Source organism: Cupriavidus sp. a3 (assembly GCF_051015765.1).
Taxonomy (GTDB): domain Bacteria; phylum Pseudomonadota; class Gammaproteobacteria; order Burkholderiales; family Burkholderiaceae; genus Cupriavidus; species Cupriavidus oxalaticus_A.
In genome coordinates, this window is sequence record NZ_CP170643.1 from 4,478,483 (window position 1) to 4,533,058 (window position 54,576).

The following is a 54,576-nucleotide window of genomic DNA, read 5'->3' on the forward strand; positions in this document are numbered from 1 at the left end:
TTACATCGTTTCCGCGAACAGCTCGCGGCCGATCAGCATGCGGCGGATCTCAGAGGTGCCGGCGCCGATCTCGTACAGCTTGGCGTCGCGCCACAGGCGCCCGGCCGGGTATTCGTTGATATAGCCGTTGCCGCCCAGGATCTGCACGGTCTCGCCCGCCATCCAGGTGGCCTTCTCGGCCGTGTACAGGATCACCGCGGCGCAGTCCTTGCGCACCTGGCGCACGTGGTCGCTGCCGAGCGCGTCCAGGTTCTTGCCGACCGTGTACAGGTAGCTGCGCGCCGCCTGCAGCGTGGTGTACATGTCGGCCACCTTGCCCTGGATCAGCTGGAATTCGCCGATGCTCTGGCCGAACTGCTTGCGGTCGTGGATGTACGGCGTGACCACGTCCATGCACGCCTGCATGATGCCGACCGGGCCGCCCGACAGCACGGCGCGCTCGTAGTCCAGCCCGCTCATCAGCACCCTGGCGCCGCTGTTCTCGGCGCCGAGGATGTTCTCGGCCGGCACCTCCACGTCCTCGAACACCAGCTCGCCGGTGTGCGAGCCGCGCATGCCCAGCTTGTCCAGCTTCTGCGCCACGGAGAAGCCCTTCATGCCCTTCTCGACGATAAAGGCGGTCATGCCGCGCGCGCCCAGCTCGGGCTCGGTCTTGGCGTAAACCACCAGCACGTCGCAGTCCGGACCGTTGGTGATCCACATCTTGGTGCCGTTGAGCACGTAGCGGTCGCCTTTCAGTTCCGCGCGCAGCTTCATGCTGACCACGTCGGAGCCGGCGTTGGGCTCGCTCATCGCCAGCGCGCCGATCCATTCGCCCGACACCAGCTTGGGCAGGTACTTCGCCTTCTGCGCGGCCGTGCCGTTGCGGCCAGTTCGGCCTGGGCCCAGGTACGCACGGAATCGCGCAGCATCTCGATGTCTTCGCCGAGGTCGAATTTCAGGCCTGGCAGTTCGGTCATGTCGGTCTCCTGTTTGGATTCGCTTTGTATTCGTGCTTCAGACGTGATCCAGGGTCTTGACCACGCACAGCGTCATCAGCATGGTGGCCACCTGCTTGCGGCGGCCCTGCTGCGCCGCCTGTTCGACGTAGACCTCGCCCTGCGCCACGATCAGTGTGCGCCCGGGCTTCAGCACCCGGCCCACCGCGACCAGGCGTTCGCCTTGCGCGGGGGACAGCAGGTTGATCTTGTATTCGGCGGTCAGGCCCGCCTCGCCCTCGCCCACCATCGACAGCGCGGCATAGCCGCAGGCGCTGTCGGCCAGCGCGCCAACTACACCGCCGTGGAAGAAACCGTGCTGCTGGGTCACTCCATCGGACCACGGCATCGCGATCTCGACTTCGCCGCGCTCCACCCGCTGCAGCGTAGCGCCAAAGCTGGTCATCAGCCCCTGGCGCGAGAAACTGGTGGCGATGGCATCGGCGCGTGCGGCGGACAGCGCGTCAGGTTCGGCACTTTCGGCAGCAAGGGCACTGGCGTTGGCAGGCGTCATGGCTGGGTTCCGGTGTGGAGCGTTGGAGTATTCTATTTACGTTTACGTAAACGTCAATCCAAATCGGCACGGAAGCCGTGCCAGGTGATGCATCAGGCCGATCGCTTCCGGGCCGGGGCATCGCCGCCCTCCGTGGCCGCGGGCTTGCCGCCGGTCTGGGCGGCCAGCAAGTCCCGGCAATGGCGCTCGTGCTGGTCGATCTCGGCGAGTTGCGCCTGCAGGTCTTCCATCTGCCGTTCCAGCGCGCCGCGGTGGGCGGCAAGCGCGTGCAGGAAGCGTTCGAGCTGCGGTGCGGTGTCGCGCGGCGACTCGTAGAGATCCAGGATCTCGCGGATCTCGTTGAGAGTGAGCCCTAACCGCTTGCCGCGCAACGTCAGCTTCAGCCGGGTCCGCTCGCGGCTGTTGTAGACCCGCTTGCGGCCGCCCGGGCCTTCGCGCTCCGGCGACAGCAGGCCCTGGTCTTCGTAGAAGCGGATGGCGCGGGGCGTGACATCGAACTCGCGGGCGAGGTCGGTGATGGTGTAGGTTGCGGAGGCTGGAGGTTGCGTGACTGCCATGGGTGCGCCCAGTAAAGTGAACGGTCGTTCGTTGCGAAGTCAAGTTTTCGCTTAAGATGGAGACGAACCGCCAGAGTTGACGTTTACGTTAGCGTCAACCCTGGCGACTGGCAACTGGCGCGAACCGGAACGTTACGCCAGCGCGCCCCGCAACGAGAAAGCCTGCCTGCCCCCGCCCGGCACAAGGCTTCGAACAAGAGACTCCTCATGAACGCACTCGAACACCAGCTCCAATACCCGTTCGGCGACACCATGCCCGATCCCGGCACCAAGCAGGAAGTCGCCCCCGGCGTCTACTGGCTGCGCATGCCGCTGCCGTTCGCGCTCGACCATATCAACCTGTGGCTGCTGCGCGACCGCCTGGACGGGCGCGACGGCTGGACCATCATCGACTGCGGCATTACCAACGACACCATCAAGGCGCATTGGGAAACCATCTTCGCCAACGAGCTGGAAGGGCTGCCGGTGGTGCGCGTGCTGGTGACCCACAGCCACCCCGATCACGTCGGCCTGGCGCACTGGCTGTGCAAGCGCTTCGGCGTGCGGCTGTGGATGAGCCTGGGCGACTACATGAGCGCGCGCGTGATGGGCACCGGCACCGGTGCCGGCTCCAGCGCGGGCGGCGACGCGGCCGCCGCGCACTTCGCGCGGCATGGCCTGACCGATCCCGACAGCCAGGAAAAGCTGCGCGCGCGCAAGACCTACTACCCGTCGCTGGTGCCCGACCTGCCGGCGCAATACCGCCGCCTGATGGAAGGCGACACGGTGCGGATCGGCACTGACGCGGCCACCTCGGGCTGGCGCGTGATCACCGGCTTCGGCCATTCGCCCGAGCACGTGGCGCTGTACAACGAAGCGACCAACGTGCTGGTGTCCGGCGACATGGTGCTGCCGCGCATCTCGACCAACGTCAGCGTGTTCGACATGGAGCCGGAAGGCAATTCGCTGCAGCTCTACCTGGACTCGCTTACCCGCTACGAGCCGCTGCCGCAGGACGTGCTGATCCTGCCGTCGCACGGCCGCCCGTTCCGCAACCTGCATACCCGCATCATGCAGCTGCGCGAGCACCATGCCGACCGCCTCGCCGAAACGCTGGAAGCCTGCCGCGAGAAGCCGTGCTGCGCACACGATATCGTCAGCGTGATCTTCAAGCGCCAGTTCGACATCCACCAGATGACCTTCGCCATGGGCGAATCGCTGGCGCACCTGCATTGCCTGTGGCACCGCGGCGAGCTGGTGCGGCAACTGGATGACGACGGCGTGTACCGCTTCCGCGCCGCCTGATCGCGCAAGTCAGTTGGCGGCCGCCAGGGCCGCCAGGTAGCGCACGCCGTCCACCGCGCGGCTGCCGTACCACGACAGCATCTCGCCGTCGACCAGCAGCACCGGCTTGCCGAGCTGGCGCTCGAGCGCGTCGGCGTGGTCTTCGGCGAAGCGATAGGGTTCGGTCGACAGCAGCACCAGGTCGAGCTCGCGCACCAGCGCATCGCTCCAGCGGAAGGTGGGATAGCGTTCGCCGGGCGCGTTGGGGCGGCTGCAATCGCCGCCCGCGCACGCCTGCACGGCGCCTGCGCCGCCTGGCCAGGTCTGCCAGTTGGCCAGCGCCAGCATGCGGCTGATATAGGTGTCGCGCGACACCGTCATCCAGGGGTCCTGCCAGATCGCGTAGAGCACGCGGCGCGCCGGCCAGGCACGCGCGCGGATGGCATCCAGCTCGGCCTGCAAGGCCGCGCACAGCGATTCGGCCTCGGTATGACGGCCAAAAATGCCGCCCAGCAGCCGGTACAGCGGCAAATTATCTTCCGGCGCGCACGGATGCGTGACGATCACGTTGGGCACGAAGGCGCGGATCTCGTCGACGGTCTCGCGCCGGTTCTCGTCGATATTGACCACCACATGCGTGGGCGCCAGCTCGCGCAGCCGCGCCACCCTGACGTCCTTGGTGCCGCCGACCTTGGGCACCGCGCGCACGGCCGGTTCCGGGTGGATGCAGAAGCCGGTGCGCGCCACCATCTGCGATTCCAGCCCGAGCGCGAACAGCAGTTCTGTCACCGATGGCACCAGCGAGGCAATGCGCACCTCGCCGCTTGCGGCGGCGTGCTGCTCTCCAATGGCATCGGTCCACATCGTCAGGGCTCCTTGCTTTCCCCGCGCCGCGGCTTGCGCGGCGCGCCGGTCGCCACCATGTCGTACAGCCAGCGCGGCATCACGTGCATCAGCCCCGCCACCACGCCCATCTGCCACGGGATCACGCGGAAGCGCCGGCCGGCGGCGATCACGCGCGCGGCCTTGCGCGCGAACACGTCGGCATCGGTCAGGAACGGCATCCGGTACGGGTTCTTCGCGGTCATCGGCGTGCGGATATAGCCCGGCGCGATCGTGACCACGCGGATGCCAAGCGGGCGCTGCTCCAGCCGCAGGCTCTCCAGCAGCTTGATCACAGCCGACTTCGACGCGCTGTATGCACCGGCGCCCGGCAGCCCGCGCACGCCGGCGACGCTGGCGATGCCGACCAGCGTGCCGCGCCGGCCGCCGGGCCCGGGCTCGCGCTGCTGCATCGCGTGCAGGAAAGGCTGGAACGTGGTCAGCACGCCGAACCAGTTGGTGTCCATCACCTGCCGGAAGGCGTCGAGGTCCTCGCGTTCGCTGGCGACGGTGCCGACCGAGACGCCGGCATTGGCGATCACCACGTCGGGGCAGCCGAAATGGCCGAGAAAGTCTTCCGCCGCGCGCGCCATCGCATCGGCATCGCGCACATCGGCGCCGTAGACGCGCACCGCGCCCGGGTTAGGCAGCGTCGCCACGAACTCGCGCAGCGCGTCTTCGCGCCGGGCCACCAGGCCGAGGATGGCGCCCTGCGACGCGTATTCGCGCGCCAGCGCCTGGCCGAGTCCGCTGGAGGCGCCGGTGAGGAAGACTTTGAGGGGACGCATGGATGGAAGAAGGCTGTCCGAAATGAAAAACGGCTGGTACAGGATACCAGCCGTTCGGCAAACCACCGGCCTGTTCAAGGCCGCCAGTCGGATTTACATCTTCTTCGCCTTCACCTGCTCCACCAGGTAATCCATGGCCTGGATCGCGCCCTGCTTGTTGCCGGTGATCGACGGCGAGGTCACGTACTTGCCCTGCACCACCACGGTCGGCACGCCGTCGATCTTGTAGGCGTCGGCGATCTTGTTGGCGCGCTGGGCGTTGGTGGTCACCGTGAACGAGTTATACGCGTCCAGGAAAGCCTTGCGGTCGACGCCGTTCTTGGCCATGAAGTCGGCGATCTCGTTGCTGTCGAGCAGGCGCTTGCGCTCGACGTGGATGGCGTTGAAGACCTTCATGTTCATGGCGTCGAGCTTGCCGATGGCTTCGAGCGCATAGAAGATCTTGGTGTGCGGCAGCAGGTCGTCGCGGAAGGCGACCGGCACGCGCTTGAACACGACATTGCCGCCCTGCTTCTTGACCCAGGCTTCCAGGTCGGGCTCGAAGTCGAAGCAGTGCGGGCAGCCGTACCAGAAGAACTCGGTGACCTCGATCTTGCCCGGCGTGACCGGTTGCGGCGCCTTCAGGACCTGGTATTCCTTGCCCTCGGTGGGCGCAGCCTGGGACGGCGCGGACATCAGCAGGCCGCCCACGGCGGCGAACATGGCGAACAGTGCGGCGAGTTTCTTCATCTTGGTGCGGCCTTGCGGTTGGGTCGATGAGCGTATGACCGCGGCGGCGGCGTCCGGTTCAGCCCGGGCGCCGCCGCCGCAGTGACAAGGATGTTGCGTTGGTTACGGCGTATTTATGACGCTTTCGTGGCCGGGTGTGCCCCGCCCAGGCGCATAACGCCCGAGCCGGGGTTCCCGCTGACCATTACTGCTTGGTGAAGCGGATCACGGACGCCTCGAAGCCCTGCGACTGCAGCCGCTCGCGCGTCTTGTTCATGTCTTCGATGCGATTGTATGGGCCCATGCGCACGCGGTACATCTTTACGCCGTTGACGTCGCGCTCGGTGATGCGGGCCTCGAAGCCCTGCATCGCCAGGTTGGCTTTCTGGCGGTCGGCGTCGTCGGCCGAGCGGAACGCGCCCACCTGCAGCAGGTAGCCGACCTTGTTGGCGTCGGCCTGGGCGATCTCGGCGATCGGGTCGGACACCGGCTTTTCCGCCGGCTTGGTGGCGACAGGCTTGTCGGCGGGTTTTTCGGCCGGCTTCTCGACGGGCTTCTCCGCCGGGCGGGTGACCGCCACCGGCGGCTCGCCGTTCTGGTGACCGTTCTGCTGGCTTGGCTGGCTCGGCTGGGTGCCCGGCCTGGGTTCTGGCTCGGGCGCCTGGCCCACCGGCTTGGCCGGCGTCTTGCTCCACAGCGGCTTGTTCGGGTCGCTCGGCCCCTGGTCGGCGGGCTGCGCCGGCGGCGGCAGCTGGCTGGCGACGTTGCCCGGCTCGCTCGGCCGCGGCGCGCTCTTCTGCTGGAACGGCGTCGGCGACTTGGTGATGTAGAGGGCGACCACCACGGCGATGGCCAGCCCGACGATCAGCCCGAGCACAAGGCCCAGGAACGTCCCGCCGCGCTGCTGGCTGCGGCGGGCCTTGCGCGCATCGCGCTTGCGTTGCTGTTGCATGAAGTCCTCTTAGGTGATGCCGGGATTATAGGGCCACCTCCGGGCAGCCCTGTGGGTCCCACCGGGCGCCCCGCTGGGCGCCCACCGGGCGTCCGGCTGAACGCCCGTCGATTACATGCGGCGCGGCGCCGAGACGCCGATCACCGCCAGGCCGTTGCGCAGCACCTGGCGTGTCGCGGCCAGCAGCGCCAGCCGGGCGCGCTTGACCGCCTCGTCGTCGACCAGCACGCGGTCGGCATTGTAGAAGGCGTGGAAATCGCCGGCCAGGTCGCGCAGGTAGAAGGCAACCGCATGCGGCGCCAGTTCGGAGGCAGCGTCCGACAGCATGTCGGGGAACTCGGCCAGGCGGCGGGCCAGCGCCTGCGCCTGGGCGCCGGCCTCGGGGCCGGTCACGGCCGACAGGTCGGCGCCGGCCAGCTCGGCCAGGCGGCTCTCCCAGTCGGCGCCGCCCCACGACTCGAAGATCGAGCAGATGCGGGCGTGGGCGTACTGCACGTAGTACACCGGGTTCTCGTCGTTCTGCTTGAGCGCCAGGTCGACGTCGAACACGAACTCGGTATCGGCCTTGCGCGACAGCAGGAAGAAGCGCACCGCGTCGCGGCCGCGCGTGAAGTGCGCCGGCCAGTCGGCCACGCCCTGCTCCAGGCAGCCGCGGATGGTCTCGCAGGTGTCATCCTGGCCGTTGGACCATTCGATCAGGTCGCGCACCGTGACGTACGAGCCGGCGCGCTTGGAGATCTTGACCTCCTCGCCGTTCTTCATCACGGTGACCATCTTGTGCAGCACGTAGTCGGGGTAGCCCTTGGGAATCCCCATGTCCAGGCCCTGCAGGCCGGCGCGCACGCGCGCGATGGTGCCGTGGTGGTCGCTGCCCTGCACGTTGATGACCTTGGTGAAGCCGCGCTCCCACTTGGTGGTGTGGTAGGCCACGTCCGGCACGAAGTACGTGTAGGTGCCGTCGGTCTTCTTCATGACGCGGTCCTTGTCGTCGCCGTCGTCGGTGGTGCGCAGCCACAGCGCGCCTTCGCTCTCGTAGGTCTTGCCCTTGGCGACCAGCGACTGCACCGAGGCCTCGACGCGGCCATCGCTGTACAGCGACGACTCCAGGTAGTAGCGGTCGAACTTGACGCCGAAGGCCTGCAGGTCGATGTCCTGCTCGTTGCGCAGGTAGGTCACGGCGAACTTGCGGATCGAATCGATATCCTCGACGTTGCCCGACGCGGTCACCGGCTCGCCGTCGGAGGCGCTGACGGTCTTGCCGGCGAGGAAATCGGCGGCGATGTCGGCGATGTAGTCGCCGTTGTAGGCCGACTCGGGCCAGCTGGCGTCGCCCGGCTTCAGGCCGCGCGCGCGCGCCTGCACCGACAGCGCCAGGGTCTGGATCTGTACGCCGGCATCGTTGTAGTAGAACTCGCGGTGCACATGGAAGCCCTGCCACGACAGCAGGTTGGCGAGCGCGTCGCCCAGCGCCGCCTGGCGCCCGTGGCCCACGTGCAGCGGGCCGGTCGGGTTGGCCGAGACGAACTCGACCAGTACCTGGCCCTGCACGCCGCGCTCGCGCGCTCCGTAGTGGTCGCCCTCGGCCAGCACCGCGCGCAGCACGTCGGCCTTGGCGGCTGCGGTCAGGCGCAGGTTGATGAAGCCGGGACCGGCGATCTCCATGGCCTCGACCAGGCCCTGCGCGCGCGCATCGGCCTGCACTGCGGCGACGATGCGCTGCGCCAGCTCGCGCGGATTGCTCTTGAGCGCGCGCGCCACCTGCATGGCGATGTTGCAGGCAAGGTCGCCATGGGCGGCCGCCTTGGGCCGCTCGAAAGTGACGGCGGGCAGGGTGGCATCGGCCGGGGCGAGCACGCGCACGGCATCGGTGAACGCGGCGGCGAGATTGGAGGTCTGAACAGGCAGCATGGATGTCGGAAGCCCTGTGGGCAAGTATTCAGGCGCCGCGTAAATGCGGCACCAACTGCGGCACCAACGCCCGAAGCGGCATGTGACGGCAAAGGTACGCCGCACCGCTCAACAGGCATTGAAACAGGCATTGGAATCGGGAACGCGGAATTTTATCAGGTGCTATGCTGACATCATGCGCGAAGATGGCCCCGGGCCACAATCCATGCGGCTTCCCGCCCCCGGGAACGCCGTCCCCTGCATGTCCGGAAAAGGAAACCACACCATGCTGATCACCTTCAAATCCCACGCTGCGCAAGACCTGATCATGATGAAGGATCTGGCCATCACGCTGCTGGGCATCATCGGCAAGCATCTCGGGGAACGGGGGGTGATCACCGTCGAAGAACTGCCGCGCGCGATCCAGAAGCTGGAAGCGGCAGTGACCGACGCGCGCCGCGACCATCCCGCCGGCACGGCCGTGGAAGGCAAGTCGGGAGTCGATGAAGACGAGGAAGAGCCGCTGCACCTGGGGCAGCGCGCCTATCCCTTCCTGGACATGCTGCGCGCCTCGCAGCGGGAAGGGACCAACGTCCTGTGGGGGGTGTAGCCCGAAGGCAAGGCAGCCCCGGGCGCGCCGCCGCACGCGCGGCGCGCACAAAAAAAGACGCCCGGCACCGAGTTGGGTTGCCGGGCTTCCGGACGAGGGCGCCGGAAAGGGGGGAATGCTTTTCAGGGGCCCCGCCGCGCGGGGCCCGGTGCCGCCAGTCCTACTCCTCTTCGTGGTGGCGGCCGTTGGCCAGTAGCACACCGAGCAGCGCACCGATGGCAGCGGCAATCGCCACCGCCTTGAGTGGCGAATCGACGACCCGCTGGCGCGAGTGTTCGACCGCACCGTCCATCCGTTCGCGGGCGCGCATCATGCCGTCGGTGGTCTGGTCGCGCAGCCGGTGCGCCATCTCGCTGGCACGGTCGCGCAGCCGCTGGCCGGCACGCAGGCTCTCGGCCGAGCCTTCCCGCGCCAGCACTTCGATGGTGTGCTCCAGCTGGGCGATCAGCGCCTTGACCTCGCCGGAAACCGGCGCAGCGGCCTCGCGCGAATCGCGCGCTGCGTGCTTGAGATGGCGGATGGCGCTGTCGGCACTGTCGGACAAGTGGTTCAGTTCCTTCCGGACTTTGGGGTTCTGGGTCAGCATAGGGTCTCCTCAGGTTGCGATCGGCACAGGAGCCGGCGCGTGGCCGGCGCTATCGCCTGCGGACCAGTCCCATCACCGCGGCCACCAGTGCCACGACCAGGAAGATGAAGAACAGGATCTTGGCGATTTCCACGGCGCCGGCAGCGATACCGCCGAAGCCGAAGATCGCCGCGATCAGGGCGATGACGAAAAATACGAGTGCATAGTGCAGCATGGCTAGGCTCCCGAAGATGGCTGACCGGGCCGGCACTGGCCCGGAGCCCAAGTGAAGACTTGCGCCACAAGGTGCAAGCTCATAGCCTCATCGTAGGAAGCCAGCCGCCGCGCCAATACCGACAGCGAGCCGATTCCGCTGTCAGCCGAGTCCTACAGCATGGCAGTAGGGGTGCGGCACGCCCGACGCATCAAGGTTGACCCATGCGGATCGATGTGATCCCATGAGCGCTCCCTGGCGCCGCACGGGCAGGCAGCGCACCCCAACCACAGGAAAGATGCCCCCATGTTCAAGCAGTCATTTCTTCCTCACACGCTGTTGCTCGCGGGCGGCATCGTGCTGACGCTGGCGGTGCTGGTGGCGTCGGAAACCGGCAATATCCGCCTGCGCGAAAGCTACACCGACGTAATCCGCTCGCAGCGCGTGCAGACCGAGCTGGCCGCGCTCAACGGCGAGCTGGTCAACGCCGAGGCTGGCCAGCGCGGCTTCCTGCTGACCGGCAAGGAAAGCTACCTCGAGCCCTACTACAAGGGGCTGCCGCGCATCGCCGAGCTGATGGCGCAGATCCGCGCGGACTATGCCAACGACCCGGAGGGGCTGAAGATGTTCGGCGACACCTCCAAGCTGATCAACAGCAAGCTCAACGAGATGGCGCTGACGCTGGTCTATGGCAAGCGCGACCTGGAAGTGGCGCTGGACCTGGTCCGCACCGACTACGGCAAGCAGACCATGGACAACGCGCGCCGCGGGCTCGACCAGCTGCAGGCGCGCGAGGCGGGCTCGGTCTCGCACCGGCTGGAAGGCGCCGAGAACGATGTGCAGCTGTCGCGCTACGGCATCGGCCTGCTGACCGCGATCAACATCATCCTGCTGCTCGCGGTCGGCGTGGGCCACGCCAAGCGCCTGTCCATGGCCGAGGCGGTGCGCGCGCAGCTGGAAGAGGAAAGCGCCAAGCTCGACCGCAAGGTGCGCGCGCGCACGCGCCAGCTGTCTGCGCTGGCGGCTCACCTTCAGCGCGTTACCGAAGACGAGAAAACCCGGCTGGCGCGCGAGCTGCACGACGAGCTGGGTGCGATCCTGACCGCCATCAAGCTCGACCTGCACTGGGTGCGCCGCCAGATCCAGCAGGCGCATCCGCAAGGCGCCGAGCGCCTGACGCGGGTGATGCTGCACGTCGACCAGGGCATCCAGATCAAGCGCCGCCTGATCGAGGACCTGCGCCCCACCGTGCTGCTCAACCTCGGCCTGCGCGCCGCGGTGTGCCAGCTGGTGGAGGAAGTCGGCGCGCGCAACAGCTGGGAAACCGAAGTCAGCGTGCCCGAGGACCTGCCGGCGCTGCGCGACGAAGCGGCGATCGCGCTGTACCGGATCGTGCAGGAATCGCTGACCAATGCCAGCAAGTACTCGGAAGCCAGGCGCGTCGAGGTCTGCCTGGCGTGCCGCGGCGAGCTGCTGACGCTGACCGTGCGCGACGACGGCAAAGGCCTGCCGCCCGACTTCGACGCCGGCAGCATCGCCGGCCACCACGGCCTGCTCGGCATGGAGCAGCGCGTCACCGCGCTGGGCGGCAGCATGAAGATCGACTCGTCGGCGCACGCGGGCGTGCGCATCCACATCGAGGTGCCGCTGACGGCATCCGTGCTGGCGCCGGCGGAAGAGCCGGAAGGCGAAGAGCCTGCACGCGCCTGATGGGTGCTGCCTGAAGGATAGCCAGGAGGATCAGGACGCCGCCGCCGCGTGCTCCTCGATCACGCGGAACACCTGCTCCAGCTCGAGCGACTTGTCGAAGAAATAATCGGCACCCGCCTCGGCGCACTGTCTGCGGTACATCTGCACCTCGGCGTGGTTGGTATAGACGATGCGCACGGTGTCCGTGCCTTTGCGCTGCATCGCGCGCAGCACATTGATGCCGTTGCCCTGGCGCAGCTGCAGGTCGACGATGGCGACGTCGTACTTGCCGGCATCGAGCAGGCGCACGGCCATGGCCTCGGTGTCGGCCCAGTCCACGTTCTCGATGAACGGGAAATCCTTCAGGTATTCGAGCAGCATGCCTCGCAGGACCGCCGAGTCTTCGATCAGCAGTATGCTCAGCGCCCGGTAGGAAGTGTTCGAAGCCTGCTCCGACATGTTCTGGTTTGCGGGCCCGGTCCGGTGCGATCCGCCGCAGGCCGCGATGCGGCCCGCGGCCTGCCGCTACTCGACCAGGCCGTTCTTGATGGCGTAGTAAGTCAGGTCAGCGTTGGTCTTCATGCCCATTTTCTCCAGGATGCGGGAACGATAGGTACTGACGGTCTTGACGCTGAGAAACAATTCGTCGGCGATCACCGACACCGACTGCCCGCGCGAGAGCTTGCAGAAGATCTGGAACTCGCGCTCGGACAGCATCTGGTGCACCGGCTGCTCGGTCGGCTTGTCGAGCCCGCCGATCAGCAGGTCGGCCACCGTGGCGCTGACATAGCGGCGTCCCTGCGCCACCGTGCGGATGGCCTTGACCAGATCGTCGGGGGCACTTTCCTTGGTCAGGTAGCCTGAAGCACCGGCACGGATCAGGTTGATGGCGTACTGGTCTTCCGGGTAGGTGGACAGGATCAGCACCGGCAGTTCAGGCTTGCGTTGCCGGATCAGCTTGAGCACGTCGATGCCGTTGCGGTCGGGCATCGAGATATCCAGCACCAGCACATCGTATTCGGCGTCACGCAGCCGAGCCATGACTTCGTCGCCGCTGCCGGCTTCGCCAGTCACCTGGATGTCGGGCTCGTCGGAAATGAACTGTCGCAGCCCGGCACGCACAATCTCGTGATCGTCAGCGATCAGGACGCGGATCATGAGGGGCTCCACGGGGTTGAACGGACCGGCACATTGCCCGGTGCAGTCGGGTGCAGGCGGAACCGCTTGCGTTGCTGTCATTGTAGTGCCGGCCGGGCGCTGGGGCTGTCGGTGTCAGGCTGACATGATGCACGGCCACAACGCGTAGAGCGCACATGGAGGGGCCCGCGGGTCAACGGCAGGAGGCATGGCGTACAAAAGCAAAGCGGGACGGCCTGGAGTCCGTCCCGCTTTGCTGCGGCGCGTCAGGCCCTGAGAATCAGGGCATCAGAGCCTGCGCGCCTGTGCCGGCTGGCGGCGAGCTTACTGCACCTTCGCGCCGGCCTCGGCGCCCACGCTGGCGTCTGCCTTGGACTTCTTGGCCGACTTGGTGGTGTTCTTGCCGTGCTTGGCCTTGCTGCCGGCTTCGGCCTTGGCATCGGCCGACGTGCTGGCGCCCTTCTCGACCGCCGCACCGGCGGTGGACAGGCCCTTGTCAGCCGCGAAGCCCGCTGCCGACACGCCCTTGTCGGTTGCCGCACCCGCGGTCGACAGGCCCTTCTCGGCGGCGCTGGTGACGCCGGTGGCGGCGCTGCCCGCGGTATTCAACGCACCCTGCGTGGCGGCCGAGGGCGAGGGCGCGGTCACCGATGCGCCGACGTCGGCCTTCGCGCCGGCGCCCACACCAGTACCTTGTGCCATGGCCAGCGAGGAAGCGGCGGCGATCGACAGGGCGGACAGGGAGAGCAGCAGTTTCTTCATGGACAGACTCCTTTCAGGATGCCCCGCGGCGAAACATTCGTCGCGGTGTTCACGCGCTGGTGTTTGCGTGAATCGAGCCCTCAGTCTAGGGATCGCACCTGCACCGGTCTGTGAGGGATTGAAAGGCTCTGTAAGGAGTTGTGAGGCGTCGGATACGCCGCTGCAACCAGGCCGGGAAGCCGTTGCACGGGGAAATTCCCTGTGACATCAACGGGCTGGCGGCAGGATCGCGCGGCCGTGGCCGGCGCCCTGCCGTCGCACCCCGTTACAGGTTGGGCGCGAGCGCGCGCTCCAGCGTGGCGCGTTCTTCATGGCGGCGCGCCACCATGTCGTCGAGCTGGTCCTGGCCGATCTTGCCGATGGTGAAGTAGGTCGACTCGGGATGCGCCAGGTAGAAGCCGCTCACCGAAGCGGCCGGCGTCATTGCCAGAGACTCGGTGATGCCCATGCCGATCTCGGCCGCGTCGAGGAACTCGAACATCGGGCCCTTGACGGTGTGCTCCGGGCAGGCCGGATAGCCGGGCGCGGGACGGATGCCGCGGTAGGACTCGGCGATCAGCTGCTCGTTGCTCAGCTGCTCGGCCGCGTCGTAGCCCCACAGGTCCTTGCGCACGCGCTCGTGCAGGCATTCGGCGAAGGCTTCGGCCAGGCGGTCGGCCAGCGCCTTCAGCATGATCGCGCTGTAGTCGTCGTGGTCGGCCTCGAACTGGGCTTCCTTCTTGTCGACGCCGAGGCCCGCGGTGACGGCAAACATGCCCACGTAGTCGGCGATGCCGCTGTCCTTCGGGGCGACAAAGTCCGCCAGGCAGCGGTTGGGGCGGCGCACGCCATCGACCACCGGGCGCTCGCTCTGCTGGCGCACGTTGTGCCAGGTCAGCGCGACCTTGCTGCGGGTCTCGTCGGTGTAGATCTCGATATCGTCGTCGTTGACGGTGTTGGCCGGCAGCAGCGCGATCACGCCGTTGGCCGTCAGCCAGCGGCCCTGGATCAGGCGCGACAGCATGGCCTTGCCGTCCGAGAACACCTTGCGCGCCGACTCGCCGACGATCTCGTCGTTGAGGATATCGGGGAATTTGCCGGCGAGGTCCCAGGTCTGGAAGAACGGGCCCCAGTCGATGTAGTTGGCCAGTTCCGCCAGGTCGTAGTTGCGGAACACGCGGCGGCCGACGAACTTGGGCCTGGGCGGCACGTAGCCGCTCCAGTCGATCGGCGTCTTGTTGGCGCGCGCCTGCGCCAGCGTCACCATCGGCGTGGCCTTCTTGCTGGCGTGCTGGGTGCGGATGCGGTCGTAGTCGGCCTTCAGTTCGTCCAGGTACTTCGCCGCCCCTTCATCGGACAGCAGGCTCGACGCCACGCTGACCGAACGCGAGGCGTCAGGCACGTACACCACCGGCCCTTCGTAGTTGGGCGCGATCTTGACCGCGGTATGCACGCGCGAGGTGGTGGCGCCGCCGATCAGCAGCGGGATCTTCTTCACGCGGAAGTAGTCGTCGCGCTGCATCTCCGATGCGACGTAGGCCATTTCTTCCAGCGACGGCGTGATCAGCCCCGACAGGCCGACGATGTCCGCGCCCTCGACCTTGGCCTTGGCCAAGATCTCGTTGCACGGGACCATCACGCCCATGTTGACGACCTCGAAGTTATTGCACTGGAGCACCACCGACACGATGTTCTTGCCGATGTCATGCACGTCGCCCTTCACAGTGGCGATCACGATCTTGCCGCGCGCGCGCACATCGCCGCCGGCCTCGGCCAGCAGGCGCTTTTCTTCCTCGATGAAGGGCAGCAGGTGCGCCACCGCCTGCTTCATCACGCGCGCGCTCTTGACCACCTGCGGCAGGAACATCTTGCCGGCGCCGAACAGGTCGCCGACGATGTTCATGCCGTCCATCAGCGGGCCCTCGATCACCTCGATCGGGCGGCCGCCGCGCGCGGCGACCTGCTGCCGGACTTCCTCGGTGTCTTCGACGATGAAGGTGGTGATGCCATGCACCAGCGCATGCGCCAGGCGTTCGCCCACGGGCACCGGCTGCTCGGGCGTGCCGCGCCAGGCCAGGTTTTCTTCCTTCTTCGCGCCGCCGCCCTTGTAGCGGTCGGCGATTTCCAGCAGGCGATCGGTGGAATCCTCGCGGCGATTGAGCACCACATCTTCCACGCGCTCGCGCAACTCGGGATCGAGCTGGTCATACACGCCGAGCTGGCCGGCGTTGACGATGCCCATGTCCATGCCCGCGCCGATCGCGTGGTACAGGAAAACGGTGTGGATCGCCTCGCGCACCACGTCGTTGCCGCGGAACGAGAACGACACGTTGGACACGCCGCCGCTCACCTTGGCGTATGGCAGGTTCTGCTTGATCCAGCGCGTGGCTTCGATGAAGTCCACGGCGTAGTTGTTGTGTTCCTCGATGCCGGTCGCGACCGCGAAGATATTCGGGTCGAAGATGATGTCTTCCGGCGGGAAGCCGACTTCATTGACCAGGATGTCGTAGCTGCGCTTGCAGATCTCGGTCTTGCGCTCGAAGGTATCGGCCTGGCCCTTCTCGTCGAAGGCCATCACCACGCTGGCCGCGCCGTAGCGGCGAATCAGTTCGGCGTGGTGGCGGAACTGTTCCTCGCCTTCCTTCAGCGAGATCGAGTTCACCACCGGCTTGCCCTGCACGCACTGCAGGCCGGCCTCGATCACGTCCCACTTGGACGAGTCGATCATGATCGGCACACGCGCAATGTCCGGCTCTGAGGCGATCAGGTTCAGGAAGCGAACCATCGCGGCCTTCGAGTCCAGCATGGCCTCGTCCATGTTGATGTCGATGATCTGCGCGCCGTTCTCGACCTGCTGGCGGGCCACCGCCAGCGCCTCGTCGAACTGGCCGTTCAGGATCATGCGCGCGAAGGCCTTGGAGCCGGTCACGTTGGTGCGCTCGCCGACGTTGACGAACAGCGTGTCGTCGTCGATGGTGAAGGGCTCGAGGCCGGACAGGCGCATCGGGCGCGGGGGCAGATTGTTCTCGCTCATGTTCTCGGGCTCCGGCTCAGGCGGCGTCGCGGTACTGGCCGGGCCAGGTGCGGGGTTTCTTGTCGGCCACGCGCTGGGCAATGGCGGCGATGTGCTCGGGGGTGGTGCCGCAGCAGCCGCCCACCAGGTTCACCAGCCCGGAAGCGGCGAATTCCTCGACCAGCGAAGACGTGACTTCCGGCGTTTCGTCGAAGCCCGTATCGCTCATCGGGTTCGGCAAACCCGCGTTCGGGTAGCACGACACCGCGGCGTCGCACACCTTGGCCAGCTCGGCGATATACGGGCGCATCAGCGTGGCGCCCAGCGCGCAGTTCAGCCCGAAGGTGACCGGCCTGGCGTGGCGCAGGCTGTTCCAGAATGCTTCCACGGTCTGGCCCGACAGGATCCGGCCCGAGGCATCGGTCACGGTGCCGGAGATCATCACCGGCACGCGTTCGCCGGTGTCCTCGAACAGCTGGTCGATGGCGAACAGCGCGGCCTTGGCATTGAGCGTATCGAAGATGGTCTCGACCAGGAACACGTCGGCGCCGCCTTCAAGCAGCGCCTTGCCCTGCTCGTAGTAGGACTGGCGCAGTTCCTCGAAGGTGACGTTGCGCGCGCCGGGGTCGTTCACGTCGGGCGAGATGCTGGCGGTCTTGGGCGTCGGGCCGAAGGCGCCGGCGACGAAGCGCGGCTTGTCGGGCGTACTGTACTTGTCGCAAGCGGCGCGCGCCAGGCGCGCGGCCTCGACGTTCATCTCGTACGCCAGATCCGCCATCTTGTAGTCTTCCTGCGCCACGCGCGTGGCGCCGAAGGTATTGGTCTCGATCAGGTCGGCGCCGGCGGCCAGGTACTGCTCGTGGATCTCGCTGATGACCTGCGGGCGCGTCAGCAGCAGCAGTTCGTTATTGCCCTTCACGTCCACCTTGTGTTCGGCGAAGCGCTCGCCGCGGTAGTCGGCCTCGGTCAGCTTGTAGCGCTGGATCATGGTGCCCATGGCGCCATCCAGGATTAGGATGCGTTCTTGCAGCAGCCGGGGCAGCTCGGCAGCCCGGGTGTAGGGGCGCGGTGCGGCCGCGCGGGATTCAGGGGCACTCATGGCGGGGAACTCTGGAAAGGCGGCCGGCGCGATCGTGGATCGGCGGCGGGCGCTGCTGGGGCCGATGCTGGCCAAGAGCAGCGATTTTATCAGGTGTATCAAGGCCTTGCGGTTGCCTGTCGGGCCGATGGCGGCCTACACTGAGAGGCGCAACCGTCACCATTCCGGCCATTCCGCGTCCTTTGCGCGCCCCTTGTCCCCGCCGACCATGCAACACCTGTCCCCCGCCGACGCCAGCGACCTGCTGGCGCAATCGCCCGACACGCTCTTCATCGACTGCCGCAGCGAGATGGAATACCTGTTCGTCGGCCATCCCAAGGGTGCGCACAACGTCCCCTGGAACGACGGCCCCGACTGGGAGGTCAACCCGCATTTCGTGCAGATGGTGAAGAAGCTGGCCGGGCATGTGTCGGCGCGGCCGGTGCTGCTGATCTGCCGCAGCGGCAACCGTTCGGCGGCGGCGGCGCGGGCGCTGGAGGGCGCGGGCTTTGCCAATGTCTACAACGTGCTGCACGGTTTCGAGGGGGATCTGGACGGGCAGCGCCACCGCAATACGCTCAACGGCTGGCGCCACGACGGCCTGCCGTGGGAGCAGTACTGAACCGCCGCCCAATAAAAACGCCCGCCGGGGCGGGCGCGATGGCATTGCCGCCGGCCGTGGCCGGCGGCAATGGAAAGCCGCTCAATGCATGACCAGCGGATGCGTCATCACGTTGTCGAACTTGGCGAGGAAGTCATCGACCTCTTCCACTGATGGCTCGCTTTCGATCAGGCGCTTGACGTCGGCGCGGAAGCTTTCAGCCAGGTGCCCGCCGAGGAAAATCTCGCGCTTCAGGTTCTTGTCGACGATTTCATAGCCGCCAAATTCGAGCGGCGCTTGCTCGACATCCGCACCGAACTCGACGATGCAGTAATTGTCGCTGTTGTAGATCATTTGCATGGCACACCTCCTGGGCGTCATGGTTGGGCGGCTTGCCCTTGTGATTCTTGCCTCGTCGATGTTGCCGTGAGGGGGCGCCGCGGCTTTACCTCCAAACTTGGGGTGACCCGCGCGAAATCAAGGCTTGGCAGGATTTAGCCGGTCACTGCGTTGCCACGTCATTGCTGCCTACATAGATTGGGCATCGTCCTTTGCAACAAGTTTCTTGAGCCTGGCGCATCAGTGTGTTGTCTGTCACGGAACGTCGCACTGGCCGCCGCACGCCGCATTGCCGAGGAACGCGTCCAGTGCCGCGTGGAAGCGTTCGGGCTGCTCCACATGCACCAGGTGCGCCGCCTGCGGCATTACTTCCAGCCGGGCGCCTCGGATGGCGGCCGCAATGCTCTGCGCCATTGCCACGGTCGCGCCCTGATCGTTCTCTCCTGCTACTACCAGCGTAGGACAATGGATACGGGAAAGCGCGCCGGCGAGATCGAAAGCCATGATCGCCTCGGCCACGCCCACATAGCCGCGCACCGGCGTGGCCACCAGCATGGCGTGGATGCGCGCCACCGCATCGGGATGGGCGGCGCGGAAGGCCGGCGTCAGCCAGCGCTCCAGCGTGGCATGGGCCAGGCCGGCCATGCCGTGCGCCTCGGCCTGGCCGATGCGGTTGTGCCACATCGGGTGCGCTTCCATCGGGGTCTGGCTGTTGGTGGCCACCAGCGCCAGCGACAGCAGCCGCTCCGGATGGCGCAACCCCAGCGTCTGCCCGATCATGCCGCCGACCGAAATGCCGCAGAAGTGGGCCTGGGGGATTTCCAGCGCGTCCATCACCGCGATCACATCGTCCGCCAGCCGGGTCATGGTGTAAGGGCCCAGCGGCGCCTCGCTGCCGCCATGCCCGCGCAGGTCGGGGCGCACCACGCGGTAGCGCGATGCCAGGTGGGCGGCGGTCTGGTCCCACAGCGCATGGCTGGCGGCCAGCGCATGGGCCAGGATCACCCAAGGTCCGTCGGTGCCGTCGATGCGCACGTAAAGCTCGGCGCCGTCGGCATGGACGCGGTGCGTTTCGGCGGGTGGCGTGGCAACTGTCATGGCGGGGCTCCTGTCAGTAAGAATGCGCCAAACGCGGCGGCGTTGACCCGGGCGAGACGCTTTTTAACGATTGTTGACATTCGCCCGCTGGTTACCGGTGGTGATCGACCCCGGCGAACGGCCCGTGGCTATTGCCCGCCGTTGCCGCGGTACACCAGTTCGATCTGGGTGCCGTCGGGCTCGGTCTGCCGCAGCCGCACCGGCATCCAGCCCAGCGATTGCGCAAGCCACAACTCGACCCGGCGACGGTCATTGGCGCGGCGCGGCAGCCGCACGAAGTGCTTCGCACGTACCATGCCATTGCCCGTATCGAAATCCTCTTCTCCAACATACTGCACTTGCATCGGTTCCACATCGCGCGTATCGGCAACCTGGAACGTTTCCGTCACACCGGGGGTGACATAGCGTTGCGGATTGCCACGCACCAGGCCGACCAGCTGCAGGAACACGCTGAAGCGATCCTGGGCCCCGGGCGGGAATGGCGACTGCGCGCCGTTGCGCAGCGTGGCGATGCCGGCGGCGGTGTCAAAGCGCGATGACTCGGCCTTGTTGCGCCGGTGCTCTTCGTAGCGTTCCGGCAACAGTCCCTGCTCGGACAGCGCACCGTTGCTCTGGAACGCGAAGCGGAACCACAGCACGCGCGTTTCCACCGCGAGCCGGTAGCGGCGGCCGTCGTGCTCCCAGCGGATCAGGCCATCGGGGTTCTGCACGCCGTTGACAAAGCTGGCGTAGTGGTACGTGGCGGGCGGCGGCGCGCTGTAGACGACGCCGTCGACGCCGCCCTGCGGACCGCCGGAAGGCGCCGGCGCGGGCGCGGCGGGTGGTGTTGGCGCCGCTCCGGTGCCGCCTGGACCGGTTGCCATCTCGGCCGGGCCTTGCGGGCTGGTCGCCAACGGCGGGGCTGGCGGCTCAGGCTCGGGCGCCGGGACCGGCGCCGCGGCTTTCGGGCGCGGCTGTGGCGCGGGGCGCGGCCTCGGCTGGGCCGGTGGCCTGGGCGGCGGCAGCAGGACCGCCTCCAGCGTGGGTGTGTTGCTGGTGTCGAACGGGATCAGCGGCCCCGGCATGCGCAGGAATCCCACCACCGCCAGCACGTGCACAAGTACCACCAGCGCAACCACGATCACCCAGCGCCGACGGCGCCAGACGGGGGTATCCGCGCCCGGGCGGGCGCGAGGACTAGGGCTGGCCGGTTTCTCCGGCCGGGGGGACGGCACCAAGGTAGCCGAGTTCCGATGAGAGCTGTTGGGCGATATCGCGTACGCGACGATCCATCGTACCGCCCCATTCTGCATCGAACAGGCTCTGCGCGCCCAGTACGATTAACCCCATGGCGAGGTGGCCGTTGGCATCGAACACCGGCATAGAGAATGCATTGATGCCCGGCAGCACGCCGCCGAGCGTGCGCGCGGCGCCGTGCGCGCGGACTTCGGCGCAGATCGCGTCGTATTCGGACAGCGACGCCGGCATGTCCGGCACCGCGCCGTTGCCGCGCGCGCCCAGCTCGCGCTCGATCAGCGGCAGGGTCTGCTTGCGCGGCAGGTAGGCACCGTAGAGACGGCCGGTGGCGGAATTGAGCATTGGCATCACGTCGCCCAGGCGCAGGCTCACGGTGACGGGGTGGCTGGATTCCTCCCAGTGCACGATAGTCGGGCCGTGGTTGCCCCATACGGCGATGCCGGCGGTCAGGTCCATCTCGTCGCGCAGCTGCGACAGGATCGGCCGCGCCTTCTTGACCGGATCGAGCCGGTTGAGGCCGGCCAGCCCCAGCTGCAGCGCGAACGGGCCCAGGTCGTAGCGGCCGCTGACGGGGTCCTGCGCCACCGTGCCCAGCCGCATGAAGCTGACCAGGTAGCGGTGCGCCTTGGCCGGGTTCATGCCGGCGGCGGCGGCGAGGTCGCGCAGCATCATCGCGCGCGGCGACGCCGCGAGGGCCTGGAGCAGCTTGAAGCCCACTTCGATGGACTGGATGCCGGAGCGCAGCTTGGCGTCGTCTTCTTCGTTTTCAGCAATGCGTGACATGGCCGGCGGCAGGGGGGCAGAGGGAATTGGGACCAGGAAATCGGCGCCCGGAGACCCGGGCAAGTTCGTAGGTAAATTTACTATAGCGAAATCGATTTACCAATTTTTAAGCCATCGGTAGACTTCCTTCGCAACAGACCCGGCGGCGCGCGTGTCGATGCCCGCCAAGCCGGGCCCCTTTTTAACACGGAGACTACCGATGCGCCCCCTGCGTCCCTTCCCTGGGCGTCGCCATGCCCATTTCATGCTCGCCGCCATGGCTGCCGCCGGCGCCCTGTTCACCGCCAGCGCGCCCGCGCATGCCGATGACTGGCCCGCCCAGCCGATCCGCTGGGTCGTGCCCTACCCGGCCGGCGGCGGCACCGATGTGGTGGCGCGCACCGTGGCCCAGGCGATCACGCCGGGGCTGGGCAAGCAGGTGGTGATCGACAACCGCCCGGGCGCCGCCACCATCGTCGGCGCCGATGCTGTCGCCCACGCCAAGCCCGATGGCTACACCGTGCTGACCGCCGACACCGCCACGCTTGCAGCCAATCCGTCGCTGTACAAGAAGCTGCCGTACAACCCCGAGAAGGACTTCGTTTATATCGGCCAGCTGGCGCGCTTCCCGCTGGTGCTGGTGGCCACTCCCAAGTTCCCGGCGCGCACCCTGCAGGAAGCCATCGAATACGCGCGGAAGAACCCCGGCAAGGTCAACTTCGCCTCGCCCGGCGCGGGCAGCCCCCACCACCTGGCCATGGAGCTGTTCATGGACCAGGCCAGGGTCAAGATGACGCACGTGCCCTACAAGGGCGCGGCACCGGCGGTGCAGGACCTGCTCGCCGGCCAGGTCGACCTGATGTTCCTTGACCTGGCCTCGGGCCAGCAGAACGTGAGCGCCGGCAAGCTGCGCGCGCTGGGCGTGGCCACGCCGAAGCGGCTGGCGGTGCTGCCAGGCGTGCCGACCGTGGCCGAAGGCGGCGTGAGCAACTTCGAGGCCTACGCCTGGCAAGGCCTGGTGGCGCCGGCGGGCACGCCCAAGGCGGTGGTCACGCGGCTGAACGCCGAGCTGGTCAAGGCGCTGAAGACGCCCGAGGTGCAGACGAAGCTGGAAGGCGTGGGGGTCGAGGCGGTGTCGAGCACGCCCGAGGAATTCGCTGCCTACGCGCGCGCTGAAGCCGAGCGCTGGGGCAAGCTGATCAAGGCCAAGGGCATCACGGTCGACTAAGCCACCCGCAGGGGCGCGCAGCGTGGCGCGGTAGACTAGCGGGCGCTGCGTCCGCCGCGCGGGCGCCCCGCTCTCTACCGCATCGCATCCCATGAAACTCGCAACCCTGAAGGACGGTTCGCGCGACGGCCAGCTGGCGGTCGTGTCGCGCGACCTGAAGCAAGCCCACTTCGCCACCGACATCGCCGGCAAGCTGCAGACCGCGCTGGACGACTGGCATTTCTACGCGCCGCAGCTGCAGGACCTGTACGACGCGCTCAACACCGGCCGCGCGCGCCATCCGTTCGCGTTCAACCCCAGGGACTGCATGGCGCCGCTGCCGCGCGCCTACCAGTGGGCCGACGGCTCGGCCTACGTCAACCATGTCGAACTGGTGCGCAAGGCGCGCGGCGCCGAAATGCCGCCCGAGTTCTGGACCGACCCGCTGATGTACCAGGGCGGCTCGGACGACTTCCTCGGCCCGCACGATGACATCGTGTGCGCCAGCGAAGCCTTCGGCATCGACTTCGAGGCCGAGGTCGCGGTCATCACCGGCGACGTGAAGATGGGTGCCACGCCCGAACAGGCCGGCGAAGCCATCCGCCTGGTGCTGCTGGCCAACGACGTCTCGTTGCGCAACCTGATCCCCGCGGAACTGGGCAAGGGCTTCGGCTTCTTCCAGAGCAAGCCGGCGACCGCCTTCTCTCCGGTCGCCGTCACGCCCGACGAGCTGGGCGAGGCCTGGCGCGAGCGCAAGGTACACCTGCCGATGACGGTGCACTGGAACAGCAGGAAGGTCGGCCAGCCCGACTGCGGCACCGACATGGTGTTCGACTTCGGCCAGCTGATCGCGCATATCTGCAAGACCCGCAACGTGCGCGCCGGCAGCATCGTCGGCTCGGGCACGATCTCCAACGTCGACCGCAAGAAGGGCTACTGCTGCATCGCCGAGAAGCGCATGCTCGAGACCATCGACGACGGCAAGCCCGCCACCGAGTTCATGAAGTTCGGCGACGCGGTCAAGATCGAGATGTTCGACGCGCAGGGGCATTCGGTGTTCGGGGCGATCGACCAGCTGGTGGCCGCGCCCTGAGCCGGCAACTGAGCCGGCCGCGCCTGTCGGCAAGGGTGCGCCGGATGTGCATATAATTGACCGACCGATCGGTTGGTAAATCCACGATGCACCCGGCGCGGCCGCGCGCCACTCACCTGACAGGCCCCCCATGACTGCCCCGAACGACGCCTCTTCCACCGAACTTTCCGAACGCTACGCGCGCTACCGCGCGCTGACGCTGCGCCGCCACGGCCCCATCCTCGAGGTCGTCATGGGCGCGGCGCAGTCGGCCAACCAGAAGCTGGCCACGGCCGACGCCAACATGCACCGCGAGCTGGCCGAGATCTGGCGCGACGTCTCCGCCGATCCCGACATCCGTGTGGCGCTGATCCGCGGAGAGGGCAAGGGCTTCTCCGCCGGCGGCGACCTGGCGCTGGTGGAAGACATGGCCAACGATTTCGAGACCCGCACGCGCGTGTGGCACGAAGCGCGCGACCTGGTCTACAACGTCATCAACTGCGACAAGCCGGTGGTCTCGGCGATGCATGGCCCGGCCGTCGGTGCCGGCCTGGTGGCAGGGCTGCTGGCCGATATCTCGATCGCCTCGAAGACCGCGCGCATCGTCGACGGCCATACCCGGCTGGGCGTGGCCGCGGGCGACCATGCCGCGATCGTGTGGCCGCTGCTGTGCGGAATGGCCAAGGCCAAGTACTATCTGATGCTGTGCGAGTCGGTCAGCGGCGAAGAGGCCGAGCGGATCGGCCTGGTCTCGCTGGCGGTGGAAGAGGACGAACTGGTGGCGCGTGCCTTCGAGGTAGCCAACCGGCTGGCGGCGGGGTCGCAGACAGCGATCCGCTGGACCAAGTACGCCCTCAACAACTGGCTGCGCATGGCCGGTCCCGCTTTCGATACCTCGCTGGCGCTCGAATTCATGGGCTTTGCCGGCCCCGACGTGCACGAAGGCATGGCGAGCCTGCGCCAGAAGCGGCCGCCACAATTCAGGTAACGACGACGCAGCCGCGCGGCCCGCATCCGGGCGCGAGGGCTGCGCCGCACACGGAGCACGCGACCATGTTCGGACAGATTCCCGATTTCACCAACGGCTTCGACTTCATGCGCCGCCTGTGGGGTGGCAGCGCCGGCATGTCCGGCGGCCTGATGCCCGGGCTGCAGGCGATGACGCCGCCGATGGACCTGGATGACCTCGACAAGCGCATTGCCGACCTCAAGGCAGTGGAGAGCTGGCTGCAGCTGAACACCAACCTGCTGCGCACCACGATCCAGGGCCTGGAGGTGCAGCGCGCCACGCTGGTGGCGCTGCAGACCTTCGGCAACGCGCTCTCGCCCGACGCCATGCAGTCGGCAATGGAAAACGTGGCGCGGGCCGCCAATGCGCCGAGCGCAGCGCCACCGCAGCGCGCCGGCGCCGACACCGGCGCAGGTTCCGGCACCACCAGGCCCCGCGAAGAAGCACACGCGGCGCAGGCCGGCGCCGAGCCGGAGCCGGCTCCCGAGCCGTCGGCCGAGGCAGCGCCAGACGCTGCACCCGAAGGCGCACCCAACGCCGCGCTGTGGTGGGACCTGCTGCAGCACCAGTTCAGCCAGATCGCCAGCAGCGCAGCCGCGGCCAGCATCGCGCCGTTCAACATGGGCGCCTTCGGCGCCGGCGGCATGCCGGCACAGCCGGGGGCCGCGCCGGACGGCGGGTCCGCGGCCAAAGCCACCTCACGCAAGGCCGCTGGCAACGGCAACGGCGCCAGGGCGAGCGCCACGGCAAAGAGCGGCGCCACGAGTGCGGCCAAGTCGGGGACCAAGGCTGCGGCCAAGCCCGCTGCAAAGAAAACTGCCGCAAAGAAGCCCGCTGCAGGCAAGACGGCCAAACCCACGCCCACCGGCAACCACGCCGCCAAGGACGACGACAACGGCGGCGACGAATGACGCAACTGCGGACGCAACTGCGGACGCAACTGCGCACCGCCTGACCTGTCGCTACGCAGCGCCTTCCCCCATGCACCGCGAGCCCCTGCCGGGACACCATCCGACCCCGCACAACGGCCCTGGCGTCCCTGGCGCGCCTAACGGCCCCAATCCCAACGCCACCGCGCTGATCATGATGGGCGGCGGCGCGCGCGCCGCCTACCAGGCTGGCGTGCTGTGCGGGCTGGCGCGCATTGCCGCGCGCCACGGCAAGGCCCATGGCGGGCTGCCGTTCGGCATCATCGCCGGCACCTCGGCGGGCGCGATCAACGGTGCCGGGCTGGCCATCAATGCCGGCGATTTCCAGGCCGCCACGCAAAGCCTGGGCGCGCTGTGGCACGGCATCCATGCCGACGACGTCTACCGCACCGACGTGCTGCGCGTGGGCATATCGGGCGCACGCTGGCTGTCGACGCTGGCGCTGGGCTGGGCCACGCAGCGCCGGGCACCGCGCGCGCTGTTCGACAACACGCCGCTAGGCGGCATGCTGGGCGAGCTGTTCGATCCCGCGCGGGTGCAGGCCAGCCTGGACAGCGGCGCGCTGCAGGCGTTCGCGGTCACCGCGCTGTCCTACAGCACCGGCCGCCACGTCACCTTCTACCAGTCGCACCACCGCATCCATCCGTGGCACCGCAGCCAGCGCATCGCTGTGCCGGCGCCGATCACGGTGGACCACCTGCTGGCCTCTGCATCGATACCGTTCCTGTTCCCCTCGGTTCCGCTCGAGATCGACGGCCATCACGAGTGGTTCGGCGATGGCACCATGCGGCAGATGTCGCCGCTGTCGCCGGCGATCCACCTGGGCGCATCGCGCATCCTGGCGATCGGCGCAGCCTCGCGCCAGCGCTCGGGCTGGTTCGACACCGTGCCCGCCGGCGGCTACCCGTCGCTGGCGCAGGTGGGCGGCCAGGCGCTGGCCAGCATCTTCCTGGACGGCCTCAATGCCGACCTGGAGCGGCTGCTGCATATCAACCGGCTGCTGGCGCGCATGCCCGAGATCGCCGGCGACCGCGAAGGCTGGCGCCCGGTGCAGGTCATGACGATCTCTCCCAGCGAGCCGATCGAGGCGCTCGCCGCCGAACAACAGAAGCAGCTGCCGCGCACCGTGCGCGCGCTGCTGGCGCCGCTGGGCGGTACCGAGGCGCGCGGCGCCGCCTTCGCCAGCTACCTGCTGTTCGAACCCGAGTTCACCCAGGCGCTGATGGCGCTGGGCGAGCGCGACGCCGAAGCGCAGGCCGCCGAACTGGCCGCGTTCCTGTATGGCGTGGTGCCGGGCACTGCACCTGCCGCCTTGCGCGAGGGCGCGGTTTCGCCCTGAGCACCTGCCCGCCAGGCGCCGTTGCTGGCACCTGTGCCGTCCGGCGCGCCGCTGATCGCCCGCAATATGCAGTCGGCTGCGCCAAACCTCCGCAAAAGTCGTTGCATTTGCCCCTATCCGCCCTAAAAAAGGAGAAGAGAATAATTCGCATCTGGTAGAATCTGCCCGTAATTTCAAAGGCTTACCATGCTCTACCCCGAACTGTTCAAATCGTTGGAAGCCGTCCGCTGGCACATGGACAAGGACATCCCCTGGGATACCTTCGACGCCAGCCTGCTGACGGACGACCAGGCCAAGACCATTCGCATGAACGCGATCACAGAATGGTCCGCCCTGCCGGCGACCGAGATGTTCCTGCGTGACAACCGCCACGATTCCGACTTTTCGGCGTTCATGAGCATCTGGTTCTTCGAGGAACAGAAGCACTCGCTGGTGCTGATGGAGTACCTGCGCCGCTTCCGCCCGGACCTGGTGCCGACCGAAGAAGAATTGCACGCCGTGCGCTTCGAGTTCGACCCGGCGCCGCCGCTGGAAACGCTGATGCTGCATTTCTGCGGCGAGATCCGCCTGAACCACTGGTACCGCCGCGCTGCCGAATGGCACTCGGAACCGGTGATCAAGCATATCTACCGCACCCTGTCGCAGGATGAAGCCCGCCACGGCGGCGCGTACCTGCGCTACATGAAGAAATACCTGGCGCAATTCGGCGATAACGCGCGCGCCGCGTTCGCCAAGATTGGCGTGCTGATGGCATCGGCGCGGCGCACCGAGAAGCCGCTGCACCCGACCAACCTGCACGTCAACAAGGCGCTGTTCCCCAACGACACCGTGCAGTCGCGCCTGCCCGACCCGGACTGGCTGGAGAAATGGCTGGACGAGCAGATCCGATTCGACGAAGGCTGGGAGAAGAAGGTCATCGAACGAATCCTGCACAATATGTCGCTGCTGTTCGAACGCACGTTTGAGTCGGTGCAGGACCTGAACCGCTACCGCAAGGAACTGAACGCCCGCCTGCCCGGCGCCGGCGGCGCCCAGCCGGCACAGGCCTGATCCGGCGGCTCGCTGCCAAACCGACAGAAACCCCGCTACGGCGGTAATGCCGTTCAGTTAAGTCTGAACGGCATTTTTCTTTGCAGGGGTTGTAAACAAGGTGTCGAGCTGTTAACTTGCCCCCGTGAAGTCAAAGCCCTGCCTAAGCGCTACACCGTCCGGTTCCTCAGAAAGGACCTTAACTGAACGGCATTACCGCTACGGCGGGGTTTTTTCATTGGCGCGCCAGCGCCGCCAATTCCCGCATACTTGACCGTCCGCACCGGCGCTTGCCGGTGACGAACTGTTCTACGAGCGGTGATGCGCCGGCATTGCCGCCGCCACGGTGCCGCTGCCCGCCAGCGACGCGGCGGTGGCGCTGGTGGGGTAGGCAGCGCTGAACGGACGGCGAACCCCGGCGGACGGGGTACCATTCAGACAAGCGTGCCGGCGCCGCCAGCGCCGGCCTCCACCATCCGATCCCTGACCCATGTCCGTACCCGCCTTCGAATCCAAGCTGACTCCCGCCGACAACCACGCCGAGCTGGCCGCGCGCATCGCCGCGCTGCCGCGCCCGCTGGTGTTCACCAACGGCGTCTTCGATATCCTGCATCGCGGCCATGCCACCTACCTGGCGCAGGCGCGCGCGCTGGGCGCGAGCCTGGTGGTCGGCGTCAACAGCGATGCCTCGGTCAAGATGCTGGGCAAGGGCGACGACCGCCCGCTCAACCACGAATCGGACCGCATGGCGCTGCTGGCCGCACTGGCGTCGGTCGACCTGGTGGCGATGTTCCGCGAGCAGACGCCGGTCGAGCTGATCCGGCTGGTGCGCCCCGACATCTACGTCAAGGGCGGCGACTATGACATCGATACGCTGGAAGAAACCCGGCTGGTGCGCAGCTGGGGCGGCCAGGCCTACGCCATCCCCTTCCTGCACGACCGCTCCACCACCAAGCTGCTGACCAAGGTGCGCCAGGCCGGCTGAGCCGCGCGCTCAGTCCTGACGCCGCGCCACCGGCAAGGTGCCACGCGGCGCGGCGTCTACCGCGCGCGCAGGTGCCGGCGGCAGCTGCTGCAGGCGCTCGGCGCGCACTTGCTGCCCGAGCCGGTGCGGCTCGCGCGGCGTGCCGAACCAGCCGCCAAGCGGATTCGCGCCGAACAGGCCGGCCAGCGCCGCCACCATCAAGGCGTTGGCAAGGAGCAGCAACATCAGGGCAATGCGCAGGGCGCGTGGGGCGGACATGGAACGGCGGCAGAGCGTGCGGGGATTACGTGGTCAAGGCGATGGCCGCTAGGCCTCGGCCGACGCCATCGCATGCAGGCCGAGCAACACCAGATTATCGTGCATCTCGAAGGGCACCGCGAGCGCGCCGGCCAGCGCGCTGCGTGCGCCGCCGGACAGCAGGCAGCGCGTCGGCCCGCGTTCGCCCAGCGCGCGCCAGGTGCGTTCGATCGCGCCCGCCTGCGCGGCCAGGCAGCCGGCGGCGATCGCGTCGTGGGTGTTGTCGGCCCAGCGCAGGTGCGCGCCGGCCACGGTGCCGGCCTCCTGCACCTCCTTCACCTCCAGCGCCGGCAGCTGCGCGGTATTGCGCGCCAGCGTGCCCAGCATCAGCGCCAGCCCCGGCAGGATCAGGCCGCCCTCGAAGCGAGCGCGGCCATCCGCGCCGACGGTGACGATATCGAGCGTGGTCGCGGTGCCCGCGGTCACGATCAGCAGCGTGTCGTGCGGCAGCCAGCGATGCGCGCCGATGGCGCCGACCCAGCGGTCGACTCCCAGCTGCGTGGGCTCGCGGTAGCCGTTGACGAGGTTGCCGTGCGCCGCGCTGCTGCGCACCCAGTGCACCGGCGCGCAGCCGCCGAAGGCGTCGGCCAGCGCCGCATCGACGGCGGCGGCGATCACCGGGCCGGCGACGTTGGTGATCCAGACCGCCGGCATCGGCCCGGTGCCGCGCAGCGCGCGCAGGTCGGCGGCCAGCGTCTTCAGCGCGTTTTCATCGGCATGCGCGACCGCGCCACCGTGCTGCCACGGCGTGGGCAAGCCCGCCCCGGCCGGCAGCGGCGCGCCGGCCTCGCACCATGCCCATTTCAGGCGCGTATTGCCGATGTCGATCAGCAGCTGCGGCACGCTCATGCGCCATCCTCCTGCCCCGGCGCCGGGCGCAGCGACAGCTCGCCGCTGGCCACCCGCTCCAGCCCCGTCGGGGTTTCCAGCAGCAGCTGGCCGGCCTCGTCGACGCCGCGCGCCAAGCCCTCCGCGATCACCTTGCCGTCGTGCAGCAGCCGCACCGGCTGGTCGCGGTAGGCATCGGCGGCGGACCAGCGCCGCGCCATCGGCCCGAAGCCATGGGCCAGGAACGCGGTGCGCATCGATGCCAGCCGCTCCAGCACCGCAGCCAGCAGGCGCGCCGCGTCGCGGCTGGCGTCGAAGCCCGGCACGGCCTCGGCCACGCCGGCCAGCTCGCGGCCCAGCGCGGCTTCCATCTGCGCATCGCGCACCAGGTTCAGGCCGATGCCGATCACGGCCCAGATCCGGTTCTGCCCGGCGCGCACCGATTCGATCAGGATGCCGGCCAGCTTGCGGCCATCGATCTGCAGGTCGTTCGGCCATTTCAGGCCGACGCGCGCGCCCAGGCGCGGGTCGACATCGCCGAGCGCTTCGGCCAGCGCCAGCCCCACCGCCAGGCTCAGGCCGGTGAGTTGTGCCGGCGCCAGCGCGAGCGGCAGCGCCACCGAGAAGGTCATGCCCGCCTGCCCCTGCCACGGCCGTCCCAGGCGCCCGCGCCCGGCTGTCTGGCGGTAAGCCAGGCGCAGCCAGCCGGCATCCGACCAGGGTGCGTGGCGGCATGCGGCGGTCAGGTCGGCATTGGTCGAGCCGGTTTCTTCGACCAGCTCCAGCTTCCAGTCGCGCAGTGCCGGCGGCAGCGCGGCGCGCAGGGCGGCGGGATCGATGCGCCAGGAGTCGGACGGGCCCGAGGCGGGCGTGAGGGAGGATTCAGGGGCGTCTGGCATGGGAAGCTGCGCTGGTGGCAATCTGCGGTGCGGAGTGGTGCGAAAGCTGGCAGGCATGGCGCCTGCCCGACTGCCGCATTGTAGCCGCGCGGCACGTATGCTCCAGGACCGCCCCCCTGCCCGGACGCGGCCGCGGTCGCGCCAGCCGGGCGGGTGGCTTAGAATCGGGACTCGGCCATCACATCGCTAGCCCTTGGAACGACAGACGACGCCAGACTTCCATATCACGCGCGGGGACGGGACCGTCAGCGTAGCGCTGAGTGGCGACTGGACCGCGCTCGCGCTGGCCGGCTGCCACCAGGCCCGGCAGCTGCGCACGCAATTGCACGAACTGGCGCAGGCGCCGGAGCATGCGCAATGGTCGCTGGCCGAAGTGCAGCGGCTGGACCATATCGGCGGACAGCTGCTGTGGCAGGCGTGGGACGGCAAGATGCCGCAGCAGATCGAGGCCAGCGAGGGCCAGCGCCGTGTATTCGAGCGCATCGCCGCGGTGCAGGACGAAGGCTGGAAGAAGCACATGGTGGACCGCTTCAACCCGATTACGCTGTTAGGCGCCAACGTGATGTCGTTCGGCGTGCAGCTGGCCATCGGCATCACCATGCTGGGCCAGCTGGCGTTCGACCTGCTGCGCTTCGCGCGCATGCCGCAGCGCGGCCCCTGGCGCGAGGTCTCGGCAAATATCTACAACGTCGGCTACAAGGCGCTCGGCATCACCGCGCTGGTCGGGTTCCTGATCGGCATCGTGCTGTCGTACCTGTCGGCGAACCAGCTGCGCATGTTCGGCGCCAGCACGTTCATCGTCAATATCCTCGGCATGGCGGTGATCCGCGAACTGGGGCCGGTGCTGGCGGCGATCCTGATCGCGGGCCGGTCCGGCTCGGCCATCACCGCGCAGATCGGCGTGATGCGCGTCACCGAAGAACTCGATGCCATGCGCGTGATGGGGATCTCGCACGGCTTCCGGCTGATCATGCCGCGCGTGATCGCGCTGGCCATCTCGATGCCGCTGCTGGTGGCGTGGACCGACGTGATGGCGCTGGCCGGCGGCATGGTGGCCGCGCGCATGCAGCTCGGCATCAGCGCCGCGTTCTTCCTGCGCGAACTGCCCGACGCGGTGCCGGTGGCCAACCTGTGGCTGGGGCTGGGCAAGGGCGTGGCATTCGGCATCCTGATCGCGCTGACGGCGTGCCACTTCGGGCTGCGTATCAAGCCCAATACACAAAGCCTGGGCGAAGGCACCACCGCGTCGGTGGTGACCTCCATCACCATCGTGATCCTGGCCGACGCGGTGTTTGCCGTCCTGTTCAAGGACGTGGGGATATGAGCGCGCCAACGGAACCGTCCGCGCCCTCCGTGCCGCCCGCGCCGGCGCAGCGTACCGCGGTGATCGAGGTGCGCAACCTGGTCAAGCGCTTTGGCAAGGCCGTGGTGCACGACCACGTCGACCTGGACGTGTGGCGCGGCGAGGCGCTGTCGATCGTGGGCGGCTCGGGCAGCGGCAAGACCGTGCTGCTGCGCCAGATCGTGGGGCTGGAGCGGCCGACCTCGGGCAGCATCAAGGTGTTCGGCGAAGCGCCGGCCAAGTTGCGCCCGGCGCAGCTGCAGGCGCTGCGCAACCGCTGGGGACTGCAGTTCCAGCGCGGCGCGCTGTTCTCGGCGCTGTCGGTGATCGACAATATCGCACTGCCGCTGCGCGAGTTGCGCGCGCTGCCGGACAACCTGATCTGCCGGGCGGCGCTGCTCAAGCTGCAACTGGTGGGCCTGTCGGCGCGCGATGCGGACAAGATGCCGTCGGACCTGTCCGGCGGCATGATCAAGCGCGTGGCGCTGGCACGCGCGCTGGCGCTGGAGCCGGAACTGCTGTTCCTCGACGAGCCTACCGCCGGCCTCGATCCGATGGCTTCGGACGACTACGTGGCGCTGATCCGGGAACTTCGGCGAGAGCTGGGCCTCACGGTAGTGATGATTACGCACGACCTCGACACGCTGGTGGCGCTGTCCGACCGCGTCGCGGTGCTGGCCGACCATAAGGTCGTCGCCGCCGCGTCGATCCCTGAAGTGGTAAAGGTGGACCACCCCTTCATCCGCGAATATTTCCTGGGCGAACGCGCCCAGCGCGCTTTGCAGGCGCTGCCGCAAGCGGGGCAACCCGCGGCGCCTCCCGGAGAAGCATGATGGAAAACAAGTCACACGCGTTCCTTGCCGGCGTGTTCACCATCGGCCTGGCAGTGCTGGTGCTGTTCGCGCTGTTCTGGTTCAGCAGCGACCACGCCGTGCGCGTGCCGTACGACCTGATCACGCGCTCCACCGTGAACGGGCTCGGGCCGCAGGCCGACGTCAAATACCGCGGGTTGGCGGTGGGCAAGGTGGAGTCGATCAAGTTCGACCCGCAGGTGCCGGGCCAGATCATCGTGCGCATCAGCGTCAACCAGGACACGCCGATCACGCGCACCACCTATGCCACGCTGGGCTTCCAGGGCGTCACCGGCATCGCCTACGTGCAGCTGGACGACACGGCCGCGCATGCGGGCGCCGATGCCTCGCCGCCGCTGCGCACATCGCCCAAGGCGGTCGCGCGCATCGCCATGCGCCCGGGCTTCTTCGAAGAGCTGGAAAAGCGTGGCGATTCACTGCTGACACAGACCGAGACGCTGATGGCCTCGCTCACCGACATGTTCCAGACCGCCAACCGCAATGAACTGATGGCCGCGATCCGCTCGGTGCGCAAGACCGCCGAGGACTACTCGAAGCTGTCGGACGCGCTGGCGCCGGCGGCCAACCGCCTGCCGCGCGTGGCCGAGAACCTCAACGCCACGCTGGAATCGACGCGGCGCCTGACGCAGGAGCTGGCCAGCCCCAACGGCACGGTGCTGCGTACGGTCGACAGTGTCGGGCACGACCTGCAGGGCGCGGCGGCGTCGGTGCAGACCGCGGCCGGCAACTTCAGCCAGGAGACGCTGCCGCAGCTCAACGGGCTTGCACGCGATGCGCGCCAGACCGCGCGCAGCTTCGAGCGTGCCGCCGGCCAGTTCAACGACAGCCCGACCAGCGTGCTGTTTGGCGCGCCGGCGCCGGTGCCGGGGCCGGGCGAGCCGGGCTTCAGCACGCCCTGATGTAACAGACGACATGACGACGACGAACCGACGACCATCGCCATGCCAGACAACGACAACCGCCAAGGCCTCGCCGTGATCCCTGCCACCGACAATTCACGCCGGACCATCCGCCCCCGCACCGCCGCCACACTGCTGGCGCTGGCCGGCGCCGCGCTGGTGCTGTCCGGCTGCGCGCTATCGCGCGGGACGCCGACCGTCACGTACGACCTGGGGCCGTCCGCCGCGCTTGCCGGCACGGCAGGCAATGCTGCCGGCGCAGCGCCCGCGCCGCTGCCCAGGCTGCGCGTATCGCAGACCGACGGCCCCGACTGGCTTGAAGGCAATGCACTCTACTACCGCCTGCTGTACGCGCAGGCGCAGCGGCTGCAACCCTATGCCACGCAGCGCTGGGTGATGTCGCCGACGCGCCTGTTCGACGAGCGCCTGCGCGAGTCGGTGGCGGCGCGCGGCGGGCTGGCCTGGGCCGGCGATACCAGCGTGCCGGGGCTCAAGGTCGACCTGCTGGCCTTCGAGCAGGTGTTCGACAGCACCACCACCAGCCAGGGCGTAGTGCGGCTGCGCGCCACCGTGTTCCACCGCGGCCAGCTCGGCCAGCAGACCTTCGAGGTGCGCCGGCCCGCGCCCAGCGCCGACGGCGCCGGCGGGGTCAAGGCGCTGGCCGAAGCCAGCGACGCCGCCATCGCCGCGCTGCTCGACTGGACCGCCACGCTGCCGCTAAAGTAAGACAGACAAGGAGATTTGCCATGGAGCCGGCTGCCCCGCCGCCCTCCGCACCGCCCCCGGCGCCGGCTGCGCAACCGGCGGCGCCACCGATGGCGCAACCGGCGGAAACTGCGACCGTGACCGAACCCTCCGGCCCGCAGTATTCGCCGCTGGCCCGCGTGGGGCTGATTTGCTTCACGCTGCTGGTGGTGTATGCCAGCCTCTACCCGTTCTCCGGCTGGGTCGACAACGGCATCTCGCCGTTCGCCTTCGTCACCGCGCCCAAGCCGCGCTATATCACCGACTTCGACCTGATGACCAATGTCATCGGCTATGTCCCCTTCGGGGCGCTGGTGGTGCTGTCGCTGCATCCGCGCATGTCGGGCGGGCGCGCGACGCTGGTGGCGCTGTGCGCCGGCGCGCTGCTGTCGGCCTGCATGGAGGCCTTCCAGACCTGGCTGCCGAACCGGATCTCGTCCAACATCGACCTGATCACCAATGCGCTGGGGGCGCTGCTGGGCGGCGCGGTGGTGGCGCCGTTTACGCACGCGCTGATCGACGACGGCCGGCTGACGCGGCTGCGCCATGCCTGGTTCGAGCCGCATGCCAGCTTTGCCATCATCCTGCTGATGCTGTGGCCGTTCGCGCAGATCTTCCCGCAGGAGCACCTGTTCGGCATGGGCGGCATCGTGCGCGAATGGCTGACCGATCCCGAATCCTGGCCGATGCAGGTGCTGCAGATGCTGTTCCCGCGGCTGGAGGCGTGGCAGGTCCACATCGGCCTGCGGCCCGAGGACATGCAGAGCCAGCAACTGCTGGAATCGCTGGTGACCGCCAGCAGCTGGATCGGCACCGGCCTGTTCGCCTCGATCGCCATGCGCCGCAACGCGCCGATGCTGCGCATCCTGGCCGGCCTGCTGGCTGCCGCGCTGCTGATCAAGGCCACCGCGGCCGAGTTGCAGTTCCCGGCCGACAGCGCCTTCAACTGGCTGTCCGAAGGCGGCCGCTTCGCGCTGCTGACCAGCTCGCTGGTGCTGGCGCTGCTGTTGTACCTGCCGCGCTGGCTGCGCGCGGTGCTGGCGATGGTAGCGCTGCTCGCGCTGGTGGTGCTGACCAACGTGCTGCCGTCGAATCCCTATGCATGGATTTCCGAGCAGGGCTGGCGCATGGGCCGCTTCATCCACTTCAACAGCCTGGCGCAATGGCTGGGGTGGCTATGGCCGTTCCTGGCGTTCTGCTATGTGATCTGGCGCTTCGAGCAGGTCAGCCTGCGCCGCCACGCCATGAAGAAGGCCGCGGCGCGCCGCGAGTCGGCCGCGGCCGGCACGCAGGAGCCGTGACTGCGTGATTGCGGGGGGCGCTGTCAGTTGTCAGTTGCCGGCGCGGATGGCAATGCCCTCGGCGGTGAGCCGTTCGCGGATGCGGCGCGCAAAGGCCAGCGCATGGGCACCGTCGCCGTGCAGGCACACGGTCTCCGCCTGGATCGGCACCCAGGTACCGTCGATGGCGCGCACGCGCTTCTCGCGCACCATGGTCAGCGTCTGGTTCAGCGCGACTTCCTCGTCCTCGTGCAGGGCGCCGGGCGTGCCGCGCCTGACCAGCGTGCCGTCGGGGTTGTAGCCGCGGTCGGCAAACACCTCCTGCTTGACGCGCAGTCCGGCCTCCCTGGCGATGTCGATCATGTGGCTGCCGGCCAGGCCGAAGAACACCAGGTCGGCATCGAAATCCCGCACCGCGCGCACGATGGCGCGCGCCAGCACCGGGTCGCGCACGGCCTGGTTGTACAGCGCGCCGTGCGGCTTGACGTGGTGCAGCTCGCCGCCCTGCGCGCGCACGATCGCCTCGAGGGCGCCGATCTGGTACAGCATGTCGGCATAGACGTGCTCGGGGTCGCGCTGCATCTCGGTGCGGCCAAAGTTCTCGCGGTCCGGATAACTCGGGTGCGCGCCGATGGCGACCCCATGCTCCAGCGCCCACTTCACCGTTTGCACCATGGTGGCGGCGTCGCCCGCGTGCCAGCCGCACGCTATGTTGGCGGAACTGATCAGCGCCAGCAGCGCCTCGTCGTTGCCGCAGCCTTCGCCGAGGTCGGCGTTCAGGTCGATCTGCATTGCCGTTCTCCCGGGCGGTGCGGTGACGGGGCCGCGATACCGCCTTCTGTCGATGTGTACAAATACCGCGGACGGCTCAGGCCGCCGCGCGGGTCAGCGTGCGCCGGCGCGCGGCGATGGCCATGCCGTCGCCCTGCCATTGCAGCGCCTGTTCGATCTGGCGCAGGTAGCGGTCCAGCTCCGCCTGCGCGGCGGCGGCCTGTGCCAGCGTCACCGGCACGAAGCGCACGGCCGCGCCCAGCGGCACCTGCGCCAGCCGCCACAGGTCGGCGCCGATCACCACGCCGATCTTGGGATAGCCGCCGGTGGTCTGCGCATCGGCCATCAGCGCGATCGGCTGGCCGGCCGGCGGCACCTGCATCACGCCCGGCACCACGCCGTGCGACAGCAGGTCGGCGCTGCGCTCGGCGCGGCGCGCCAGCGCGGGGCCGTTCAGGCGCAGGCCCATGCGGTTGCTGTTGGGCGTGACAACCCAGTCGGACTGCCACAGCGCCTGCTGCGATTCCGCCTCGAAGTCTTCATACTCCGGGCCTGGCAACATGCGCACCGGCATGGCCTTGCCGCTGACGTCCGCGGGCAGCGCCCACGCCGGCGCCTGCACGCCGATCCAGTCGCCATCGGCCGCCAAACCCGCGCGTCCCACCGGCAAGCGGTCGCCCTCCTGCAGCGCGCGGCCATCCAGGCCGCCAAAGGCGGCCTTCAGGTCGGTACTGCGCGAGCCCATCACCGGCTCCACGGCAATGCCGCCTGCCACGCACAGATAGGCATGTGTGCCGCCACGCGCCGGCGGCAGCACCAGGATCTCGCCGGCGTGCGCGTCGAAGGCATGCCAGGACCAGACCGGCGTGCCATCAAGCGTCGCGCCGCACTCCGCGCCAGCCAGCGCGACGCGCATGTCCGCATGGAAGCGGACCGCGGCGCGTCCCAGCGTGAATTCAATGGCGGCGCACCCGGGCGCATTGCCCAGCAGCCGGTTGCCGACCGCCACGGCCAGTGTATCCATCGCCCCGCAACTGCCCACGCCAATATGGCGGAAGCCGGTACGGCCCAGGTCCTGCACCGAGGCGAGCGCGCCAGGTCGGATGATTTCGATCACGCGATGATTTCCTCGGCGACAAAGCGCACGGTATCGCCGGGCGCCAGCAGGGACGGCGGATCGCGATCCGCGACGAAGAGTGCGATATCGGTGTGGCCGATCAGCTGCCAGCCGCCCGGCAGCACCGCCGGATAGATGCCGGTCTGCTCGCCGCCGATGCCGACCGAGCCGGCCGGCACCGCCAGCCGCGGCTCGCGCCGGCGCGGCGTGGCCAGCTCGGGCACCAGCCCGCCCAGATAGGCAAAGCCAGGCTGGAAACCCACGAAATAGACAACATACTCGCCGGCGGCATGGCGGCGCGCCACTTCACGCGGCGACAGCCCGGTGTGCGCGGCCACGTCGGCCAGGTCCGGCCCATGCCCACCGCCATAGCGCACCGGGATCTCGACCACCTTGCCGGTGGTGTTGCGCGCCTCGCCGGAGGCCCAGGCCTGCTTCAGGCCGCGCTCCAGCCCTTCGACATCGGCGCTGCCGTCGAAGATCACCGTCAGGTTGTTCATGCCCGGCACCACGTCGACCACGCCGCGCCACCCTTCGGCCCGCGCCGCCATCGCCCAGATGCGGCGCTGGACCTCGAGCGATGCGGGCGGCGCCACGCTGTAGAGCAGCGCTCGTTCGGCGAGGCGGTGGATGGTGCAGGGGCTCATGGGATTCCTGGTAGCGCACTTTTTACCAGTGTAGGCTGGCAGCCCGGGGAATGCGATGCGCAAAGCAAAACGGCCGGGATTAGTCCCGGCCGCTCTGACAAGTCATGAACCCGATGCTGCTCAGGCAAACCCCGCCTGATGCGCCTGCTGGTCAGCATGGTACGAGCTGCGCACCATCGCACCCACGGCAGCGTGGGTGAAGCCCATCTTGTAGGCCTCTTCCTCGAACATCTTGAAGGTGTCCGGGTGCACGTAGCGCAGCACCGGCAGGTGGTGGTTCGACGGCGCCAGGTACTGGCCGATGGTCAGCATGTCGATGTCGTGCGCGCGCATGTCGCGCATGACTTCCAGGATTTCCTCGTCGGTCTCGCCCAGGCCGACCATCAGGCCGGACTTGGTCGGAACGTTCGGATTGCGGCGCTTGAATTCCTGCAGCAGCTTGAGCGAGTGCGCGTAGTCCGCGCCCGGGCGGGCCTGCTTGTACAGGCGCGGCACGGTTTCCATGTTGTGGTTCATCACGTCAGGCGGGCAGGCCTGCAGGATGTCCAGCGCCTTGTCCAGGCGGCCGCGGAAGTCGGGCACCAGCACTTCGATGCGGGTGTCGGGCGACAGCTCGCGCGTCTGCGAGATGCAATCCACATAGTGCTGGGCACCGCCGTCGCGCAGGTCGTCGCGGTCGACGCTGGTAATCACCACGTAGTTCAGCTTGAGCTGGGAGATGGTGCGCGCCAGGTTGCCGGGCTCGTTCACGTCCAGCGGATCCGGGCGGCCGTGGCCGACGTCGCAGAACGGGCAGCGGCGCGTGCACTTGTCGCCCATGATCATGAAGGTGGCCGTGCCCTTGCCGAAGCATTCGCCGATGTTCGGGCAGCTGGCTTCCTCGCACACCGTCACCAGGTTGTTGGCGCGCAGGATGTCCTTGATCTCATAGAAACGCGAATTGCCGGTGGCGGCCTTCACGCGGATCCAGTCCGGCTTCTTGAGCTTTTCGGCCGGCACGATCTTGATGGGGATGCGTGCGGTCTTGTCGGCCGACTTTTGCTTGCGGGTCGGGTCGTACGCCTCCGCGGGGGACTGCGGGGCTTCGCTGGAAGTGGCGATCAGGGCGTCGCTCATACATTTCTCCGCACGCGCTCAGCGTGCATTTCGCTTTTGACTAGGAGGCCAGGGCCGGGTCGGCATTCACGTCGGCGGCTTCAGCCGCCAGCACGCGGGATTCGTGCGCTGCCAGCACTTCGCACAATGCAGCCGCCAGGCGCTGTGCGATGTCGGTTTGTCGTGCCGCGGTCACGGGCATGGGGGCGCCATCGGCATCCGCCACCGGGCAGGTGGCGCCCGCGGTCGCCATGTCGACCGTTTCCAGTCCGGCATAGCCGCAGGGATTGATGCGCAGGAACGGCGACAGGTCCATCTGCACGTTGAGGCTGACGCCGTGGTAGCTGCAGCCGTTGCGGATCTTGAGGCCGAGCGCGGCAATCTTGGCGCCCTGGTGCGGCCCGTCGGACAGGTAGATGCCGGGGGCGCCGGGCTTGCGTTCGGCTGCGAGATTATACGCCGCGAGCGTGTCCAGCACTGCCTGCTCGATGGCGTGGACCAGCTCGCGCACCATCAGGTGCCGGCGGCGCAAATCGAGCAGCAGGTAAGCCACTACCTGGCCTGGACCGTGATAGGTGATCTGGCCGCCACGATCGATCTGCACTACCGGGATGTTGTCGTCAGGCGACAGCAGGTGTGCGGGATCGCCCGCCTGGCCCAGCGTGTAGACCGGCGGATGCTCGACCAGCCAGATCTGGTCGGGTGTCTCGGGGGAGCGTGCGGCGGTGAAGGCGCGCATCGCGTCGAAACACGGCTGATAGTCCTCGCGGCCGCGTTCGATGATCTGAATCGGATGCATGGCGAGAGTGTAACGAAAAGGGCCGGCTTGCGCCGGCCCTGCTCTGCTCCCGTCAGTCTTGCCGCACCGAGGACTTGCCGCTTGCGTCACGCGGCCAGGCCAGGCGCAGATGCGCGTGGCGCCGGTGTAACGCGGACGAATCCCCGCCCGCTTCCCGCGTCGGCTTCAGGATGCGGCCGCCTGGTCCTGGTTAGGCGTCCATTCCGTGCCTCGAACCAGCCGGCGCAGGCTGCGGTACACCAGGTGCGGCACATCCGCCAGCGCCAGCGCCGGACGGCGCGCCTCGGCGATCAGCGCCAGGCGTACCGGTTCCTGCGCGCGCGGGTCGATGCTGACCACCACCTCGTCGCGGGAGCGGAGCAACAGGCTGCCGCCACAACGCAGCCAGTAGTCTTCCGAATCGCCTTCGCGCGTCAGCCACACGTCCATGCCATTGGCTTTCTCGACATGCAGGCGCTGGGCGGCGTGCACCGACAGCGCGGTGACTTCGCCAGGATTCAGGGTGAACACGGTCGTTGTGAGCACGGTTTTCATCGAAGTTCTCCGTTCAGCCGGCCGGGGGCACTTGCGCCACGCTATCGCGATGCGGCAACGAATCCACTGAAATTGGCCCGGCAAGGGGACCAGGCCAGTTAAACCTTGTGGAATTCGCTGTTAAGTAAGTCGCTACAGCGGGGGCCGGTGATGGAATATTAGTGATTGCCCTGACACTATCAAAACGATATATTTTCTTTGTTCTTGTTAGTCAAACTCACATACACCCGACTTCACCGGAGGCAGCCATGGCCTGGAAAAGCGCCTGGGAAAAGGACCTGCCGCGCGGCTGGCACCGCGAACTGCCGCGCCTGCCGGCACTGACCGCCCTGCGCGCGTTCGAGGCGGCGGCGCGCCACGAGAGTTTTTCGCGCGCGGCGACGGAGCTGTTCGTCACCCACGGCGCGGTCAGCCACCAGATCCGCGCGCTGGAAGACGAGCTGGGCCTGCCGCTGTTCGAGCGCCACGGCAAGCGCGTGGCGCTGACCCCCTCGGGCCGCATCTACGCCGAACGCGTACGCGACGCGCTGCTGCAGATCGCCGATGCCACGCGCGTGCTGCAGGCCGGCAACCGCGACAAGCGCCTGACCATCAGCACCATGCCCTCGTTCGCCGCGCGCTGGCTCACGCCGCGCATCGGCAGCTTTATCGAGCGTCATCCGGAGCTCGACGTCGAGCTGCTGTCGTCGAACACGCTGGTCAACTTTGCCCATGAGGAAGTCGATATCGCGCTGCGCATGGGCAGCGGCGACTATCCCGGCCTGTATGTGGAAAAGCTGCTCGACGACGTCTTCTTCCCGATGTGCAGCCCCAGCTTCAACGGCGGCCGGCTGCCACAGAAACCGGAGGAGATGGCCGGCCTGCCGCTGCTGCGCGGCGAGGGCGATCCGTGGAAACCGTGGTTCGAGGCCGCCGGGCTGGACTGGCCCGAGCCGCGCAAGGGCCTGCTGATGGAGGATTCGTCGCTGCTGCTGCAGGCCGCGTCGGAGGGCCAGGGGATCGCGCTGATCCGCTCGTCGCTGGCCTACAACGACCTGCTGGCAGGGCGCGTGGTGCGGCTGTTCGACGTCAGCATCCCGTGTCCGTGGCTGCTGTACTTCGTCTGTGCGCCGGGCTCGCTCAACCTGCCCAAGGTGCAGGCCTTCCGCAGCTGGCTGATGCCGGAGATCGAGCGCTTTCGCGAGGTGCTGGCGCAGTGGGAGTGAGCTAGTCCTCGGCTTCGTCCGCTTCGTCCGCTTCGTCCGCCTCGTCGGGCGGTGGCGCCGAACGCCGTCCCGCGCGCGGGTGCGCCTTGTCGTAGACGCGCGCCAGGTGCTGGAAATCCAGCGCGGTATAGATCTGCGTGGTCGAGATGCTGGCGTGCCCCAGCATCTCCTGCACCGCGCGCAGGTCGCCCGACGACTGCAGCACGTGCGTGGCAAACGAGTGCCGCAGCATATGCGGATGCACGTCGGCCGGCACGCCGGCGCCCAGCGCCTGCTGCTTGAGCCGCAGCTGCACCGTGCGCATCGACAGCCGGCGCCCGCGCGGTCCCAGGAACAGCGCGTGCGCGTCGTCGGGTGCCGCGCCGGGGCGCAGCAGCGTGTCGCGTACCGCGATCCAGGCGCGCAGCGCCTCCATGGCCTTGCTGCCGACCGGCACCGTGCGCCGGCGTGCGCCCTTGCCGGTCACCGTCACTTCGGCGCCAGCCAGGTCGAGCCAGCCGCTGGACCGGTAGCCGTCGGCGTCGGCATAGCGCAGGTCCAGCTGCACCAGTTCCGACAGCCGCAGCCCGCTGGAATAGAACAGTTCATACACCGCATGGTCGCGCAGGGCCTGGGCATCGGTGCCGGCGCTGTGGGCAACCAGCGCCACCGCATGCTCGACCGACAGCGCCTTGGGCAGCGCATGGCCGGAGCGCGGCGCGCGCACGCCTTCGACCGGATTGACCGTCACGCCATGGCCATGCCGCGCCGCCCACTGGTAGAAGCCGCGCCACGCCGACAGCGTGCGGGCGATGCTGGTGCCCACCAGCCCGCTGCCATGCAGCCTGGCGGCGAAGTTGCGGATATGGTGGGTCTGCAGCGCCAGCAATGCGACGCCGCTCGCGTAGCGCGTGGCATGCGCCTGCAGCACGCGCAGGTCGCGGCCATAGCTGGCGAGCGTATGGTCGGCGAGCTTGCGGCTGCCGCGCAGCCAGTCGAGATACTGTACGACCAGCGGATCGGCCGGCCGATCTGACGACGGCGACGGCGGCGGCGCGCCGTCATCCGCCAACGCGGGAGCGGGCTGGCGCGGCGGCCGGCGTGCGCTCACGGCATTGGCCTCAGTCGCGCAGGCGGTTCAGCGCGGCGCCGGCGACTTCGCCGATCTGCGCCAGGTAGGCGGTGCCCATGCCTTCATGGAAGCGGCGCGGATCGGGAGATCCCAGCACCAGCAGGCCGAACGCCGTGCCCTGCACGTCCGCGCCGGCATCGGCCGCGCGCACGGGCACGCGCAGCGCGACCATCGCCAGCGAAACGATGTCGTCGCGCTCCAGCAGCGCTGCCGCCTCGAAGCCGCTGTTGGCGCCGCAATACGGCGCGCGCAGGCCCTCGGCAAACAGGCGCATGTCTTCGCTGGCATCCTGCGCGACTTCCATGTGGGCGTATTGTTCGGCCACGTTCCACAGGCGCAGCGCGACCGCGGGCACGTCGAACGCCTGCTGCAGGCCGTCCTGCACGGCATACGGCAGCGCGTGCGAATCGGCCTCGGCCAGCAGCCGCAGCTGCCAGTCGTGCAGGCGCTGCTGGGTACGGTCGTTGTCGTGGCCATGGCGTACCAGGTCGGCCAGGCGCAGCTCCAGGCCCTTGTTCTTCTCGCGCAGGATTTCCATCTGGCGTTCCTGCAGCGACACGGCGCGATGGCTGTGCGGGCTGGTCAGCTGCACGGTGGCCAGCAGCTCGGCGTGCTCTTCGAAGAATTCGGGATGGCTCTGCAGGTAGGCGGCAACGTCTTGGGCGTTCATGGGGCTTGGACCGGTAGAGGAAAATTGGGTGGCAGTTTAGCAAAGGGGAGCCGCGCCCCCCTTTCCTGTGCCGCCCGCGCTACGTCTGTATCAACCGCTTCTGCCGCGAAATACTCAGCAGGAGCCCAACCCCCGCCCCCAGCGTCACCAGCGCCGTCCCGCCATAGCTAATCAGCGGCAGCGGCACGCCAACCACCGGCAGGATTCCGCTGACCATGCCCATGTTGACGAACGCATAGGTAAAGAAGATCAGCGTGATCGACCCGGCCAGCAGCCGCGAGAACAGCGTCGGCGCGTTGGCGGCGATGAACAGCCCGCGGAAGATCAGCAGCAGGTAGAGCACCAGCAGCAGCGCATTGCCGATCAGGCCGAACTCTTCGGAGTAGACCGCGAAGATAAAGTCGGTGTGCTTCTCGGGAATGAATTCGAGGTGGGTCTGCGTGCCCTTGAGGAAGCCCTTGCCCTCGACCCCGCCCGAGCCGATCGCGATGATCGACTGGATGGTGTGGAAGCCCTTGCCGAGCGGATCGCTGGTCGGATCGAGCAGCGTGCATACGCGGTGCTGCTGGTAGTCGTGCAGCACCGGCCAGTTCACGCCCGGCGCGCAAATGTCGTTCTGGAACGTGATCAGCAGCGTGATCGCCACCACCAGCAGCCCCAGCAGCGGCAGGATCAGCTTCCACGACAGCCCGGCGAAGTAGATCACATACAGGCCGGCGGCCATCACCAGCAGCGCGGTGCCAAGGTCAGGCTGCTTGGCGATCAGGCCAACCGGGATCAGCAGCAGCCCCAGCGCGACGATGAAGTCGAACCACCGGATCACGCCCTCGCGCTTCTGGAAGTACCACGCCAGCATCAGCGGCATCGAGATCTTCATGATCTCGGACGGCTGGATCACCATGCCGACATAGAGCCAGCGGCGCGCGCCCTTGCGGATCAGCCCGAACATGGCCACCGCGATCAGCAGCGCCACGCCGACCGTGTACATCGGCACCGCCACCCGCATCAGCGTCTGCGTGGGCAGGTAGGCAATCACGAGCATCACCACGTACGACAGCAGGATGTTGCGCAACTGGTCTTCGACGCGGCCCGGCATGTCGATGGCGGCCGAGTACAGCGCGACGACGCCGGTGGCAAACAGCAGGAAGACGATCAGCGAAAGCGGCTTGTCAAAACCGGTCAGCGCGGTCTTGATCAGGGACATGACGCGGCGGCGATCCATGCGCGTCTCCTTCAGCGGGTGGCGTCGGCACCGCTGGCCGCCTTGGCGGACACGGGCTTGACGCGAGGTTTGGGCGCGGGCGCCCTGGCGGGCTGCACGGCGGGGGCGGAGGCCGGCTGCGGCGCGGGCTTGCTGTGGCCGAGGGCCTGCAGCATGCGCTGGTCCAGCGTCTCGACGGCCGAGGCCGGCGCGATCGCCTCGGCGTTCAGCGCGGCGGCAATGGCCTCCGGCGTCACCGGCTGCGCGCCGGAAGCCGCGGCCACGGCGCTCGCGGGCGCGGCACCGGAGGACATCACCGTGGCACTGGCAATGCTGGCGGTCTGGCCGGTGGTGAACACGCTCGGCGTATCCACGGGCGGACGGCCGGCCACGCGCTCGCTGGCCGGGGGCGCCATCGCCTCCAGTTCGGCCGGCCACTTGCCGGTCAGGTAGTAGTCCATCAGCTTGCGCGCGATCGGCGCGGCCACCGCGGCGCCGAAGCCGGCGTTCTCGACGATCAGCGCGATCGCGATCTTCGGCTGGTCGGCCGGCGCGAACGCGGTGTACAGCGAGTGGTCGCGCTTGTGCTCGGCCAGCGCGTGGTGGTTGTACTTCTCGCCCTTGGACAGGCTGTAGGTCTGCGCCGTGCCGGTCTTGCCGGCCGACTCATAGGCCGCGCCGGCGAACACGCGCGCCGCGGTGCCGGCATGCGTCACCGCCACCATGGCGCGCTTGATCACGTCGATGTCGGCCTGCTTGAACGGGATCGTGTAGCTTTCCTTGGGCACCGTCAGCGTGCGCTTGCGCGTGACCGCGTCCTCGACCGCCTTGACCAGGTGAGGCTTCATCACCTTGCCGTTGTTGACGATCACCGAGGTCGCCTGCGCCAGCTGCAGGATGGTGAAGCTGTTGTAGCCCTGGCCGATGCCCAGCGAGATGGTCTCGCCGTCATACCACTTCTGCTGCTCGGGCTTGCGGTAGGCGCGGCGCTTCCACTCGGTCGACGGCAGGATGCCGCGGCTTTCGCCCTCGATGTCGATGCCCGTGATCTGGCCGAAGCCCAGCGGCTTCATGAAGTCATGGATGCCGTTGACGCCCATGTCGCGCGCCAGCGCGTAGTAGTACGTGTCGCACGAATGCACGATCGAGCTGTGCATGTCGACCCAGCCGTGGCCGCCCGGCTTGTCATCGCGGAAGGTGTGGTTGCCCAGCGTGAAGAAGCCCGGGTCCGACATGCCCCACGCCGCGGTGCGCTTGCCGGTGCTCAGCGCCGCCAGCGCCATGAACGGCTTGTAGGTCGAGCCCGGCGGATACGTGCCACGCAGCGGGCGGTTCAGCAGCGGCTTGTCGGGCGAGCCGTTGAGCTCGTTCCAGGTATTGGTATCGATGCCCTCGACGAACAGGTTGGGATCGAAGGTCGGCTTGGAAACGAACGCCAGGATGTCGCCGGTGGTCGGTTCGATCGCCACCAGCGCGCCGCGGCGGTCGCCGTAGAGCGCCTCGGCCAGCTGCTGCAGGCGGATGTCGAGCGACAGGATCAGGTTATTGCCCGGCGTGGCGGGCGAGGTCGACAGCGTGCGGATCGGGCGCCCGCCGGCGCTGACTTCCACTTCCTCGAAGCCGGTCAGGCCGTGCAGCTCGGTCTCGTAGCTCTGCTCCAGGCCGATCTTGCCGATGTAGTTGCTGCCCTTGTAGTTGTCGGCGTCCTTGCGCGGATCGTACTTGGCGCTGTCGGCATCGTTGGCCTCGTCCATGGCCTCGATGCGCTCCTGGTCGCGCTGCGAGATGCGGCCCAGGTAGCCGATCACGTGCGAGGCCGACTCGCCCAGCGGGTACTGGCGGAACAGCCGTGCGCGCACGTCCACGCCGGGGAAGCGGAAGCGCTGCGCGGAGAAGCGCGCCACTTCGGCATCGGTCAGCTGGCTGCGGATCGGCAGGCTTTCAAAGCTGCGCGACTCTTCCATCAGCCGCTTGAAGCGGCGCCGGTCGCGCGGCTGGATCTCCACCAGCGTCGACAGGCTTTCGATGGTGTTTTCCAGCGTATCGGTCAGCTTGGACGGCGTGATCTCCAGCGTGTACGCCGAATAGTTGCGCGCCAGCACGATCCCGTTGCGGTCCATGATGATGCCGCGGTTGGGCTCGATCGGCGCCACCGAGATGCGGTTGTCCTCGGCCTTGGCCGAGTACTGGTCATGCTTGTACCACTGCAGCCACAAAAAGCGCGCGAACAGCAGGCCAAAGCAGATCACCGTGAACAGGGCCGCGGCCGCCACGCGGATGCGGAAGCGGCCGATTTCCAGTTCGACGTTGCGGATTTCGGTCATAGTACTGCGCGGGGCCTGTTAGGGACGGGTGGCGTCAAATCTGGCGTCAGATCGGACGCGTCTCGTCGACATCGCTCGAACGGCGCTGCGGCGCCAGCAGCAGGCTGGTCGCCAGCGGCCACAGCAGCGCCTCGATCGCCGGCGCCAGCAGCAGCGGCCAGCCGGGCAGCGGCGCGCCCATCGCCAGGCGGATCAGCACCGGCACCGCGTGCGCGATGAACAGCAGCGGCAGCACGTGCAGCGCCTGGGTGTAGACCGTGAACCACAGCACGCGGCGGTGGATGGTGATGGCAAAGTAGGCCAGCAGCGTATAGGCCAGCGCATGCTCGCCCAGCAGGCGCGCATCATGCACGTCCATCAGCAGGCCGAGCGCAAAGGCCACGCCCATGCCCACCTTGCGCGGCTGGTGGATGTTCCAGAACACCAGCACCAGCGCCACCATGTCGGGGATCCACAGCGTGTCGCCCCACGGCATCAGGTTGAACAGGAACGCCAGCACGAAGCTGAGCGCGATAAAGGCGGGATTGACCGGCCGCAGCAGGTATTGGGGGTTGGTCACCGTTGGCCCTCCCTGGCGTCCCTGGCCTCTCTGGCGGAAGGCGCCTTGGCCGCCGCGGCGCTGGCCGCTGCCGCGCGTGCGGCGGCGGACTTGGCGCCCTTGACCGGCGCCTCGGGCTTGGACTCGACGGTCTCGCGCGGCGGGATCGCGGAGTCGTAGCGCACCACCAGCAGCTGCCGGTGCGCGCGCACGCCTGCCACCGGCTCGCAGTAGATGCGCGAGAACGCGGTGTCGGCCTTGCGCTCGATATGGACGATCTTCGCCACCGGCAGCCCCGGCGGATAGATGCCGTCCAGCCCCGACGTCACCAGCAGGTCGCCCTGCTGCAGGTCGGCGGCGGCGGCCATGAAGCGCAGGTCCAGCTGGCCCGCGCGCGCGCCGCCGAAGGCGACGCTGCGCAGGCCGTTGCGCACCACCTGCACGGGGATCGCCTGGTCCTTGTCGGTCAGCAGCGTCACTTCGGACTGGAACGGCGACACGCGCGTGACCTGGCCCACCACGCCGCGCTCGTCGATCACCGGGTAGCCGGCGCGCAGGCCCTGCTGGCTGCCCTTGTCGATCACGATGCGCTGGCTGTAGGGGTCGCGCGCGTCATAGAGGATCTCAGCCGCCGTCACCGGCGTGGCCGATTGCTGGGCCAGGCCCAGCAGCTTGCGCAGCTGGTTGTTCTCGGCCTCAAGCTGCGCCTGGCGCACCGAGGCCTCGGCCTGCTGCACGGCGATCTGGCGCAGTTCGCGGTTCTCGGAGGCGAGGATCGCCGAAGACTGCGCGTAGTCGAACACCGTGCGCAGCGCGTCGCGTGGCACCAGCACCAGGCGTTCGACCGGCATCAGCACGGTGGCGGCCACCTGCCGGCCAACGCTGAGCGCGTTGAAACGGGCGTCGATCACCAGCAGCGCCAGCGCGATGCCCACGTAGAGCACCAGCCTGGCGACAGCGGAGGAGCCTTGCTTGAAGAGCGGCGGAGGAGAGTAATCCATTTACCCGAACGCAGGCCGGTGCACGCATGCGAATGCCGCAAACACCGCGCCGCCCGCGGTGCCGCGCCCGGGGTGGGCACGGCGCCGCAGGGCGGCGGGCGTTGCCGGGGCGATCCCCCGGCGGATGCGGCGCCGCGACACCGCCCTGATCCAACGATCCGGCAGGCCGCGCATCGCCACGTGCAGTTCCTGGTGCTTACTCGTAGGAGAAGATGCTGCCCAGCTTGTCCATGCGTTCCAGCGCCATGCCGGAGCCGCGCACCACGCAGGTCAGCGGGTCTTCGGCGACCAGCACCGGCAGGCCGGTTTCCTCGGCCAGCAGGCGATCCAGGTCGCGCAGCAGCGCGCCGCCGCCGGTCAGCATCATGCCGCGCTCGGCGATGTCGGCGCCCAGTTCCGGCGGGGTCTGTTCCAGCGCGATCTTCACCGCCGACACGATCTGGTTCAGCGGATCGGTCAGGGCTTCCAGGATTTCATTGGACGAAACGGTAAAGGCGCGCGGGATGCCCTCGGAAAGGTTGCGGCCCTTGACTTCCATCTCGCGGACTTCGGAGCCCGGGAAGGCCGAGCCGATTTCCTTCTTGATCGCTTCGGCGGTCTGCTCGCCGATCAGCATGCCGTAGTTGCGGCGGATGTAGTTGACGATGGCCTCGTCGAACTTGTCGCCGCCGACGCGCACCGAACCCTTGTAGACCATGCCGCCCAGCGAGATGATGCCCACCTCGGTGGTGCCGCCGCCAATGTCCACCACCATCGAGCCCGACGGCTCCGACACCGGCAGGCCGGCGCCGATCGCGGCCGACATCGGCTCCTCGATCAGGTACACCTGGCTGGCGCCGGCGCCCAGGGCGGATTCACGGATGGCGCGGCGCTCGACCTGGGTCGAGCCGCACGGCACGCAGATGATGATGCGCGGGCTCGGGCGCAGCAGCTTGCTGTCGTGCACCATCTTGATGAATTGCTTGAGCATCTGCTCGGTGACGGTGAAGTCGGCGATCACGCCATCCTTCATCGGGCGGATCGCCTCGATGTTGCCCGGCACCTTGCCCAGCATCTGCTTGGCTTCCTTGCCCACCGCCGTGATCGTCTTCTTGGCGTTGGGGCCGCCTTCCTGGCGGATCGCGACGACCGAGGGCTCGTCCAGCACGATGCCCTTGTCGCGCATGTAGATCAGCGTGTTGGCGGTGCCGAGGTCGATCGCCAGGTCGTTGGAGAAGTAGCTGCGGAGAAATCCGAACATCAGGAGTCCTGTCTGTGATGGTGTTCGCGGGTAGGCGAAGCGGCCGGCGCCGCGGGCGGCCCGGCCACGAATTGCTTGGGTGTTGAATACGGAATGGTTCTCGGCTTCCCGGCCCGCCCACGCTCCGGCGCGGTGGGCCCGGGCCGGGTGCTGGATTGGAGTCGGGTTCGGCACCGCCGCCGTCATGCCGCGCAGGCCGGCCCTACGGGAACCTTTGATTAGACCTCGCGAGAAAGTTCGCGACGATGCGCACGAAAATGTGCAGGCACCGGCGCGTCATGACCCGTTGCATTCGGGCGTGTCGTGGCCGGTGGCAAAGGCCTAATCAGAGGACCCAGGTTCGCCCTTCGGGCACCTTCGGCCGCCAGGCACGGCGGGCCAGCCGGGGACCGGCTTGCGGCAAAGTGACGAAGGCGTTGCCAAAGGTCGGGAGCACGCAATGATACCTTATAATTCCTGCTGCTTCGGGCGTTTACGGCCTGAAAAACCCTGTAATTCCGATGGCTCCGTTGCGCCGTTGCAGCGTCCCGGAGCCGCCCTGTCCGACCGCGCGACGCCACCGCCGCACGGCCGGCCGCCGGCCGCTGCCGGCACCTTCCGCATCCGAGCATCCGAACCACCACGCCATGGCCCTCGACCTATCCGACGTCAAGCGCATCGCCCACCTGGCCCGCATCGAAACCAGCGATGACGAGGCCGAACAGACGCTTGCGCAGCTGAACAACTTTTTCTCGCTGGTCGAGCAGATGCAGGCGGTCGACACCACCGGCATCGAGCCGCTGGCGCACCCGCTGTCGGCCGTACGCGACATGGTGCAGCGCCTGCGTGACGATGCAGTCACCGAGAGCGACCGCCGCGACGACTACCAGCGCCCCGCCCCGGCCACCGAGAACGGGCTGTACCTGGTGCCCAAGGTCATCGAGTGACCTGCGCCGGCCGCGCGCTGCCAATCCTTGTCGAAGCTTGCAGGATCTTGCCGCCCGGCCGACCCAGCCAGTACGCCACCCCGAATGCCAACCCGACTGTCATGCCCTTTTCCGCTGATTCCGTGACCTCCCTGCGCCAGCTCGCCGACGCCCTTGCCGCGCGCACCGTCTCCGCCGAGGAACTCGCGCGCGAGTACCTGTCCCGCATCGAGCAGGCCGCCGCGCTCAACGCCTTTATCCACGTCGACCCCGAGCGCACCCTGGCGCAGGCGCGCGCCGCCGACGAGCGCCGCGCGCGCGGCGAGGCCGCGCCGCTGACCGGCGTGCCGGTCGCGCACAAGGACGTGTTCGTCACCCGCGGCTGGCGCGCCACCGCCGGCTCGAAGATGCTGGGCAACTATGAAAGCCCGTTCGACGCCACCGTGGTCGAGCGCATGGCCGCCGCCGGCATGGTCACGCTGGGCAAGACCAACATGGACGAATTCGCGATGGGCTCGTCCAACGAGAACTCGCATTTCGGCCCGGTGCGCAACCCGTGGGACACCAGCCGCGTGCCCGGCGGCTCGTCGGGCGGCTCGGCCGCGGCCGTCGCCGCCGGCCTGGCGCCCGCCGCCACCGGCACCGACACCGGCGGCTCGATCCGCCAGCCGGCGTCGTTCTCGGGCATCACCGGCATCAAGCCGACCTACGGCCGCGTGTCGCGCTACGGCATGATCGCCTTCGCCTCGTCGCTGGACCAGGGCGGCCCGATGGCGCACTCCGCCGAGGATTGCGCGCTGCTGCTCAACGCCATGGCCGGCTTCGACCCCAAGGACTCGACCAGCATCCCGCCGGAGCAAGGCGGCGTGGACGAGGACTACACGCGCCTGCTGGGCCAGCCGCGCGCCGGCGCCAGCGCCGAGCGCCCGCTGGCGGGCCTGCGCATCGGCCTGCCGAAGGAATACTTCGGCAAGGGCCTGTCGGCCGACGTCGAACAGGCCGTGCGCGCCGCGCTGGCCGAGTATGAAAAGCTGGGCGCCACGCTGGTGGAGGTGTCGCTGCCCAAGACCGAGCTGTCGATCCCGGTGTACTACGTGATCGCGCCGGCGGAGGCTTCGTCGAACCTGTCGCGCTTCGACGGCGTGCGCTATGGCCACCGCGCCGCCGAGTACCGCGACTTGCTCGACATGTACAAGAAGAGCCGCGCCGAAGGCTTCGGCCCGGAGGTCAAGCGCCGCATCCTGGTGGGCACCTATGTGCTCTCGCACGGCTACTACGACGCCTACTACCTGCAGGCGCAGAAGATCCGCCGCATCATCGCCGACGACTTCCAGCGCGCCTTCGCCCAGTGCGACGTGATCATGGGCCCGGTGGCGCCGACGGTGGCGTGGAAGCTGGGCGAGAAGACCTCGGACCCGGTGCAGATGTACCTGGCCGATATCTTCACGCTCTCGACCAGCCTGGCCGGCCTGCCCGGCATGAGCGTGCCGTGCGGCTTCGGCGATGGCAACATGCCCGTGGGCTTGCAGCTGATCGGCAACTACTTCGACGAGGCGCGCCTGCTGCAGGCCGCGCACGCGTTCCAGCAGGCGACCGACTGGCACCTGCGCCGCCCCGCCAAGGCCTGACCATGAACCCGACCTTCCTCCGGCTGCTCGCCGCCCTGGTATTCGCCACGCTGGTGGCGGGCTGTATCCAGCTGCCGATCATCGGCAAGCCCACGCCCATCGCCAGCCGCGACATCGACCTGGCCGGCGACTGCCGCCGCACCGAGGAAGACGGCTTCCGCGAGGACGCCCAGCTGCGCGTTTCCGACAACACCGTGCAGCAGCTATCGTGGAAGCTGTGGGTGGGCCGGCGCGGCTCGTGCACCTTCAACCTGGCCGACTTCCGCCAGGTCCAGAGAAAGCCGCATATCGAGCTGCGCGCCAACGACGGCAGCGGCTGCAAGCTGATGGTCTGGCAGGACCCGCGCCGCGTCACGCTGGCGCATGCCAACTGCCAGCAGCGCTGCACGCCCGGCATCTATGAACAGGCCTGGCCCGTGATGTTCGAGCCCGGCAGCGGCGGCTGCGCCGCCACGCGCTGATAACCGCAGATACCGCAACCGACATGCCGCGCATGCCCGCCTTCCGGCCCCACCCTGCCAGCGCCAGCCGCGCCGCGCGCCGCGCTGCGGCGGTGATGGCGCTCGGCCTGGTTGCGTGGTCGGGCGGCGCCGCGGCGCATGCACCCGACCTGCCGCCGCCGGCGCTGGTACAGCCGCCGCTGCTGTCGCCGGCCGGCGCGCTGGCGCCGGGCACGGTGACGCGCCAGGGAGCCGGGCCGGCGACGGCAGCCACCAGCGCGGCGCCGGTGCCCGCGCAGCGCGTGCTGCTGCGCGGCGATGCCGCCACGCCGGCGCTGACCGCCTACTGGTTCGTGCCGCGCGAAGGCGCCACGCCGCGCGCATTGCCGGTAGTGGTGGCGCTGCATGGCTGCGGCGGCCTGCTGTCCCCGCGTGACCCCATGGCCACCAGCGACGGCGCCGACGCCTCGGCGCTGCTGCAGCAACGCTACCGCGAATACGCCCAGTGGCTGACCGCGCGCGGCTACGCCGTGCTGATGCCCGACAGCTTCAGCGCCCGCGGCAAACCGCACGGCATCTGCACCGAGCCGATCGACAACCGCGGCATCGACGACCGCACGCGCCGCGCCGATGCGCTGGCCGCATTGCGCTGGCTGGGCAGCCAGCCGGGCGTCGACCCCGCGCGCATCGTGCTGCTGGGCTGGTCCAACGGCGCGCAGGCGGTGCTGGCCACCGTCGACGCCAGCCGCCCGTGGCCGGCCGGCACGCCGCAGGTGGAACGCGCCGTCGCGTTCTATCCCGGCTGCAAGCGCGCGGTGCGCCAGCACGATTACCGGCTGCGCACCCCCATGCTGCTGATGATCGGCGGCGCCGACGACTGGACGCCCGCGACGCGCTGCGCCATGCTGCAGTCCGCCGTGCTGGCGCGCCAGCCCAACGCGCGCTTCCGGCTCGAGATCTACCCCGGCGCCCATCACGGCTTTGACGGCACCAGCGAGCTGCACGTCC

Annotated in this window: 56 protein-coding genes and 1 pseudogene (1 of these 57 running past the window's edge); 21 read left to right on the forward strand and 36 right to left on the reverse strand. The window is 68.4% G+C overall.

Annotation, left to right across the window (positions count from 1 at the left end; genetic code table 11):
• From ACAD63_RS21365 to ACAD63_RS21380, 4 genes and pseudogenes are all read right to left on the reverse strand, one after another.
• Window positions 1-867: pseudogene (locus ACAD63_RS21365) on the reverse strand (acyl-CoA dehydrogenase family protein); the annotation flags it as partial.
• Window positions 789-959 carry a hypothetical protein gene (locus ACAD63_RS21370; protein WP_434033234.1) on the reverse strand — a complete coding sequence of 57 codons (171 nt, stop codon included), beginning with the start codon at window positions 957-959 and terminating at the stop codon, window positions 789-791. The pseudogene ACAD63_RS21365 and the gene ACAD63_RS21370, both read right to left, overlap by 79 nt.
• Window positions 960-996: 37 nt before the next feature.
• Window positions 997-1,491: a PaaI family thioesterase gene (locus tag ACAD63_RS21375; protein ID WP_135704156.1), complete on the reverse strand. Its 495-nt coding sequence runs from the start codon at window positions 1,489-1,491 to the stop codon at window positions 997-999.
• 92 nt (window positions 1,492-1,583) lie between these two features.
• Window positions 1,584-2,048: a MerR family transcriptional regulator gene (locus ACAD63_RS21380; protein ID WP_133095012.1), complete on the reverse strand. Its 465-nt coding sequence runs from the start codon at window positions 2,046-2,048 to the stop codon at window positions 1,584-1,586.
• Between the two features lie 207 nt (window positions 2,049-2,255).
• On the opposite strand from ACAD63_RS21380, the gene ACAD63_RS21385 reads away from it, so the two are divergent.
• Window positions 2,256-3,332, forward strand: a complete 1,077-nt coding sequence (locus ACAD63_RS21385) for an MBL fold metallo-hydrolase (RefSeq protein ID WP_133095011.1) — start codon at window positions 2,256-2,258, stop codon at window positions 3,330-3,332.
• 9 nt (window positions 3,333-3,341) lie between these two features.
• On the opposite strand, the gene ACAD63_RS21390 is transcribed toward ACAD63_RS21385, so the two are convergent.
• The 5 genes from ACAD63_RS21390 to argS form a co-directional block, all read right to left on the reverse strand.
• Window positions 3,342-4,175 carry a helical backbone metal receptor gene (locus ACAD63_RS21390; RefSeq protein ID WP_135704155.1) on the reverse strand — a complete coding sequence of 278 codons (834 nt, stop codon included), beginning with the start codon at window positions 4,173-4,175 and terminating at the stop codon, window positions 3,342-3,344.
• A gap of 2 nt (window positions 4,176-4,177) precedes the next feature.
• Window positions 4,178-4,981, reverse strand: coding sequence for an SDR family oxidoreductase (locus ACAD63_RS21395; RefSeq protein WP_133095009.1), 804 nt, complete (start codon window positions 4,979-4,981; stop codon window positions 4,178-4,180).
• A 93-nt stretch (window positions 4,982-5,074) separates the two neighbouring features.
• The gene (locus ACAD63_RS21400; RefSeq protein WP_133095008.1) at window positions 5,075-5,710 is read right to left on the reverse strand and encodes a thiol:disulfide interchange protein DsbA/DsbL; all 636 of its coding nucleotides are present in this window, start codon (window positions 5,708-5,710) and stop codon (window positions 5,075-5,077) included.
• A gap of 184 nt (window positions 5,711-5,894) precedes the next feature.
• A complete protein-coding gene (locus ACAD63_RS21405) occupies window positions 5,895-6,641 on the reverse strand; it encodes an SPOR domain-containing protein (RefSeq protein WP_434033235.1) in 747 nt (248 codons plus the stop codon).
• 111 nt (window positions 6,642-6,752) lie between these two features.
• Complete coding sequence (gene argS / locus ACAD63_RS21410) at window positions 6,753-8,549, reverse strand: arginine--tRNA ligase (RefSeq protein WP_133095006.1); 1,797 nt, start codon at window positions 8,547-8,549, stop codon at window positions 6,753-6,755.
• Between the two features lie 265 nt (window positions 8,550-8,814).
• Between argS and ACAD63_RS21415 the strand changes: the two genes are divergently transcribed.
• Window positions 8,815-9,138, forward strand: coding sequence for a DUF1840 domain-containing protein (locus tag ACAD63_RS21415; RefSeq protein WP_063239886.1), 324 nt, complete (start codon window positions 8,815-8,817; stop codon window positions 9,136-9,138).
• A gap of 160 nt (window positions 9,139-9,298) precedes the next feature.
• Here ACAD63_RS21415 and ACAD63_RS21420 read toward each other — a convergent pair whose 3' ends face one another.
• The gene (locus ACAD63_RS21420; RefSeq protein WP_133095005.1) at window positions 9,299-9,724 is read right to left on the reverse strand and encodes a DUF883 family protein; all 426 of its coding nucleotides are present in this window, start codon (window positions 9,722-9,724) and stop codon (window positions 9,299-9,301) included.
• Window positions 9,725-9,773: 49 nt separating this feature from the next.
• Window positions 9,774-9,938 carry a DUF1328 domain-containing protein gene (locus ACAD63_RS21425; RefSeq protein WP_029047756.1) on the reverse strand — a complete coding sequence of 55 codons (165 nt, stop codon included), beginning with the start codon at window positions 9,936-9,938 and terminating at the stop codon, window positions 9,774-9,776.
• 285 nt (window positions 9,939-10,223) lie between these two features.
• Between ACAD63_RS21425 and ACAD63_RS21430 the strand changes: the two genes are divergently transcribed.
• Complete coding sequence (locus ACAD63_RS21430; protein WP_133095004.1) at window positions 10,224-11,627, forward strand: sensor histidine kinase; 1,404 nt, start codon at window positions 10,224-10,226, stop codon at window positions 11,625-11,627.
• A 30-nt stretch (window positions 11,628-11,657) separates the two neighbouring features.
• Here the strand turns inward: ACAD63_RS21430 and ACAD63_RS21435 are convergent, their stop codons facing one another.
• The 5 genes from ACAD63_RS21435 to ACAD63_RS21455 form a co-directional block, all read right to left on the reverse strand.
• A complete protein-coding gene (locus ACAD63_RS21435; RefSeq protein WP_135704146.1) occupies window positions 11,658-12,065 on the reverse strand; it encodes a response regulator in 408 nt (135 codons plus the stop codon).
• 66 nt (window positions 12,066-12,131) lie between these two features.
• The gene (locus tag ACAD63_RS21440; protein WP_133095002.1) at window positions 12,132-12,764 is read right to left on the reverse strand and encodes a response regulator; all 633 of its coding nucleotides are present in this window, start codon (window positions 12,762-12,764) and stop codon (window positions 12,132-12,134) included.
• Between the two features lie 303 nt (window positions 12,765-13,067).
• Window positions 13,068-13,505: a hypothetical protein gene (locus ACAD63_RS21445; protein ID WP_434033236.1), complete on the reverse strand. Its 438-nt coding sequence runs from the start codon at window positions 13,503-13,505 to the stop codon at window positions 13,068-13,070.
• Between the two features lie 265 nt (window positions 13,506-13,770).
• Complete coding sequence (gene metH / locus ACAD63_RS21450; RefSeq protein WP_434033237.1) at window positions 13,771-16,518, reverse strand: methionine synthase; 2,748 nt, start codon at window positions 16,516-16,518, stop codon at window positions 13,771-13,773.
• A 16-nt stretch (window positions 16,519-16,534) separates the two neighbouring features.
• Window positions 16,535-17,596: a homocysteine S-methyltransferase family protein gene (locus ACAD63_RS21455; RefSeq protein ID WP_133094999.1), complete on the reverse strand. Its 1,062-nt coding sequence runs from the start codon at window positions 17,594-17,596 to the stop codon at window positions 16,535-16,537.
• Window positions 17,597-17,804: 208 nt separating this feature from the next.
• Between ACAD63_RS21455 and ACAD63_RS21460 the strand changes: the two genes are divergently transcribed.
• The gene (locus ACAD63_RS21460) at window positions 17,805-18,197 is read left to right on the forward strand and encodes a rhodanese-like domain-containing protein (RefSeq protein ID WP_133094998.1); all 393 of its coding nucleotides are present in this window, start codon (window positions 17,805-17,807) and stop codon (window positions 18,195-18,197) included.
• An 81-nt stretch (window positions 18,198-18,278) separates the two neighbouring features.
• On the opposite strand, the gene ACAD63_RS21465 is transcribed toward ACAD63_RS21460, so the two are convergent.
• The 4 genes from ACAD63_RS21465 to ACAD63_RS21480 form a co-directional block, all read right to left on the reverse strand.
• A complete protein-coding gene (locus ACAD63_RS21465; RefSeq protein ID WP_133094997.1) occupies window positions 18,279-18,536 on the reverse strand; it encodes a BTH_I0359 family protein in 258 nt (85 codons plus the stop codon).
• A 234-nt stretch (window positions 18,537-18,770) separates the two neighbouring features.
• A complete protein-coding gene (locus ACAD63_RS21470; protein WP_135704138.1) occupies window positions 18,771-19,613 on the reverse strand; it encodes an alpha/beta fold hydrolase in 843 nt (280 codons plus the stop codon).
• A 128-nt stretch (window positions 19,614-19,741) separates the two neighbouring features.
• Window positions 19,742-20,731, reverse strand: coding sequence for a DUF3108 domain-containing protein (locus ACAD63_RS21475; RefSeq protein ID WP_434034033.1), 990 nt, complete (start codon window positions 20,729-20,731; stop codon window positions 19,742-19,744).
• 58 nt (window positions 20,732-20,789) lie between these two features.
• Window positions 20,790-21,623 carry an IclR family transcriptional regulator gene (locus tag ACAD63_RS21480; RefSeq protein WP_195427779.1) on the reverse strand — a complete coding sequence of 278 codons (834 nt, stop codon included), beginning with the start codon at window positions 21,621-21,623 and terminating at the stop codon, window positions 20,790-20,792.
• 253 nt (window positions 21,624-21,876) lie between these two features.
• Between ACAD63_RS21480 and ACAD63_RS21485 the strand changes: the two genes are divergently transcribed.
• The 7 genes from ACAD63_RS21485 to rfaE2 all read left to right on the forward strand — a co-directional run bounded on the left by ACAD63_RS21485 (window position 21,877) and on the right by rfaE2 (window position 29,181).
• Window positions 21,877-22,839, forward strand: coding sequence for a Bug family tripartite tricarboxylate transporter substrate binding protein (locus ACAD63_RS21485; protein WP_434034034.1), 963 nt, complete (start codon window positions 21,877-21,879; stop codon window positions 22,837-22,839).
• A 91-nt stretch (window positions 22,840-22,930) separates the two neighbouring features.
• Window positions 22,931-23,911: a fumarylacetoacetate hydrolase family protein gene (locus ACAD63_RS21490; protein ID WP_135704134.1), complete on the forward strand. Its 981-nt coding sequence runs from the start codon at window positions 22,931-22,933 to the stop codon at window positions 23,909-23,911.
• 130 nt (window positions 23,912-24,041) lie between these two features.
• Window positions 24,042-24,878, forward strand: a complete 837-nt coding sequence (locus ACAD63_RS21495; RefSeq protein WP_135704132.1) for an enoyl-CoA hydratase/isomerase family protein — start codon at window positions 24,042-24,044, stop codon at window positions 24,876-24,878.
• A gap of 65 nt (window positions 24,879-24,943) precedes the next feature.
• Window positions 24,944-25,810 (forward strand): PhaM family polyhydroxyalkanoate granule multifunctional regulatory protein, encoded by an 867-nt coding sequence (locus tag ACAD63_RS21500; protein ID WP_133094991.1) that lies wholly within the window; start codon window positions 24,944-24,946, stop codon window positions 25,808-25,810.
• Between the two features lie 70 nt (window positions 25,811-25,880).
• Window positions 25,881-27,167, forward strand: a complete 1,287-nt coding sequence (locus ACAD63_RS21505; RefSeq protein WP_434033238.1) for a patatin-like phospholipase family protein — start codon at window positions 25,881-25,883, stop codon at window positions 27,165-27,167.
• A gap of 186 nt (window positions 27,168-27,353) precedes the next feature.
• Window positions 27,354-28,217 carry a ferritin-like domain-containing protein gene (locus ACAD63_RS21510; protein WP_135704130.1) on the forward strand — a complete coding sequence of 288 codons (864 nt, stop codon included), beginning with the start codon at window positions 27,354-27,356 and terminating at the stop codon, window positions 28,215-28,217.
• A 469-nt stretch (window positions 28,218-28,686) separates the two neighbouring features.
• Window positions 28,687-29,181: a D-glycero-beta-D-manno-heptose 1-phosphate adenylyltransferase gene (gene rfaE2, locus ACAD63_RS21515; protein WP_133094989.1), complete on the forward strand. Its 495-nt coding sequence runs from the start codon at window positions 28,687-28,689 to the stop codon at window positions 29,179-29,181.
• 9 nt (window positions 29,182-29,190) lie between these two features.
• Here the strand turns inward: rfaE2 and ACAD63_RS21520 are convergent, their stop codons facing one another.
• Genes ACAD63_RS21520 through ACAD63_RS21530 form a run of 3 tightly spaced genes read right to left on the reverse strand, consistent with a single transcriptional unit; the run spans window position 29,191 to window position 31,205 of the window.
• Entirely contained in the window at window positions 29,191-29,439 is a 249-nt protein-coding gene (locus tag ACAD63_RS21520) for a hypothetical protein (RefSeq protein WP_434033239.1), read from the reverse strand.
• A 48-nt stretch (window positions 29,440-29,487) separates the two neighbouring features.
• Window positions 29,488-30,327, reverse strand: a complete 840-nt coding sequence (locus ACAD63_RS21525; RefSeq protein WP_434033240.1) for a type III pantothenate kinase — start codon at window positions 30,325-30,327, stop codon at window positions 29,488-29,490.
• On the reverse strand, window positions 30,324-31,205 hold the full coding sequence (locus ACAD63_RS21530) for a biotin--[acetyl-CoA-carboxylase] ligase (RefSeq protein WP_133094986.1): 882 nt from the start codon (window positions 31,203-31,205) through the stop codon (window positions 30,324-30,326). The genes ACAD63_RS21525 and ACAD63_RS21530 overlap by 4 nt, the downstream gene beginning before the upstream one ends.
• Before the next feature lie 193 nt (window positions 31,206-31,398).
• Between ACAD63_RS21530 and ACAD63_RS21535 the strand changes: the two genes are divergently transcribed.
• Genes ACAD63_RS21535 through ACAD63_RS21555 form a run of 5 tightly spaced genes read left to right on the forward strand, consistent with a single transcriptional unit; the run spans window position 31,399 to window position 36,363 of the window.
• Window positions 31,399-32,529, forward strand: a complete 1,131-nt coding sequence (locus tag ACAD63_RS21535) for an MlaE family ABC transporter permease (RefSeq protein WP_135704123.1) — start codon at window positions 31,399-31,401, stop codon at window positions 32,527-32,529.
• Entirely contained in the window at window positions 32,526-33,380 is an 855-nt protein-coding gene (locus tag ACAD63_RS21540; protein WP_205751645.1) for an ABC transporter ATP-binding protein, read from the forward strand. The genes ACAD63_RS21535 and ACAD63_RS21540 overlap by 4 nt, the downstream gene beginning before the upstream one ends.
• A complete protein-coding gene (locus tag ACAD63_RS21545) occupies window positions 33,377-34,318 on the forward strand; it encodes an MlaD family protein (RefSeq protein ID WP_135704121.1) in 942 nt (313 codons plus the stop codon). Before ACAD63_RS21540 ends, ACAD63_RS21545 begins: the two co-directional genes overlap by 4 nt.
• A 42-nt stretch (window positions 34,319-34,360) precedes the next feature.
• The gene (locus tag ACAD63_RS21550) at window positions 34,361-35,044 is read left to right on the forward strand and encodes an ABC-type transport auxiliary lipoprotein family protein (RefSeq protein WP_135704120.1); all 684 of its coding nucleotides are present in this window, start codon (window positions 34,361-34,363) and stop codon (window positions 35,042-35,044) included.
• A gap of 20 nt (window positions 35,045-35,064) precedes the next feature.
• On the forward strand, window positions 35,065-36,363 hold the full coding sequence (locus ACAD63_RS21555) for a VanZ family protein (RefSeq protein WP_133094982.1): 1,299 nt from the start codon (window positions 35,065-35,067) through the stop codon (window positions 36,361-36,363).
• Window positions 36,364-36,393: 30 nt separating this feature from the next.
• On the opposite strand, the gene pxpA is transcribed toward ACAD63_RS21555, so the two are convergent.
• The 6 genes from pxpA to ACAD63_RS21585 form a co-directional block, all read right to left on the reverse strand.
• The gene (gene pxpA, locus ACAD63_RS21560) at window positions 36,394-37,134 is read right to left on the reverse strand and encodes a 5-oxoprolinase subunit PxpA (protein WP_133094981.1); all 741 of its coding nucleotides are present in this window, start codon (window positions 37,132-37,134) and stop codon (window positions 36,394-36,396) included.
• Window positions 37,135-37,210: 76 nt separating this feature from the next.
• A complete protein-coding gene (locus tag ACAD63_RS21565) occupies window positions 37,211-38,230 on the reverse strand; it encodes a biotin-dependent carboxyltransferase family protein (protein WP_434033241.1) in 1,020 nt (339 codons plus the stop codon).
• A complete protein-coding gene (gene pxpB, locus ACAD63_RS21570; protein ID WP_133094979.1) occupies window positions 38,227-38,877 on the reverse strand; it encodes a 5-oxoprolinase subunit PxpB in 651 nt (216 codons plus the stop codon). The genes ACAD63_RS21565 and pxpB overlap by 4 nt, the downstream gene beginning before the upstream one ends.
• A gap of 120 nt (window positions 38,878-38,997) precedes the next feature.
• Window positions 38,998-39,993 (reverse strand): lipoyl synthase, encoded by a 996-nt coding sequence (gene lipA, locus ACAD63_RS21575; protein ID WP_133094978.1) that lies wholly within the window; start codon window positions 39,991-39,993, stop codon window positions 38,998-39,000.
• A gap of 40 nt (window positions 39,994-40,033) precedes the next feature.
• Complete coding sequence (gene lipB / locus ACAD63_RS21580; protein ID WP_135704116.1) at window positions 40,034-40,771, reverse strand: lipoyl(octanoyl) transferase LipB; 738 nt, start codon at window positions 40,769-40,771, stop codon at window positions 40,034-40,036.
• Between the two features lie 165 nt (window positions 40,772-40,936).
• Window positions 40,937-41,305 (reverse strand): DUF2917 domain-containing protein, encoded by a 369-nt coding sequence (locus tag ACAD63_RS21585; RefSeq protein ID WP_135704114.1) that lies wholly within the window; start codon window positions 41,303-41,305, stop codon window positions 40,937-40,939.
• A 248-nt stretch (window positions 41,306-41,553) separates the two neighbouring features.
• Between ACAD63_RS21585 and ACAD63_RS21590 the strand changes: the two genes are divergently transcribed.
• Entirely contained in the window at window positions 41,554-42,510 is a 957-nt protein-coding gene (locus ACAD63_RS21590; RefSeq protein WP_133094976.1) for a transcriptional regulator GcvA, read from the forward strand.
• A gap of 1 nt (window position 42,511) precedes the next feature.
• Here ACAD63_RS21590 and ACAD63_RS21595 read toward each other — a convergent pair whose 3' ends face one another.
• The 7 genes from ACAD63_RS21595 to ACAD63_RS21625 all read right to left on the reverse strand — a co-directional run bounded on the left by ACAD63_RS21595 (window position 42,512) and on the right by ACAD63_RS21625 (window position 50,595).
• On the reverse strand, window positions 42,512-43,600 hold the full coding sequence (locus ACAD63_RS21595) for a tyrosine recombinase XerC (protein WP_135704113.1): 1,089 nt from the start codon (window positions 43,598-43,600) through the stop codon (window positions 42,512-42,514).
• Window positions 43,601-43,610: 10 nt separating this feature from the next.
• Window positions 43,611-44,291, reverse strand: coding sequence for a DUF484 family protein (locus ACAD63_RS21600; RefSeq protein WP_133094974.1), 681 nt, complete (start codon window positions 44,289-44,291; stop codon window positions 43,611-43,613).
• A 79-nt stretch (window positions 44,292-44,370) separates the two neighbouring features.
• Window positions 44,371-45,513, reverse strand: coding sequence for a rod shape-determining protein RodA (gene rodA / locus ACAD63_RS21605; RefSeq protein ID WP_133094973.1), 1,143 nt, complete (start codon window positions 45,511-45,513; stop codon window positions 44,371-44,373).
• 11 nt (window positions 45,514-45,524) lie between these two features.
• Window positions 45,525-47,816 carry a penicillin-binding protein 2 gene (gene mrdA, locus ACAD63_RS21610; protein ID WP_195427760.1) on the reverse strand — a complete coding sequence of 764 codons (2,292 nt, stop codon included), beginning with the start codon at window positions 47,814-47,816 and terminating at the stop codon, window positions 45,525-45,527.
• 46 nt (window positions 47,817-47,862) lie between these two features.
• The gene (gene mreD / locus ACAD63_RS21615) at window positions 47,863-48,375 is read right to left on the reverse strand and encodes a rod shape-determining protein MreD (RefSeq protein ID WP_029047791.1); all 513 of its coding nucleotides are present in this window, start codon (window positions 48,373-48,375) and stop codon (window positions 47,863-47,865) included.
• Complete coding sequence (gene mreC, locus ACAD63_RS21620) at window positions 48,372-49,355, reverse strand: rod shape-determining protein MreC (RefSeq protein ID WP_135704112.1); 984 nt, start codon at window positions 49,353-49,355, stop codon at window positions 48,372-48,374. The genes mreD and mreC overlap by 4 nt, the downstream gene beginning before the upstream one ends.
• 196 nt (window positions 49,356-49,551) lie before the next feature.
• The gene (locus tag ACAD63_RS21625; RefSeq protein ID WP_008648066.1) at window positions 49,552-50,595 is read right to left on the reverse strand and encodes a rod shape-determining protein; all 1,044 of its coding nucleotides are present in this window, start codon (window positions 50,593-50,595) and stop codon (window positions 49,552-49,554) included.
• Window positions 50,596-51,221: 626 nt separating this feature from the next.
• On the opposite strand from ACAD63_RS21625, the gene gatC reads away from it, so the two are divergent.
• From gatC to ACAD63_RS21645, 4 genes are all read left to right on the forward strand, one after another.
• Window positions 51,222-51,521, forward strand: coding sequence for an Asp-tRNA(Asn)/Glu-tRNA(Gln) amidotransferase subunit GatC (gene gatC / locus ACAD63_RS21630; RefSeq protein ID WP_133094970.1), 300 nt, complete (start codon window positions 51,222-51,224; stop codon window positions 51,519-51,521).
• 101 nt (window positions 51,522-51,622) lie between these two features.
• Window positions 51,623-53,128: an Asp-tRNA(Asn)/Glu-tRNA(Gln) amidotransferase subunit GatA gene (gene gatA / locus ACAD63_RS21635; protein ID WP_133094969.1), complete on the forward strand. Its 1,506-nt coding sequence runs from the start codon at window positions 51,623-51,625 to the stop codon at window positions 53,126-53,128.
• Window positions 53,129-53,130: 2 nt separating this feature from the next.
• Complete coding sequence (locus ACAD63_RS21640; protein WP_135704110.1) at window positions 53,131-53,589, forward strand: hypothetical protein; 459 nt, start codon at window positions 53,131-53,133, stop codon at window positions 53,587-53,589.
• Window positions 53,590-53,621: 32 nt separating this feature from the next.
• A protein-coding gene (locus tag ACAD63_RS21645) for a dienelactone hydrolase family protein (RefSeq protein WP_195427776.1) crosses the window boundary here: on the forward strand, window positions 53,622-54,576 show its 5' portion. 134 nt of this gene lie beyond the right edge of the window; 955 of the gene's 1,089 nt are visible here — the first part of the coding sequence; its start codon is at window positions 53,622-53,624; the stop codon falls past the right edge of the window.

Excerpts from the sequence above, each read along its gene's own strand:
- ACAD63_RS21370 (WP_434033234.1), bottom strand. The coding sequence starts at position 959 with ATGACCGAACTGCCAGGCCTGAAATTCGACCTCGGCGAAGACATCGAG.
- ACAD63_RS21375 (WP_135704156.1), bottom strand. The coding sequence starts at position 1,491 with ATGACGCCTGCCAACGCCAGTGCCCTTGCTGCCGAAAGTGCCGAACCT.
- ACAD63_RS21380 (WP_133095012.1), bottom strand. The coding sequence starts at position 2,048 with ATGGCAGTCACGCAACCTCCAGCCTCCGCAACCTACACCATCACCGAC.
- ACAD63_RS21385 (WP_133095011.1), top strand. The coding sequence starts at position 2,256 with ATGAACGCACTCGAACACCAGCTCCAATACCCGTTCGGCGACACCATG.
- ACAD63_RS21390 (WP_135704155.1), bottom strand. The coding sequence starts at position 4,175 with ATGTGGACCGATGCCATTGGAGAGCAGCACGCCGCCGCAAGCGGCGAG.
- ACAD63_RS21395 (WP_133095009.1), bottom strand. The coding sequence starts at position 4,981 with ATGCGTCCCCTCAAAGTCTTCCTCACCGGCGCCTCCAGCGGACTCGGC.
- ACAD63_RS21400 (WP_133095008.1), bottom strand. The coding sequence starts at position 5,710 with ATGAAGAAACTCGCCGCACTGTTCGCCATGTTCGCCGCCGTGGGCGGC.
- ACAD63_RS21405 (WP_434033235.1), bottom strand. The coding sequence starts at position 6,641 with ATGCAACAGCAACGCAAGCGCGATGCGCGCAAGGCCCGCCGCAGCCAG.
- argS (WP_133095006.1), bottom strand. The coding sequence starts at position 8,549 with ATGCTGCCTGTTCAGACCTCCAATCTCGCCGCCGCGTTCACCGATGCC.
- ACAD63_RS21415 (WP_063239886.1), top strand. The coding sequence starts at position 8,815 with ATGCTGATCACCTTCAAATCCCACGCTGCGCAAGACCTGATCATGATG.
- ACAD63_RS21420 (WP_133095005.1), bottom strand. The coding sequence starts at position 9,724 with ATGCTGACCCAGAACCCCAAAGTCCGGAAGGAACTGAACCACTTGTCC.
- ACAD63_RS21425 (WP_029047756.1), bottom strand. The coding sequence starts at position 9,938 with ATGCTGCACTATGCACTCGTATTTTTCGTCATCGCCCTGATCGCGGCG.
- ACAD63_RS21430 (WP_133095004.1), top strand. The coding sequence starts at position 10,224 with ATGTTCAAGCAGTCATTTCTTCCTCACACGCTGTTGCTCGCGGGCGGC.
- ACAD63_RS21435 (WP_135704146.1), bottom strand. The coding sequence starts at position 12,065 with ATGTCGGAGCAGGCTTCGAACACTTCCTACCGGGCGCTGAGCATACTG.
- ACAD63_RS21440 (WP_133095002.1), bottom strand. The coding sequence starts at position 12,764 with ATGATCCGCGTCCTGATCGCTGACGATCACGAGATTGTGCGTGCCGGG.
- ACAD63_RS21445 (WP_434033236.1), bottom strand. The coding sequence starts at position 13,505 with ATGAAGAAACTGCTGCTCTCCCTGTCCGCCCTGTCGATCGCCGCCGCT.
- metH (WP_434033237.1), bottom strand. The coding sequence starts at position 16,518 with ATGAGCGAGAACAATCTGCCCCCGCGCCCGATGCGCCTGTCCGGCCTC.
- ACAD63_RS21455 (WP_133094999.1), bottom strand. The coding sequence starts at position 17,596 with ATGAGTGCCCCTGAATCCCGCGCGGCCGCACCGCGCCCCTACACCCGG.
- ACAD63_RS21460 (WP_133094998.1), top strand. The coding sequence starts at position 17,805 with ATGCAACACCTGTCCCCCGCCGACGCCAGCGACCTGCTGGCGCAATCG.
- ACAD63_RS21465 (WP_133094997.1), bottom strand. The coding sequence starts at position 18,536 with ATGCAAATGATCTACAACAGCGACAATTACTGCATCGTCGAGTTCGGT.
- ACAD63_RS21470 (WP_135704138.1), bottom strand. The coding sequence starts at position 19,613 with ATGACAGTTGCCACGCCACCCGCCGAAACGCACCGCGTCCATGCCGAC.
- ACAD63_RS21485 (WP_434034034.1), top strand. The coding sequence starts at position 21,877 with ATGCTCGCCGCCATGGCTGCCGCCGGCGCCCTGTTCACCGCCAGCGCG.
- ACAD63_RS21490 (WP_135704134.1), top strand. The coding sequence starts at position 22,931 with ATGAAACTCGCAACCCTGAAGGACGGTTCGCGCGACGGCCAGCTGGCG.
- ACAD63_RS21495 (WP_135704132.1), top strand. The coding sequence starts at position 24,042 with ATGACTGCCCCGAACGACGCCTCTTCCACCGAACTTTCCGAACGCTAC.
- ACAD63_RS21500 (WP_133094991.1), top strand. The coding sequence starts at position 24,944 with ATGTTCGGACAGATTCCCGATTTCACCAACGGCTTCGACTTCATGCGC.
- ACAD63_RS21505 (WP_434033238.1), top strand. The coding sequence starts at position 25,881 with ATGCACCGCGAGCCCCTGCCGGGACACCATCCGACCCCGCACAACGGC.
- ACAD63_RS21510 (WP_135704130.1), top strand. The coding sequence starts at position 27,354 with ATGCTCTACCCCGAACTGTTCAAATCGTTGGAAGCCGTCCGCTGGCAC.
- rfaE2 (WP_133094989.1), top strand. The coding sequence starts at position 28,687 with ATGTCCGTACCCGCCTTCGAATCCAAGCTGACTCCCGCCGACAACCAC.
- ACAD63_RS21520 (WP_434033239.1), bottom strand. The coding sequence starts at position 29,439 with ATGTCCGCCCCACGCGCCCTGCGCATTGCCCTGATGTTGCTGCTCCTT.
- ACAD63_RS21525 (WP_434033240.1), bottom strand. The coding sequence starts at position 30,327 with ATGAGCGTGCCGCAGCTGCTGATCGACATCGGCAATACGCGCCTGAAA.
- ACAD63_RS21530 (WP_133094986.1), bottom strand. The coding sequence starts at position 31,205 with ATGCCAGACGCCCCTGAATCCTCCCTCACGCCCGCCTCGGGCCCGTCC.
- ACAD63_RS21540 (WP_205751645.1), top strand. The coding sequence starts at position 32,526 with ATGAGCGCGCCAACGGAACCGTCCGCGCCCTCCGTGCCGCCCGCGCCG.
- ACAD63_RS21545 (WP_135704121.1), top strand. The coding sequence starts at position 33,377 with ATGATGGAAAACAAGTCACACGCGTTCCTTGCCGGCGTGTTCACCATC.
- ACAD63_RS21550 (WP_135704120.1), top strand. The coding sequence starts at position 34,361 with ATGCCAGACAACGACAACCGCCAAGGCCTCGCCGTGATCCCTGCCACC.
- ACAD63_RS21555 (WP_133094982.1), top strand. The coding sequence starts at position 35,065 with ATGGAGCCGGCTGCCCCGCCGCCCTCCGCACCGCCCCCGGCGCCGGCT.
- pxpA (WP_133094981.1), bottom strand. The coding sequence starts at position 37,134 with ATGCAGATCGACCTGAACGCCGACCTCGGCGAAGGCTGCGGCAACGAC.
- pxpB (WP_133094979.1), bottom strand. The coding sequence starts at position 38,877 with ATGAGCCCCTGCACCATCCACCGCCTCGCCGAACGAGCGCTGCTCTAC.
- lipA (WP_133094978.1), bottom strand. The coding sequence starts at position 39,993 with ATGAGCGACGCCCTGATCGCCACTTCCAGCGAAGCCCCGCAGTCCCCC.
- lipB (WP_135704116.1), bottom strand. The coding sequence starts at position 40,771 with ATGCATCCGATTCAGATCATCGAACGCGGCCGCGAGGACTATCAGCCG.
- ACAD63_RS21585 (WP_135704114.1), bottom strand. The coding sequence starts at position 41,305 with ATGAAAACCGTGCTCACAACGACCGTGTTCACCCTGAATCCTGGCGAA.
- ACAD63_RS21590 (WP_133094976.1), top strand. The coding sequence starts at position 41,554 with ATGGCCTGGAAAAGCGCCTGGGAAAAGGACCTGCCGCGCGGCTGGCAC.
- ACAD63_RS21600 (WP_133094974.1), bottom strand. The coding sequence starts at position 44,291 with ATGAACGCCCAAGACGTTGCCGCCTACCTGCAGAGCCATCCCGAATTC.
- rodA (WP_133094973.1), bottom strand. The coding sequence starts at position 45,513 with ATGGATCGCCGCCGCGTCATGTCCCTGATCAAGACCGCGCTGACCGGT.
- mrdA (WP_195427760.1), bottom strand. The coding sequence starts at position 47,816 with ATGACCGAAATCCGCAACGTCGAACTGGAAATCGGCCGCTTCCGCATC.
- mreC (WP_135704112.1), bottom strand. The coding sequence starts at position 49,355 with ATGGATTACTCTCCTCCGCCGCTCTTCAAGCAAGGCTCCTCCGCTGTC.
- ACAD63_RS21625 (WP_008648066.1), bottom strand. The coding sequence starts at position 50,595 with ATGTTCGGATTTCTCCGCAGCTACTTCTCCAACGACCTGGCGATCGAC.
- gatC (WP_133094970.1), top strand. The coding sequence starts at position 51,222 with ATGGCCCTCGACCTATCCGACGTCAAGCGCATCGCCCACCTGGCCCGC.
- gatA (WP_133094969.1), top strand. The coding sequence starts at position 51,623 with ATGCCCTTTTCCGCTGATTCCGTGACCTCCCTGCGCCAGCTCGCCGAC.
- ACAD63_RS21640 (WP_135704110.1), top strand. The coding sequence starts at position 53,131 with ATGAACCCGACCTTCCTCCGGCTGCTCGCCGCCCTGGTATTCGCCACG.